The organism is Pseudoalteromonas sp. SG45-1, assembly GCF_014164135.1.
GTDB lineage: Bacteria > Pseudomonadota > Gammaproteobacteria > Enterobacterales > Alteromonadaceae > Pseudoalteromonas > Pseudoalteromonas distincta.
The window spans coordinates 1-57671 of record NZ_JACJEP010000020.1 but is presented as its reverse complement, the minus strand read 5'-3'; the positions used below and the strand labels follow the sequence as shown (position 1 = coordinate 57671).

48 protein-coding genes (1 of these 48 running past the window's edge) are annotated in these 57671 nt (G+C 38.3%); 21 read left to right on the top strand and 27 right to left on the bottom strand.

Features of this window, described 5'->3' with window-relative positions:
• From H5117_RS15515 to H5117_RS15485, 7 genes are all read right to left on the bottom strand, one after another.
• A protein-coding gene (locus tag H5117_RS15515; RefSeq protein ID WP_182738590.1) for a glycogen synthase crosses the window boundary here: on the bottom strand, positions 1-805 show its 5' portion. It extends 731 nt beyond the left edge of the window; only the first 805 of its 1536 coding nucleotides appear in the window; the start codon lies at positions 803-805; its stop codon lies off the left edge, out of view.
• 80 nt (positions 806-885) lie between these two features.
• Positions 886-2187 (bottom strand): glucose-1-phosphate adenylyltransferase, encoded by a 1302-nt coding sequence (glgC, locus tag H5117_RS15510; protein ID WP_002958601.1) that lies wholly within the window; start codon positions 2185-2187, stop codon positions 886-888.
• A 14-nt stretch (positions 2188-2201) separates the two neighbouring features.
• Positions 2202-4739, bottom strand: coding sequence for a glycogen/starch/alpha-glucan phosphorylase (locus H5117_RS15505; protein ID WP_182712438.1), 2538 nt, complete (start codon positions 4737-4739; stop codon positions 2202-2204).
• A complete protein-coding gene (gene glgX / locus H5117_RS15500; protein WP_182193805.1) occupies positions 4732-6795 on the bottom strand; it encodes a glycogen debranching protein GlgX in 2064 nt (687 codons plus the stop codon). The genes H5117_RS15505 and glgX overlap by 8 nt, the downstream gene beginning before the upstream one ends.
• Complete coding sequence (gene glgB, locus H5117_RS15495) at positions 6788-8995, bottom strand: 1,4-alpha-glucan branching protein GlgB (protein WP_182738589.1); 2208 nt, start codon at positions 8993-8995, stop codon at positions 6788-6790. The genes glgX and glgB overlap by 8 nt, the downstream gene beginning before the upstream one ends.
• Entirely contained in the window at positions 8996-10990 is a 1995-nt protein-coding gene (gene malQ, locus H5117_RS15490) for a 4-alpha-glucanotransferase (protein WP_182738588.1), read from the bottom strand. It lies immediately after the preceding gene.
• Positions 10991-10999: 9 nt separating this feature from the next.
• Positions 11000-11302, bottom strand: a complete 303-nt coding sequence (locus H5117_RS15485; RefSeq protein WP_024595450.1) for an isoamylase early set domain-containing protein — start codon at positions 11300-11302, stop codon at positions 11000-11002.
• Positions 11303-11688: 386 nt separating this feature from the next.
• Here H5117_RS15485 and H5117_RS15480 point away from each other — a divergent pair, with 386 nt between their 5' ends.
• The gene (locus H5117_RS15480; RefSeq protein WP_024595451.1) at positions 11689-12621 is read left to right on the top strand and encodes a hypothetical protein; all 933 of its coding nucleotides are present in this window, start codon (positions 11689-11691) and stop codon (positions 12619-12621) included.
• A 59-nt stretch (positions 12622-12680) separates the two neighbouring features.
• Here H5117_RS15480 and H5117_RS15475 read toward each other — a convergent pair whose 3' ends face one another.
• Both H5117_RS15475 and H5117_RS15470 read right to left on the bottom strand, forming a co-directional pair.
• Positions 12681-13847 carry a cellulose-binding family II protein gene (locus H5117_RS15475; protein WP_182738587.1) on the bottom strand — a complete coding sequence of 389 codons (1167 nt, stop codon included), beginning with the start codon at positions 13845-13847 and terminating at the stop codon, positions 12681-12683.
• Positions 13848-14365: 518 nt separating this feature from the next.
• On the bottom strand, positions 14366-14794 hold the full coding sequence (locus H5117_RS15470) for an Lrp/AsnC family transcriptional regulator (RefSeq protein ID WP_002958609.1): 429 nt from the start codon (positions 14792-14794) through the stop codon (positions 14366-14368).
• Positions 14795-14988: 194 nt separating this feature from the next.
• Between H5117_RS15470 and H5117_RS15465 the strand changes: the two genes are divergently transcribed.
• Genes H5117_RS15465 through H5117_RS15450 form a run of 4 tightly spaced genes read left to right on the top strand, consistent with a single transcriptional unit; the run spans position 14989 to position 19592 of the window.
• Positions 14989-16194, top strand: a complete 1206-nt coding sequence (locus H5117_RS15465) for an aspartate aminotransferase family protein (protein WP_182712441.1) — start codon at positions 14989-14991, stop codon at positions 16192-16194.
• A gap of 50 nt (positions 16195-16244) precedes the next feature.
• Entirely contained in the window at positions 16245-17279 is a 1035-nt protein-coding gene (gene astA / locus H5117_RS15460; protein ID WP_182732983.1) for an arginine N-succinyltransferase, read from the top strand.
• Positions 17280-17286: 7 nt separating this feature from the next.
• Positions 17287-18753: a succinylglutamate-semialdehyde dehydrogenase gene (gene astD, locus H5117_RS15455; RefSeq protein ID WP_182738586.1), complete on the top strand. Its 1467-nt coding sequence runs from the start codon at positions 17287-17289 to the stop codon at positions 18751-18753.
• 35 nt (positions 18754-18788) lie between these two features.
• Positions 18789-19592 carry a DUF1338 domain-containing protein gene (locus tag H5117_RS15450; protein WP_182738585.1) on the top strand — a complete coding sequence of 268 codons (804 nt, stop codon included), beginning with the start codon at positions 18789-18791 and terminating at the stop codon, positions 19590-19592.
• 71 nt (positions 19593-19663) lie between these two features.
• On the opposite strand, the gene H5117_RS15445 is transcribed toward H5117_RS15450, so the two are convergent.
• Positions 19664-20944 carry a flavohemoglobin expression-modulating QEGLA motif protein gene (locus tag H5117_RS15445; RefSeq protein ID WP_002958615.1) on the bottom strand — a complete coding sequence of 427 codons (1281 nt, stop codon included), beginning with the start codon at positions 20942-20944 and terminating at the stop codon, positions 19664-19666.
• A gap of 146 nt (positions 20945-21090) precedes the next feature.
• Here H5117_RS15445 and H5117_RS15440 point away from each other — a divergent pair, with 146 nt between their 5' ends.
• The 7 genes from H5117_RS15440 to H5117_RS15410 all read left to right on the top strand — a co-directional run bounded on the left by H5117_RS15440 (position 21091) and on the right by H5117_RS15410 (position 27869).
• Positions 21091-21348 carry a DUF3081 domain-containing protein gene (locus tag H5117_RS15440; RefSeq protein WP_008169639.1) on the top strand — a complete coding sequence of 86 codons (258 nt, stop codon included), beginning with the start codon at positions 21091-21093 and terminating at the stop codon, positions 21346-21348.
• A complete protein-coding gene (locus H5117_RS15435) occupies positions 21348-21653 on the top strand; it encodes a hypothetical protein (protein WP_002958617.1) in 306 nt (101 codons plus the stop codon). Before H5117_RS15440 ends, H5117_RS15435 begins: the two co-directional genes overlap by 1 nt.
• Positions 21654-22062: 409 nt before the next feature.
• The gene (betI, locus tag H5117_RS15430) at positions 22063-22638 is read left to right on the top strand and encodes a transcriptional regulator BetI (RefSeq protein ID WP_182738597.1); all 576 of its coding nucleotides are present in this window, start codon (positions 22063-22065) and stop codon (positions 22636-22638) included.
• A 1-nt stretch (position 22639) separates the two neighbouring features.
• A complete protein-coding gene (betB, locus tag H5117_RS15425) occupies positions 22640-24103 on the top strand; it encodes a betaine-aldehyde dehydrogenase (protein WP_182738584.1) in 1464 nt (487 codons plus the stop codon).
• A gap of 11 nt (positions 24104-24114) precedes the next feature.
• Positions 24115-25782 (top strand): choline dehydrogenase, encoded by a 1668-nt coding sequence (gene betA, locus H5117_RS15420; RefSeq protein ID WP_002958620.1) that lies wholly within the window; start codon positions 24115-24117, stop codon positions 25780-25782.
• A 158-nt stretch (positions 25783-25940) separates the two neighbouring features.
• Entirely contained in the window at positions 25941-27158 is a 1218-nt protein-coding gene (locus tag H5117_RS15415; RefSeq protein ID WP_182724772.1) for a BCCT family transporter, read from the top strand.
• Positions 27159-27167: 9 nt separating this feature from the next.
• Positions 27168-27869: a TorF family putative porin gene (locus tag H5117_RS15410; protein WP_024603578.1), complete on the top strand. Its 702-nt coding sequence runs from the start codon at positions 27168-27170 to the stop codon at positions 27867-27869.
• Between the two features lie 71 nt (positions 27870-27940).
• Here H5117_RS15410 and H5117_RS15405 read toward each other — a convergent pair whose 3' ends face one another.
• The 3 genes from H5117_RS15405 to fdxA all read right to left on the bottom strand — a co-directional run bounded on the left by H5117_RS15405 (position 27941) and on the right by fdxA (position 32967).
• Entirely contained in the window at positions 27941-29695 is a 1755-nt protein-coding gene (locus tag H5117_RS15405) for a putative bifunctional diguanylate cyclase/phosphodiesterase (protein WP_370626122.1), read from the bottom strand.
• Between the two features lie 568 nt (positions 29696-30263).
• Entirely contained in the window at positions 30264-32507 is a 2244-nt protein-coding gene (locus tag H5117_RS15400) for a carbohydrate binding family 9 domain-containing protein (RefSeq protein WP_182738583.1), read from the bottom strand.
• A gap of 136 nt (positions 32508-32643) precedes the next feature.
• Positions 32644-32967, bottom strand: coding sequence for a ferredoxin FdxA (gene fdxA / locus H5117_RS15395; protein ID WP_002958626.1), 324 nt, complete (start codon positions 32965-32967; stop codon positions 32644-32646).
• Positions 32968-33161: 194 nt separating this feature from the next.
• Here fdxA and H5117_RS15390 point away from each other — a divergent pair, with 194 nt between their 5' ends.
• Together H5117_RS15390 and H5117_RS15385 are read left to right on the top strand one after the other, a co-directional pair.
• Positions 33162-34769: an NAD(P)/FAD-dependent oxidoreductase gene (locus H5117_RS15390; RefSeq protein ID WP_182738582.1), complete on the top strand. Its 1608-nt coding sequence runs from the start codon at positions 33162-33164 to the stop codon at positions 34767-34769.
• A 95-nt stretch (positions 34770-34864) separates the two neighbouring features.
• Positions 34865-36364 (top strand): amidase family protein, encoded by a 1500-nt coding sequence (locus H5117_RS15385; protein ID WP_182738581.1) that lies wholly within the window; start codon positions 34865-34867, stop codon positions 36362-36364.
• Positions 36365-36395: 31 nt separating this feature from the next.
• Here the strand turns inward: H5117_RS15385 and H5117_RS15380 are convergent, their stop codons facing one another.
• Together H5117_RS15380 and dapA are read right to left on the bottom strand one after the other, a co-directional pair.
• The gene (locus H5117_RS15380; RefSeq protein ID WP_002958629.1) at positions 36396-37700 is read right to left on the bottom strand and encodes a DEAD/DEAH box helicase; all 1305 of its coding nucleotides are present in this window, start codon (positions 37698-37700) and stop codon (positions 36396-36398) included.
• 129 nt (positions 37701-37829) lie between these two features.
• Positions 37830-38747 carry a 4-hydroxy-tetrahydrodipicolinate synthase gene (dapA, locus tag H5117_RS15375; protein WP_154902881.1) on the bottom strand — a complete coding sequence of 306 codons (918 nt, stop codon included), beginning with the start codon at positions 38745-38747 and terminating at the stop codon, positions 37830-37832.
• 171 nt (positions 38748-38918) lie between these two features.
• On the opposite strand from dapA, the gene H5117_RS15370 reads away from it, so the two are divergent.
• Positions 38919-39572, top strand: coding sequence for a DUF6058 family natural product biosynthesis protein (locus tag H5117_RS15370; protein WP_002958653.1), 654 nt, complete (start codon positions 38919-38921; stop codon positions 39570-39572).
• 9 nt (positions 39573-39581) lie between these two features.
• Here the strand turns inward: H5117_RS15370 and H5117_RS15365 are convergent, their stop codons facing one another.
• From H5117_RS15365 to H5117_RS15330, 8 genes are all read right to left on the bottom strand, one after another.
• A complete protein-coding gene (locus H5117_RS15365) occupies positions 39582-40346 on the bottom strand; it encodes a 2-keto-4-pentenoate hydratase (RefSeq protein ID WP_182738580.1) in 765 nt (254 codons plus the stop codon).
• 138 nt (positions 40347-40484) lie between these two features.
• Positions 40485-40889, bottom strand: coding sequence for a hypothetical protein (locus H5117_RS15360; protein WP_182734787.1), 405 nt, complete (start codon positions 40887-40889; stop codon positions 40485-40487).
• A 109-nt stretch (positions 40890-40998) separates the two neighbouring features.
• Complete coding sequence (locus tag H5117_RS15355; protein WP_007378675.1) at positions 40999-41157, bottom strand: hypothetical protein; 159 nt, start codon at positions 41155-41157, stop codon at positions 40999-41001.
• 188 nt (positions 41158-41345) lie between these two features.
• A complete protein-coding gene (locus H5117_RS15350; protein WP_165724028.1) occupies positions 41346-41690 on the bottom strand; it encodes a hypothetical protein in 345 nt (114 codons plus the stop codon).
• Between the two features lie 94 nt (positions 41691-41784).
• A complete protein-coding gene (locus H5117_RS15345) occupies positions 41785-42006 on the bottom strand; it encodes a hypothetical protein (RefSeq protein ID WP_182692514.1) in 222 nt (73 codons plus the stop codon).
• Between the two features lie 456 nt (positions 42007-42462).
• A complete protein-coding gene (locus H5117_RS15340; RefSeq protein ID WP_002958660.1) occupies positions 42463-42750 on the bottom strand; it encodes a putative quinol monooxygenase in 288 nt (95 codons plus the stop codon).
• Between the two features lie 78 nt (positions 42751-42828).
• Positions 42829-43644, bottom strand: a complete 816-nt coding sequence (gene dkgB, locus H5117_RS15335) for a 2,5-didehydrogluconate reductase DkgB (protein WP_154902884.1) — start codon at positions 43642-43644, stop codon at positions 42829-42831.
• A gap of 418 nt (positions 43645-44062) precedes the next feature.
• Complete coding sequence (locus H5117_RS15330; RefSeq protein ID WP_182692517.1) at positions 44063-45235, bottom strand: MFS transporter; 1173 nt, start codon at positions 45233-45235, stop codon at positions 44063-44065.
• 116 nt (positions 45236-45351) lie between these two features.
• On the opposite strand from H5117_RS15330, the gene H5117_RS15325 reads away from it, so the two are divergent.
• On the top strand, positions 45352-46239 hold the full coding sequence (locus tag H5117_RS15325; protein WP_182692513.1) for a LysR family transcriptional regulator: 888 nt from the start codon (positions 45352-45354) through the stop codon (positions 46237-46239).
• A gap of 107 nt (positions 46240-46346) precedes the next feature.
• Entirely contained in the window at positions 46347-47387 is a 1041-nt protein-coding gene (locus H5117_RS15320) for a metal-dependent hydrolase (protein WP_182738579.1), read from the top strand.
• A gap of 74 nt (positions 47388-47461) precedes the next feature.
• Here H5117_RS15320 and H5117_RS15315 read toward each other — a convergent pair whose 3' ends face one another.
• Both H5117_RS15315 and H5117_RS15310 read right to left on the bottom strand, forming a co-directional pair.
• Positions 47462-48424 carry a sensor domain-containing diguanylate cyclase gene (locus tag H5117_RS15315; protein ID WP_182738578.1) on the bottom strand — a complete coding sequence of 321 codons (963 nt, stop codon included), beginning with the start codon at positions 48422-48424 and terminating at the stop codon, positions 47462-47464.
• Positions 48425-48747: 323 nt separating this feature from the next.
• Positions 48748-49017: a hypothetical protein gene (locus H5117_RS15310; RefSeq protein WP_039487544.1), complete on the bottom strand. Its 270-nt coding sequence runs from the start codon at positions 49015-49017 to the stop codon at positions 48748-48750.
• 241 nt (positions 49018-49258) lie between these two features.
• Between H5117_RS15310 and H5117_RS15305 the strand changes: the two genes are divergently transcribed.
• Together H5117_RS15305 and ykgO are read left to right on the top strand one after the other, a co-directional pair.
• Positions 49259-49525: a type B 50S ribosomal protein L31 gene (locus tag H5117_RS15305; RefSeq protein ID WP_182712301.1), complete on the top strand. Its 267-nt coding sequence runs from the start codon at positions 49259-49261 to the stop codon at positions 49523-49525.
• Positions 49522-49656, top strand: coding sequence for a type B 50S ribosomal protein L36 (gene ykgO, locus H5117_RS15300; protein WP_002958669.1), 135 nt, complete (start codon positions 49522-49524; stop codon positions 49654-49656). Before H5117_RS15305 ends, ykgO begins: the two co-directional genes overlap by 4 nt.
• A gap of 63 nt (positions 49657-49719) precedes the next feature.
• Here ykgO and H5117_RS15295 read toward each other — a convergent pair whose 3' ends face one another.
• Positions 49720-50106, bottom strand: a complete 387-nt coding sequence (locus tag H5117_RS15295) for an OsmC family protein (RefSeq protein ID WP_002958670.1) — start codon at positions 50104-50106, stop codon at positions 49720-49722.
• Between the two features lie 83 nt (positions 50107-50189).
• Entirely contained in the window at positions 50190-50579 is a 390-nt protein-coding gene (locus tag H5117_RS15290; RefSeq protein WP_182738577.1) for a cytochrome b562, read from the bottom strand.
• A gap of 550 nt (positions 50580-51129) precedes the next feature.
• Between H5117_RS15290 and H5117_RS15285 the strand changes: the two genes are divergently transcribed.
• The gene (locus tag H5117_RS15285; protein ID WP_182738576.1) at positions 51130-53982 is read left to right on the top strand and encodes a TonB-dependent siderophore receptor; all 2853 of its coding nucleotides are present in this window, start codon (positions 51130-51132) and stop codon (positions 53980-53982) included.
• A 548-nt stretch (positions 53983-54530) separates the two neighbouring features.
• Positions 54531-57371 (top strand): TonB-dependent receptor domain-containing protein, encoded by a 2841-nt coding sequence (locus tag H5117_RS15280; protein ID WP_182738575.1) that lies wholly within the window; start codon positions 54531-54533, stop codon positions 57369-57371.
• Positions 57372-57671: the final 300 nt, after the last annotated feature.

Genomic DNA, 57671 nt, shown 5'->3' with positions numbered 1-57671 from the left:
CATTTAAAATACCAACAAGCTTGCCTTGGCTTGCTGCATTTTGCAGATCTTGCTCAAGCCCTTCGCCACCAAAAAAACCATGTTCGTAATTGCTAGGTTCAAGAACCTCTTGGCTGTAGGTTGGTGATACAACATGTATTTTATCGCACAGATTTATTGCACTGCGCATAGGATTAAAACAATGAGGGTAACGCGGGTCGCATAATTGCTGGCCATTATAACTAAGTGATGGAAACCACGCCTCTAAGCTTGAATCATCATGTTTGAAAGGCCTTATCCCTTGCAGTGCAATATTATGCACTGTGAAGGCAATAGGTAAGGTATTAAGTGAGCTATAACGTGGCTCAAACTTAAGTAAAACTGCAACGCAGGCACTGTGCCAATCATGTAAATGCAGCGCTGTAGGGCGCTTTAATACACCTTGTAATAACGCTTCGCAGACGGCTGCGTTAAATAGAGCAAATTTAGTCGCATCAGTTGCAAAAGGCCTCCCCGGTGCATCATTACAATATACACTGCCTGATTCACTAAATAACGGGTGGCTAATAACAATTTGGCTTACATTATTTTCGGCTTGTTGTACTTTAAAAATGGTTAATACATGGGGTTGAGCATTAAATGCAACAGTTACTTCACCTATATAAATACGCTCAAGCGGCTCAAACCCGTAGTCAGGAATAACAATATCAACCGTTATACCTTGCTTTGCGAGAGCCTTAGGTGCATCGCGTACTACATCTGCCACACCGCCTACTTTTGCGCCTGGTAACGCGTCATTTTCTGCTGCAACCATTAATACATGCATTAATTTATTATTTCCTTTAAACCTGTGTGAGCTTGCTCACAAATGAGCAAGCTATGTTGTCGTGCTTATCTAACTTGTTGTTACGCTAGCTTTTTATTTTCTCGCGCTTGGCGTTCTAACTTTTTTGCAAGCTCAGTGAGCATATCACGTGTAACAAGAACGATACCTTTTTTAGATACCCTAAAGCCGTTTTCTTCATCTGTTTTTTTGTCAAAACCGATTTCAAGACCTGCAGGTATTTCACAGCTTCTATCTATTATTGCGCGTTTAATTTTACAACCTCGGTTTATAACTGCACCGGGTAAAATTACCGACTGCTCAATGGTACAAAATGAGCGAACGTGGACATTAGAAAACAATAGGGATTTTCTAACCGCAGAGCCCGAAATAATACACCCACCCGAGACTGTTGAGTCTAAAGCCATACCACGTCTATCTTCATCATCAAAAATAAACTTAGCAGGTGGTAGTTGCTCTTGATAAGTCCATATTGGCCACGTTGGATCGTATAAATCAAGTTGTGGTTCTGGCATTACCAGTTCCATATTAGCTTCCCAGAACGAATCAAGCGTACCTACATCTCGCCAATAAGGTTGCCCTTCTTGGTTTGGATCTCTAAATGGGAAGGCAAACACATTATGCTCTTCTATAATCGCTGGAATAATATCGTGACCAAAATCGCGTCCAGAGCCTTCATTTTCAGAATCTTTTTTAAGTTGCTCAAACAAAAATTCAGTATTAAAAATGTAGTTCCCCATTGATGCTAAACATGTACCGGGCTTGCCGGGTACGGAGCTCGGCATTGCTGGTTTTTCATCAAAACGACACACTCTATTTTCTTCATCAACGGTCATTACACCAAACGTGTCTGCGGCTTCCTCTACTGGGACTTCAATACAACACACAGTCATATCTGCGCCTTTTTGCACATGTTCAGCCAATAAAGCACCATAGTCCATACGGTACACATGATCTCCAGACAAAATCATCACATATTTAGGAAGCTCGTGACGAATAATATCTATGTTTTGAAAAACAGCATCTGCGGTTCCACAATACCAATCATCACCTTGGCGCTGAGATGCAGGTAGTATTTCAACCGACTCTCCTAGCTCTTTTTTAAAGTGCCCCCATGCGCGGTTTACATGGCGTATTAATGAATGTGATTTATATTGTGTAGCAATACCAACACGTCTCACACCCGAGTTAATGCAGTTTGATAGTGGAAAATCGATAATTCGATGTTTACCACCAAAGTAAACTGCTGGCTTTGCTCGCCAATCGGTTAACTCATGCAGGCGAGAACCGCGACCGCCTGCCAGTATTAACGCGTAAGTTTCTCTGGTTAGGCTACTTATGTAGCGATTTGCATAATTAGGCATAATACTCTCTCCATTTAGTCTAGGCTGTTAGTGGCATGGCTTTTAGTTGTCGTTAAGTCTGTTTCACTAATATTGAGGGGTTCTAAATGCCAAATATCTTCACTGTATTGGCTTATGGTTCTGTCACTTGAAAACATACCACTGGCTGCTGTATTTAAAATACTCATTTGTGTCCAGTAGGTCTGATCTGCGTAAGCTTTATCAACTTCTTTTTGAGCTGCTACATAACTTTCAAAATCGTGAGCAACAAGCCATGGATCGTGCGGGCTCTTAATTGCATTTGTTATGTCGTCAAATAAGCATGGTTCAAATAAATTAAAATGCCCGCTCTCGAGTAATTGCATCACATTCTTTAAATCGCTATTTTGCGATATTAAATGCTCTGGATTATAACGTGATTTAATATCGTCAATTTCGTGCGCTTGTGCGCCAAACAAAAAGAAGTTATCAGCACCAACAGCATCTCTAATTTCAATGTTTGCGCCATCCAGCGTGCCTATTGTCAATGCACCATTCATCATAAATTTCATGTTGCCAGTACCAGACGCTTCTTTGCCTGCGGTAGATACTTGCTCTGAGAGATCAGTTGCAGGACAAATAACTTCCATTGCAGTTACGTTGTAATTAGGCAAAAAGGCGACGCGTAAATATGGCGCAGCTTGAGGGTCTTTATTTATAACCTCTGCCACGTTATTAATAAGCTTAATAATTTTTTTAGCCATGTAATAACCCGGCGCTGCTTTACCACCTAATAGAACACAACGAGGAACAAGCCCTTGGGTATCCCCACGGCGAATACGGTCATATAAATGAATCACATGAAGTATGTTTAATAGCTGACGTTTGTATTCGTGGATACGTTTTACTTGTACGTCAAACATCATTGATACATCAAAATCGATATCGCAGCGCGCCTTAACTAAATCAACTAAACGTTGTTTGTTTTCACGTTTAGCATTTTGCCACTGCTCATGAAATGCCTTGTCGTCATAAAAACGACGTAGGTCACTAATTTTTGAAAAGTTTTTAACCCAATCATGGCCAATTTTTTCACCAATTAATTCACTTAATACTGGATTACAATGCGCAAGCCATCGACGAGGCGTTACACCATTTGTTTTGTTATTAAACTTATCTGGCCACAGTGCATAAAATTCTTTAAATAATCCCGCTTTTAACAGTTCAGTATGAAGTGCTGCTACGCCATTTACAGAGTAACTACCTACAATAGCTAAATAAGCCATACGAATTTGCGGCTCATCACCCTCTTCAATCAGTGACAATGCACGTTGCTTTTCAACATCTCCCGGCCATTGCTGTGCAACTTGTGCTAAAAAGCGTGCATTTATCTCGTAAACTATTTCTAAAATACGTGGCAATAATTTTGAAAACAACGAAACAGACCATTTTTCAAGCGCTTCAGGAAGTAGCGTATGATTTGTATAGGCCATTGTTTTAGTTGTGATTTGCCAAGCGTCGTTCCAATCTAATTCGTAATCATCAATTAAAATACGCATTAGCTCTGCAACAGCAATACTTGGGTGCGTGTCGTTTAACTGAAAAACATGAAAATCAGCAAAGTCACTAAAGCTCTCGCCATGTTGGGAAACCCATTGGTCTACTACGTCTTGAATACTCGCCGATGATAAAAAGTATTGTTGGCGTAACCTAAGCTCCTTACCATTTTCGCTGCTGTCATTTGGATACAGCACCATGGTGATTTGTTCGGCTAGATTTTTTTGTGCGACGGCTTCTGAATAACTGCCCGCATTAAATTCGGTTAAATTAAATTCATCTGTTGCCTCTGATTTCCACAGACGTAGTGTATTTACGATATTGTTTTTATAACCAGGGACAGGTACATCGTACGGTACAGCTAATACATCTTGTGAGCCCATCCATTGACGGTGCTCTCTGCCAAATTTATCTGTGTAACTTTGCACATAGCCACCAAACTTCACACGTTTTGCATGCTCTGGTGCGCTTAGCTCCCATGGATGTCCTTCACGTAGCCAGTTATCTGGTTGCTCAATTTGGTTACCATCTTTAATCGATTGATTAAACATGCCGTATTCGTATCGTAGGCCATAGCCAATAACAGGCAACGCTAAACTAGCACAGCTATCTAAAAAGCAAGCTGCAAGGCGCCCTAGCCCGCCATTTCCTAGGCCAGCGTCGTGCTCGGCGTCTTCAATTGTTTCTATTGTTGTGCAGTACTCTTGTAGTGCTGAGCTTACTTGTTCATCTAAATCTAGATTTAAAACAGCATTACCTAGCGCACGCCCCATCAAAAACTCAAGAGAAAGGTAAGCCGTTTTGCGGCGTTTCTCTTGCTTAATTTGTTGATTCGTTTCTCTGCAGCGGGCCACAAGTCTGTCGCGAATAGTAAGCGCTAATGCGTGATACAAATAATGCTGCGATTCCCCCACCTTATCTCGGCCGAGGGTATAATAAAAATGCCGTGTTAAGTCATCTTTAAGCGTACTTTCATCAATAACGGGCCCTTCTTGCCAGCTCTTTACTACACACACTTGATCACTTTGTTTAACCATGACTAACATCCTCTAAATTGGCACTAAAAACCCAACTACTTTGTGCTGAAATTTCAACCATCGCATCTTCATTACTGCTCACAGATGCATTATGTACACTTGATAGAATCATTTGCCACGGCGCATTAATTGGCGATGGGGGCATTTGACAAAAAATTGTTTTTTCACTGGCATTAAATACAATCAGCAATGCATGATTGTTTTGCTTATCAAGTAAGCTATACATTAAAAACTGCCTGGTATCTTCATGCCAGTGAGCATCAGTCATGGTTTTACCTTGTTCGGTAAACCACTTAACGGTAAAACGCTCGTCTATATCATCTAAAAATACACTGTGTTTAAACGCACTGTGCGCACGTCTAATTTTTAATGCATCATCAATAAATCGTGTTAACGAATGATTAAGTTGAGAATCTTTCCAGGCAAGCCAACTAGTGCGATTATTTTGGCAATAAGCATTGTTATTCCCCCCTTGCGAGTGCGCCATTTCGCTACCAGCGGCAATCATTGGAACACCTTTTGAGAGAATTAAAGTAAGTAAAAAGTTCTTTTGTTGCTGTAAGCGCAGTGCGTTTATTTTAGAGTCGCTGGTAAAACCTTCTACCCCACAGTTAAACGAATGATTTGCACTGTGCCCATCTCGATTTTGCTCGCCATTAGCTTCGTTATGTTTATGCTCATAACTCACTAAATCGGCAAGGGTAAAACCATCATGACTCGTTATGAAATTAATACTATTGAGCGGCCCACGTTGGCTGTGCTCAAAAATATCAAACGATCCATGCAAACGTTTTGCAACGCTTGCAATAATGCCTGTTTCACTTTGCCAAAAACGTCTAATTACATCGCGATATTGATCGTTCCATTCTCGCCATGGCGGCGGAAATGCACCAAGCTGATAACCACCTGGGCCTATATCCCAAGGCTCACTTATTAACTTAACTTTGTTAAGCACAGGGTCTTGGGCAACTACTTGTAAAAAAGTATGTGCGGAGCTAAAGCCTGCTTTTGAGCGGCCTAAAATGGTCGCTAAATCAAACCTAAAACCATCAACTCCCATTACTTCAACCCAATAACGAAGGCTATCAAGTACAAGTTGCAGTGTTTTAGGGTGGTCAATATTTATGGTATTACCACAGCCGGTATCGTTTATATATACGTCAGGCTGACCATCTACTGTGCGGTAATAGGCTAAGTTATCAAAGCCTCTAAGCGATAGTATAGGGCCATCCGCCCCTGCTTCAGCTGTATGGTTGTAAACAACATCTAATATGACTTCTATGTCTGCAGCATGGAACTCTTGCACCATTTGCTTAAACTCGTTTATATCGTCGTTTACCAAATAGTCTTTATGGGGCGTAAAAAAGTTAAGCGTGTTGTAACCCCAGTAGTTTTGCAAACCTTTCCCTGTTAAAAATTGCTCACTAATAAAAGAATGAACAGGCAAAAGCTCAACGGCTGTAACACCAAAGCTTTGTAAGTGTTCAATAAAGCTTGGGTGGCTTAACCCTAAAAACTTCCCTTGTAGAGGTTTAGGTATTTTAGGATGACGACACGTTGTACCTTTCACATGGCACTCATAAATAACCGTGTTTGACCAACGGTGGTTAGGCTTTTTATGCGTATACAACGTAGGAGCCGCTACTTTTGATTTAGGTATATCAATCGCATTATTTACAGTGCTTTTAGTACCGATTGGCATTTGCCCGTAATGGCGTTCACTCCAAGTAAACTCACCAAACAAGTCTTTTGCATATGGGTCTATCAGCAGCTTATTTTCGTTAAACAGTTGACCATTTTTAGGGTTATATTCACCCTCAACTCTAAAACCATAAAGCGCACCGGCGTTTAATGGCGAAATATGAATACTCCAAATACCCCCTTCGTTGATATTCATCGCCATTTTTAGTATTTCTGAATGGCCACTTTTATCAAACAGGCATACATAAGCTTGGCTCGCCCCAGGCGCATAAAGCGCGAAGTTGACCCCATTATCAATAACACTAGAGCCAAGTGGTTCTACATTACCGGGTGCTACATCAAATCGGTTACTCATCATCAACCTTTTGTAAATAAATAGTAGTTAAGCCACCAATGGCAATTGAAATACTGTGTTTAAAACCATGATTTGATTCGTTTATTGCCTGAACTATCAGCGAAGAATCTTTAGTTACCTCAACGCCAGAGCCAAAAAACTGAGTATCGTCTGTATTTACAATGACCTTGTAACGCCCTTTACTCGGTACGCCAATAACGTAGTTTTCATAGGACGCGGGGGTAAAATTAGCAATAACAACCACAAAGTTTTTTGCGTTTTTAGCATAGCGAACAAAGCTTAAAATGCTCTGCTGATTATTATTGTTATCTATCCAGGTAAAACCAGCCGCGCTCGAATCAAGCTCATACAACGCGGGTTGGGTTTTATAAACGGTATTGAGCGCTTTTACGGTGTGCTTTATACCGCTGTGGCTTTGGTGCTCAAGTAAATGCCAATCGATAGAATGATCGTGCCCCCACTCTTTTCGCTGTGCGATTTCACCGCCCATAAATAAGAGTTTTTTACCCGGGTGTGCCCACATAAATGCGTAATAAGCGCGTAAATTTGCAAATTTTTGCCAATCATCGCCTGGCATTTTTTCAATTAACGAGCCTTTACCATGTACTACCTCATCGTGGCTTAATGGCAATATATAGTTTTCGCTAAACGCGTATACCATCGAAAAAGTCATTTCATGATGATGATGCTGACGATATAAAGGGTCGTGCTGCATGTAATGCAAACTATCATTCATCCAACCCATGTTCCACTTATAACCAAAGCCTAAACCGTTGTGCTCAACACTTTGGGTGACACCCGGCCATGCTGTCGACTCCTCAGCCACCATCATAATGCCTGGGTTGTTTTTATAGCTGCGCATATTGACTTGCTTTAGGCACTCAATTGCACCTAAGTTTTCACGCCCGCCGTAACAATTAGCAACCCACTCGCCTTCTTTTCGGCTGTAATCTAAATACAACATAGAAGCTACGGCATCTACACGCAGGCCATCTAAACCAAATTGATGTAGCCAATACATAGCATTTGATATTAAAAAGCTTTTAACTTCAGGACGGTCGTAGTTATAAATGTAGGTATTCCAATCAGGATGAAACCCTTGGCGCTTATCAGCATGCTCATATAAATGGGTGCCATCAAATCGATGTAAGCCATGCGGATCGCTTGGAAAATGCCCTGGTACCCAATCAAGCAAAATACCTAAATTAGCTTTGTGGCACTGCTCTACAAAGTATTTAAAGCTGTTGTAGTCGCCAAAGCGGCTGGTAGGTGCAAATAATCCAACAGGCTGATACCCCCACGAACCATCAAACGGGTATTCACTTATTGGCATAAGTTGCAGGTGAGTAAAATTCATTTCAAGGGCATAGCTAACGAGTTTGTCGGCAAGCTCTGTGTAACTTAAATAGCGGTTGTTTTCAGCCCGTTGCCATGAGCCTAAATGCACTTCATAAATACTAATTGGTGCATCTATATGGTTACGCTTTTGTCTGTTTTGAAGAGCCTGCTCGCCAAGCTTTATAGGTACTGGTTTATACTGCAGTACACTTGCAGTGCCAGGTGCTTGTTGCATTTTAAATGCATAAGGGTCAGCTTTTTCGAGCACCTCTCCACTTTGCGCGGTAATTGCAAATTTGTAGCACATGTCAGCTTTAAGGCCTGGTACAAATAACTCCCATACACCACTTGCAGGATGAAAGCGCATAAAGTGGCGATTCGCTTGCCAAAAGTTAAACTCACCAATAATAGAGACACTTGCCGCATTAGGCGCCCATACACAAAAACGTACACCGTCTACGTTTTGTTGAGTACTAAAATGTGCACCAAAATGCGAGTAAGCATGTTCAAGACTGCCTTCGTTAAATAAATACATTGCCTCTGCATCAAGTGTGCTTTGGAAACTGTATTCATCATAAAAGGTAACGCTGCTATCTGTGTACTGAGCAATGCATTCATATGGCGCAGTGGGCAAAGCATCAACTTTGGCTATAAATAAGTCACTTTGCTGGTAGCGTTTCGCCTTAATACTTTTATTATTTAATGTAACACTTACGCTTATTGCACAAGGTAGATAAAAACGAATTTCAACCTCAGCATCCGTTTTATGTGCCCCTAAGAAGCTAAATGGGTCTTTAAATCGCCCTATATTTAATGCGTGTACTTGTGCATCATAACTATTTTCATTAGTTGTACTGCTCATTTAACCTTTCCTTATTGAATCGATAGCAGCTAAAAGTGAGGCATTTTTGGTAAAAATTTCTTCACTGGTATGCGTTAATACACGTCGCCAATTAGGATATTCTTTATCTGTCCCGGGGATATTAACCGGATACTTTTGCTCATCTAAGTCATCTATTTGTATTGCAAATAAACGCGATTGAGAGCCTGCTAAACACAATGCAAGTGCGCTATAAACAGTCACAGCTTCACTATGTAATAAAAGTTCAGTTGTATTGCCATGGTGATTAATAAAACGTAGTAACCTTTGTTGCTCTTCTATTCGCTGTTGCTTTAGTTGCTCGTATTCATTGCAAGTTATAAGCTTATATTGTTGCTTAATATCTAAATCATCATGTTGCCACCAGCCTGTAAATGGAGGAACATCGTGATTGGCTATCATTAACAAACAATGTGTTGCTAGCTCATCTACCGATAAAAACTCTCCACTGTGTTGTTTCTCAAAATAAAATAAGCTGTTGGAAAAAATACCGCTAGATGCCAAAGCTTCCCTAACCTCTGGCGGTACGATGCCTAAATCTTCACCAATAACAATACTCTGATTAATATGCGATTCAATTTTTAAAATGGCAAGTAAATGCTCAAACGGATAGTAAACATAACAGCCGTCTTGTTCGCCATTGCTTTCAAAGCACCACCATAGGCGCCTAATAGCCATTACGTGGTCAATTCGAAGCCCACCTACGTTTTGCATGTTTGCGCGAATGAGCGAGCGGTAAAATTGGTAGTGATTATTACTAAGGCTTTGGGGATTGAGGGCTGGGAGGCCCCAATTTTGACCTGCTTCAGCCCATGGATCGGGTGGAGCGCCTACACTTGCACCTTGGCTAAACAGCGATTGCTGGTTTTTAAATTCAGCCCCATCGCCAGCACAACCAACAGCTAAGTCGTTTATTAAGCCAATAGCCATGCCTCTCTCTGCGCAACTTTTTTGACACAGTGCAAGTTGCATATGCGCTTGCCATTGCAGGTAATAAGCAAATGTTAGGTTATCTGATTCGAGGGTATTTAACGTAGTAGAGTGAGCATTACAAAAATCAGTAAACGCTTGGCGACGCTCATCACTTGCCGTTAATTCAAACTGATTATAAAGCGCTTCAAATAACGTATACTTTATACGGCTTACATTTTCATAATCTATAAACTGATCATTACTTTTAATAAGTGCAGCGACATCATCTTGCTGCATAATGGCGTCAAGGTTTTCGTTATTTATTGCGTCTTCGCTTAGTACGATAGAAATATAAAGAGGATTTAATAAAGCGCGACTATTAGGGCTATAAGGACTGGCTCGCTCTGGCATATCAGCAAATAACAAATGCAGTGGATTAAGTAATATATAATCCATGTTATGGGAGCTGCATAGTTTTGTAAGCGCTAATAAATCGTCAAAGTCGCCAATACCAAAATTCGCTCTATTTTTTAATGTGTAAAGCTGAATAGATAATCCAGTGCGCTTTGTGTCTCCCACTTGATAGACTTGCTCAGGCACGCACCAAATTTGTGTAATAGCGTGTTGCTCACCTACCTGAACATTAGCGTCATGATAGCCAATTGGCATATTACCAATGGGTAGTGCCAGCTCAATATAGCGAACGCCATGCAAGTAATATTCACCAGTGACAGCCAAGTTATAAAGGTTATCAAATGCTAAATGCATTCCAAGTGAAGGGACATCGATATTAGCGGCTAAATATTGCTGACGTTCATCTATACGAAGCTTTAACAAACATGCAGTTTGCTCAACTAAACTCTCACTAGGTACTAAATCAAGCCAAAGCGATGCATCTAAATCATAAGTTAGTTGAGCTATTCCTGCTTCATTATTTGTATCAACACCACAACATTGCAAAGCACGTTTACGCGTTTCTTCGCTAAAAAATACCTGTTCACCTGTATACTTAGTGAATTCAAAGCCAATACCATGCAGGTAAGACAACTGCGAAAGAGCATCCATTGAATCGCCTTAATTAGTGCGTTGAGTATTTACTATGCTGTTTTCTGTGCCAAATGTATTGCCGATATAACCGTCAGCTTGATGGTCGTTATCCCAAATGTCTCCATTAATCAGATAACGAAAGTGAAATTGTTGATCGATAGGTAAGCGTTGCTTAAATTTAAACACACCTTGTTTTTTATAAAGCTTCATTGGCACTGGTTTCCAATCATTAAATTCACCTAATAAGCAAACTTCTTCTGCCTCTGGATGAGAAAATTCAAAAGTAACTTCAGCTTCATCTTTTGTTTTAAAAAAACGTTTATTCAACATAGCAGGCTCCAACTAAACCAAAAAGGGTACTTAATCTTTGCCACAGGCCATACAACTAAACAAAAAGGCGATGTGGTAACCATCTAAAAATCATTAAACGTGTTATTAGTTAAACAAAACTTTATTTACGCTTTATTACAGTGCAAATAATATTTCAATTGCACCAGAAAGGTGCATCAACCTTATATACAATACGCTTTAAATGATACTTAACATACAGAGCAATATTCAAACCAACAAACTATTAAAAACCTCATTAGTTCAATATATAAATATTTATAGCTGCAAATATCCGAAGAAAATTTAAAATCCTAAATTACTTTTTTTATATTACTTCATCATGGATAATACACATCATTCTAATACTCTGAAATATCATTAATTTCATGTTGAAAAAAACCATTTTAATAACTACCACCATCATTTTTTTAGTTGTAGCTGCATTTATTGGTACCTCAATTTATACCCTATACAGTAAAAAAGAAATTTCAGTTGACCCTAAATTAAAAGAAATATCAGGAATAGAATTTGATAAACAGCAACGTTTATGGGCTATTAACGACGGAGGCAATGAACCAAAGCTATACAGACTCAATAAAGACGGTTCTATTGCTAAAGAAATTTTAGTTGAAAACGCTAAAAACATTGATTGGGAAGACATGACCCAAAACAAATTTGGGCACTTCTTTTTAGGCGATTTTGGTAACAACAAAAACGATCGTAGATGGCTCACTATTTATAAAATAGAAAACCCGATAGATATAAAAACAGATACGACTCAAGCAGAAATAATTAAGTTTACCTACCCCGAAATGGATGGCAGTCCTATAAAGCCCAATAACCGTAATTTTGATTTAGAGGCATTTGTAGCTCTAGGACGTCACTTATATTTATTTACTAAAAACCGCACAGAGCCATTTGATGGTATTACTAAGGTTTATAAAGTGGGCGATCATGCTGCTAATTTTAAAGCCGAGTTAATAGATTCATTTAAAACATGTACCACTTTAGAAAAGCTATGCTGGATAACATCGGCTGCTTTAAGCCCTGATCGTAAAAAGCTGATATTACTTGATTCAACCAGTATTTGGTTATTCGAAAATTTTGAGGGTGATAAGTTTTTTTCTGGCGATGTATCAAAAATTGACTTAGGAATAGTAACTCAAAAAGAAGCTGTCACTTTTTTTGATGACAATACTATTGTATTTACAGATGAAGAGTTTAAAGGTATTGGCGGTAATGCTTATTTTATAAAGCTTGATGAAGCCAAAAAAGAAATTATAAGAAAAAAGCCGACCTCAGAAAAAATACATCCATAATATAATGTTAGCTAAGCAAAAGTTCCAAAGCTTAGCTAACTTATGTAAAAGGTATCGAGTTAGTTACTCTTTTCGTTTGACGAATGGAGTGCTTTTTCTACATCAACACCTAAAATCAACACTCCAATATGGCTATTATTATCTAAAACAGGAAAACTTAGCTGTACTTGAAAATGATGTGTTGATGCATCATATGTAACGCTATCAAAGTTATAGTCCTTTGACTGTTTAAATATTTTAGTAAACTTATTCTCATCTCCTTGCCAGTAATCACTGGTTAACTTACTTATTGCTATATTTTTTCCTTGGCTATCAGTCAATATAAGCTCAGTAACAACACCTTTAAACTGCGATTGCCATTTTTTAAATACCTTAGATAACGGTAAATAAAGCATAGTTAACGCATCAGCATGCCCAACGTGTTTACTTTCTTTTATCCATAGCTGGTCTCGTTTCATAATTTCAGGCTCACTCAAAGGAGACTCATTACTTATTTGAACTTCTTCGACTAAACTAGGTAAGTTTAATAAGGTTTTAGCGCTACTGTAGAGCCTATCAAGTATTTGCGTTTCTTCACTTTTTGATAGTGAAAATGGAGCTTGCGCACAAGTATTTATATTTTCATCGAACTGCTGCATAAATTCAGGAAGGCGTTTGATAAGTGAATGCGAAGCAAATAATCCCAAAGGTACATATCTAAAAAATTCTTTTTGGTACTCGTCTTTATTGATCCCTAGCTTAGAGGCTGCTAATTCAAAATCGTCTAAATCAAGTAGGATTCTATCAATCCGTTTATGGTGCATTACATTTACTATTTCTTCTAATGAATTTACTTCTACCTCAGCAATAATATTCTGAGTTTTAAACCAATTTGCTTGATAACTTCCTCTTACTGCACCATAACGCATTTTATTTTTTGGTTTATTAATGCTCTCTGGGTGAGTGAACCAGTACCAGCTTTCTAAAAAAATGGGGGATGATATACGTCCACAAGCTTTCATTTCAGGCATCAAATGGGTTGTGAAATATCCATCTAAGCGCTCTAACTTTACTTCTCGACGTGCACGTAACCATGGCAAGGTTTGTAGCCGAAAAGGCGCTCCCATTTCAAATAAAATACACTCGACTTGGTTGACTGCATTATTAGGAGCTGTGGTGGGTAAGTTTGTCCCAAACTGGAGAGGCCCAGTTAAACCTAACAAAAGAGTGAAAAGATATGCGGGCATAATCCATTGCTAAATAATGTACAAATTAAAACAAGTATAGTCATGCATATAAAAAAGTATTAATTTTCTTTACAAAATTTTGTACCTTATCAATGGCTTCAATATTTAAATCTATGATTTATTGCTATTAACTTATAAAAAGCACGCTTAAATATTTAAATTAATGCATTTATATCTAGGGTCTGTTTATCTTTGTGGATAAAAATTTGTTCAAACTAGGTGCTATTTAATTGCGGCGCAAGATTTATAAGCTAGTGTGCTCGATAACTGCTCCTGCGTTATTCTAATTGCTTACATCCATGTAAGAATAAATAAAAACCGAGCAAAGCTTCCGCGCCCTGCTCACGCCCCCTACCCTGCATCTATGTAGGCAACCAAGAGAAAATAGCGCCTAGGAAGAATCTTTTGGGGGCTGTTAATTTAACCTTGAAGGTTCAACAGACCCTAGCCTTTTTATTATTGACCTAAAGTATACCGAGTGTTCACTTAACGACTAAAAACAAAGGAACTACCCAACCCTAGCGCTTAAATTTAGTTTCTAAAATTACAGAAGATGTTGTTCGCTCCACCCCATCAAGATTTCCTATATCGTCCAACAAATGACTAAGCTGTTCTAAATTTTGAGCTTGGACCACTGCAATTAAATCAAACTCACCACTTATGGCATAGAGCTGTGAAATAGCATCAATTTGCTTAAGCTCAATGTTTGTTTTAGTTGTTAATTTTTGTCTTACTTTTATAGACACATGAGCTGATACCATTTTACTAAGGTAGTCGTCACCGTAATCAACGCTATAGCCTTTAATCACACCGGTTTCTTCTAATTTGAGCATTCGGCTTTGTACTGTTGAACGAGATAAGTCAAGCATTCGTGCAAGATCAGAAATACTCGCTCTTGCGTTTGTTTTTAGTACAGAAAGTAGTTTCTCGTCTTGTGGAGTTATCATAATGGTTATTTTCTTCGTTATTTTGACTTTTATTTTAATCATTTTTCACAAAATAGCACTGCAATTTTAACAGCTAACCTTCGATAATGACCTCTACAAGAAATAATAACGTGTTTGCTGAAGAATAAAGGCTATATTCTTCTTTGAGTTAGCAACTAATCTTTTATCTAAGCCCATTAAATTTAGGTGTAAAAATGCAAGTAACAAGAGACTTATTTAACGACGTAATGGTACCAAACTATAATCCATCAGCAATCATTCCAGTTCGTGGTGAAGGTTCACGCGTTTGGGATCAAAATAACAATGAGTTCATTGATTTTGCCGGTGGTATTGCCGTTAACTGTTTGGGTCACTGTCATCCTGCATTAGTTAAAGCATTAAAAGAGCAAGGCGAAAAAATTTGGCATTTATCAAATGTTATGACCAATGAGCCAGCACTTCGTTTAGCTCAAAAAATGGTTGAAGCAACATTTGCTGATAAAGTTTACTTTGCAAACTCAGGCGCAGAAGCAAACGAAGCCGCTCTTAAATTAGCTCGTCGTTATGCATTGGACGTATATGGCGCTGAAAAAACGCAAATTATTGCATTTAATAAAGGTTTCCATGGTCGCACATTCTTTACAGTAACTGTGGGCGGGCAAGCGGCTTATTCAGATGGCTTTGGTCCAAAACCTGCTGACATAGTACATTGTGATTTTAACGATATAGCGGCATTTGAAGCGCTGATCAGCGATAAAACATGTGCTGTTATGATGGAACCATTACAAGGTGAAGGCGGTATTATTTCACCAACAGATGAATTTGCTAAAAAAGTACGCGAACTTTGTACTAAACATAACGCGTTACTTATTTTTGATGAAGTACAAACGGGTGTTGGTCGCACAGGCGATTTATACGCTTATGAAGGTTTAGGGGTTGTTCCTGACATTTTAACAACGGCAAAAGCATTGGGTGGTGGTTTTCCTATTGGCGCTATGATCACTCGTACACCTATTGCTGAGCATTTAAAAATTGGTACTCACGGTTCTACTTATGGCGGAAACGCACTTGCTTGTGCTGTGGCCGAAGCGGCATTTGATACAGTAAATACACCAGACGTACTAAACGGTGTTAAAGAGCGCGAGCAATTATTCCGTGACGGATTAAACGCAATTAACGAAAAATACAACGTATTTAGCGAAGTACGTGGTAAAGGCTTATTAATTGGCGCAGTACTAAATGACAAATTTGAAGGCCGCGCACGCGACTTTTTAATAGCCAGTGCTAATAATGGTTTGATGAATCTTGTAGCGGGTATGAATGTAATTCGTTTTACACCGTCTTTAATTATTCCGTTTGAAGATATTAAAGAAGGCTTAGCGCGCTTTGAAAAAGCCGTTAGCGACGTAGTAAACGGTTAATATAGTTTAAATTAGCACGCCTAATGGCGTGCTATTGGAGCAAGCAATAAATGCAAGTATTACGTCCTATTACTGCCAATGATTTTGACGCGCTTAAACAAATAGCGATTGAATCCGGTCATGGGTTTACCTCTTTGCCTGTGGACGATGCACAGCTTAAAGAAAAAATTGAACGTGCTGAAAAAAGCTTTGCCAAAAACATTAACCAGCCACTTGATGAAAGCTATTTATTTGTTTTAGAAGACAGTGAAACAGGTGACGTTATTGGCACAACCGCTATAGAAGCCGCGGTAGGTTTATCGGTGCCTTTATATCATTATCATTTGGGTAAAACAGTACACCACTCGCCTACTTTAAATGTATATAACACCGTTGATATTTTAAGCATGTGTAACGACTACACTGGTTGCTCAGAAATATGTACATTATTTTTGCGCGAAAATAGCCGTAAAGGCCTAACGGGTCGATTTTTATCTCGTTCACGCTTTTTGTTTATGGCTCAGCACAGCGAGCGTTTTGCCGATACTGTTATCGCAGAAATGCGCGGTGTTAGCGACGAAGACGGTCATTCTCCTTTTTGGCAATGGCTACAAGAGCACTTTTTTAGTATCGAATTTCCACAAGCGGATCACTTAGTTGGCTTAGGCGATAAGGTGTTTATTAGCGAGTTAATGCCTAAATACCCTATTTATGTGAACTTGCTTAGTAAAAAAGCCCAAGCAGTGATTGGCCATGTGCATGAAAAAACAAAACCTGCGCTAAAATTATTAGAAAAAGAAGGTTTTGAGCACAGAGGCTACGTTGACTTATTTGACGCAGGCCCAACGGTTGAAGCAAAGCTTGGTAATATTCGCAGCATTCGCGACTCTCAAGTTTGCCCTATTACTATTGGTGAGCTTGATCACATATCACAAAATAGCTCTGATACGCTGGCTGTATGTAATCAAGGCGTAAGTGGCTTTAGAGCAACATTTACCAAAGAAGCACACTACAATCATGCAAAACATACCCTCGTCATTAGCCAAGATGTGGCTAATGCGCTTAATTTAAGCCAAGGAGATGCAGCGCGATTTTTTCGCCTGTAAATAATTTATGAATACACACCTAATTAATAATCAGTGGCTTGTGGGACTTGGTCCAGCATTTGAGTCAATCAATCCAAGTAATGGCGATGTGGTATGGCAAGGTAATGGCGCAAACGCTGTTCAAGTAGGTTCTGCTATAAAAGCAGCCAGAGCTGCGCAATTACAATGGGCAGACAAACCGCTTGAAGAGCGTATCGCCATTTTAGAAAACTTCGCAGCACAATTAAAAGAACACAGCGAAGAATTTGCTACTATTATTGCACGCGAAACGGGTAAGCCATTATGGGAAACCCGCACCGAAGTGGGCGCAATGACAGGCAAAGTAGCTATTTCAGTTAAAGCGTACCATGAGCGTACTGGTACAACCGAAAACCCAATGCCCGGTGCTAAAGCATTTATTAGACACAAACCGCATGGCGTTGTGGCTATTTTTGGCCCGTATAACTTTCCGGGGCATTTACCAAACGGGCATATTGTTCCTGCAATTTTAGCCGGTAATACTGTTGTATTTAAGCCATCAGAATTGACTCCACACGTTGCAGAATTTACCCTCTCACTTTGGTTAAAAGCAGGTTTGCCAGCGGGTGTTATTAACCTTGTGCAAGGTGAAATTGAAACTGGTAAAGCGCTTGCTTCTCATAAAGATATAGATGGCTTGTTTTTTACCGGTAGCTCAAACACAGGTCACTTATTACATAAACAGTTTGCAGGACACCCTGGCAAAATTTTAGCACTTGAAATGGGCGGCAATAATCCTCTTATTGTAAAAGATGTGAGCGATATAAGCGCCGCTGTACACGATATTATTCAATCAGGCTTTATTACCTCAGGTCAACGTTGTACGTGTGCACGTCGCTTATTTATTGGAAAATCAGCCAACGGCGATGCTATTTTAGAAAAGCTAATAAGCGCAACTAAAAACATAGTTGTAGACGACAGCTTTGCTACAGAGCAGCCTTTTATGGGTGCAATGATAAGCGAAAAAGCAGCACTGGGTATGGTTGCCGCGCAAAGTGAATTAGTCTCAAAAGGTGCGCAAATCCTTGTTGAACTTAAGCAATTAAAATCAGGCACCGGTTTTGTAAGCCCAGGCATTATTGATGTAACAAACATTACCGATATGCCAGATGAAGAACATTTTGGACCGCTTATTAAAGTGTATCGTTACAACGACTTTGACAGCGCAATTATTGAAGCTAACAACACAAGCTTTGGCTTATCTGCAGGTTTACTTAGCGACAGTGAAGATGATTACACTCACTTCTTAAAGCACATTCGTGCCGGTATTGTTAACTGGAACCGCCCCATTACAGGTGCCTCTAGTGCAGCTCCATTTGGCGGTATTGGCGCCAGTGGTAATCACAGAGCAAGTGCATACTATGCCGCCGATTATTGCGCATACCCTGTCGCATCTGTGGAGTCAGACAAAGTGAGCTTACCGCAAACCCTAGCGCCGGGCTTAGTAATTGAATAAGCAATAAAACCAAATTTTAGATTTAAGGACTTAACATGCATACTGATGTAAACACATTATTTGAGAACCTTTGGGAAAACTATTTAAACGTAACTCCATCGGCAGATAAAATTCATGACCTTTTAGGGTCAACGCAAAAAGATGACATCATTAACGATCATATTGCGCTGCGTACATTTAATATAGAAAAAGTGGGTCTTGAAAAGCTCGCTGCTCACTTTTTAGTTATTGGTTACAAAGAATGTGGTGAGTACCACTTTGAAGCTAAAAAACTCTATGCAAAGCACTACGAGCATAGCGATCCTAATCAGCCAAAAGTGTTTATCTCTGAACTATTAGTAGAAAAATGCTCGCCAGAGTTACAAGCCATCGTGACAGATATGGTAAGCCAAATTGACGAAAGTGCAGTTACAGCAGACAACTTTTTATATTCAGGCACGCATTGGCAAGTAAGCACCGATACTTATAAGCAGCTGCTAGCTGAAAGCGAGTATGCAGCGTGGATGTCGGCGTGGGGTTACCGCGCCAATCACTTTACCGTAAATATTAATACGCTTGCTAAGTTTGATAACATTCATGATGTTAACCAAGCCCTAAAAGACGCCGGCTTTTCGCTTAATACGTCAGGCGGTGAAGTTAAAGGCTCACCAGAGGTGTTACTAGAGCAATCGTCAACACTTGCTGATGAATACTCTGTTACCTTTAGTGACGGTGATATGAGCATCCCTAGCTGTTTTTATGAGTTTGCTATTCGTTACCCTAAAGCCGACGGTGAGCTTTATACTGGTTTTGTTGCAGCCTCAGCTGACAAAATATTTGAAAGCACCAATGCTCGATAGCAAAACCTAAAGTACTTTATTTAAAAAGCCCGTTATGGGCTTTTTTTATGTCGGTAGGTTATGTTGATTAATTATAAAAATAACGGTTTATAATCGTTTTCTAACTTTTCAAACGATAAATCGCCAATAAAGCGGCCAAAGCTCAACCAAGTTGCCAAACCACGTAAGTCTTTAAAGTGTGGTGGCACAAATTGTGGGCTCTCTATTACACCTAAATCATGAAGCTGCGATATTAATCTAAAATCATCTATCGATATTTTACCTACCAGTAATAAAGGGAGTCTATCTATTCGACCAAGCTGTATTGCAACGCGTATTAAGTTATAAACCAATACAAAGCCTTTAATGTAGGCAATATCTTTTGTAAAAGGCAAACCTGTTGGCGTACTGCCTCTAAATACACGCTGCGCAAGTGTGTAGCTGTCATCTTTTGATAAACCTTGCGCTACGTAATCACGGTAAATGTCTACAAACTCGGCGCCATCTATTACCTTTGTAACGGCTTGAATACGATTCACTAATTTAGATAAACGCCTTGGAGTTGATTTTAAAGTAATAATTTCGGTAAGGACCGCTAAGCCTTCTTGGGTAATAGTGGAGCTTGGCGTGCCTTTACTCAAACACGTTAAATAAGGCTGAGCTAAACCATTTTGAGTGGTACCGACGTGTATCCACCCTTCGTGAACTTCTAAAATATCAAGTTCGCGCTGAGAAAACTTAACATCTTGATTAAGCTTTATATTATTAGCACCTGCGGCTGCATCACTAACAATACCATCGCTAAGCATTACCTCAACGTTTATGCCTGCCATACTAGCAGTTACTTGCTCAGACAGAATACGCACTGCATCAACAGCATCAATATTTTTAGGGTCGTCAGGCAGTATGTCGGCTATAAGTAAATTTTGCAGCGGTTTATCTAGCATATTAGCTAGCTCAGAAAGTGAGGGCTCACCGGCATGAAATAAATCTTTAGGGTGACCAAATAACTCCACCGATAAGTCATGAAACTCTGGTGTGCCACGATACTCAAGCATACTTAATACTGTTTTATACTCTGTGCACATTTTTCCCATGTATTGAGCTATGGGATTTAACTGCCCCAATTGGTTAATAATGTTACGGTGCAAAGTAGAAAACGCTTGGCGTAACTCGCTAGGTACAAAACCAAGATCGCGCTGTTGATAGTATGCACGATCGATCAGTGGATTTTTTTGACATTTTTGTCTAAAAAACTCCTCTTTAGTTTGTTTATCCCAATTAATAGCATCGAGTATCCTAATAGGCGTTTGCAATGCAATTAATTGATCCGATAACTCACGAGTTTTTAGTAGTAACGCCTTGTCTATCATGGTGTAAGCTCAACAATAAATGAATTTTGAGCATAATTTAAAAAGGCCAAATTACAAAGCAATATCACATTTTTTTAGCTATTGTTTTTAAGATGATCGACCCTCATATCTATATCGTATTAGCTTTTTAATAAAAGGTATAAAACATGAAAAACGAACTCGACAATAAACAGATTTTAGCCGTATATGAACGCATAATTCAAAAAGGTGAAATGACTGATGAAGGCAAACATTATCAGGGAGTTACTGCATATTCAGACGTAGACGGTTACACAGTATACCTACAAGGTAGCGGCGTAGAACTGCGCTTTGGTTTTCATAATACTTACCACCTTGACTACGAGCATGAAAAGCATAAAGACGACTTTTTGAAAAAATTATATAACATTGCAAACGAGAGCTAATGCACCCACGAAAACTAAGACACCGCCCGACCAGTAAGCTCAATACTACTTTTATTAATCAAGTAGTAGAAGAGCTTAAAGCTAATCCAAGTAAAGTCTCTATTATTCAAGACAACCTAGAACAGTACCGTTCTCAAACTCATTTAAAGCGTGGTTTTTTACTGGCTATAGAGCGCTTTGATTGGGTATTTGAAGCAAGCAAAGATATTGATTTCATTTGCCAGCAAATTTTAGCTGATGACTACATTGGCAATAGACTAAGACGTTACCCCCTACTTTTTAAAGGCGTTATTAATAATGCCTAACCTTTCAATACCAAGCGCTTTAAAGCGATAAAACCACAAAGTTTACTCTCCATATAAATTTATTAGAGCACTAAGCAATTGCAGGTTTAGTGTTCTTTTGTATCAAAATAATACTATTAGTACTCTAACTATTATTGTTCTAATGGTTTTTTGACATTTTATTCATTTATTGCTGTAAACAAATCATTACTATTATTAAATTTAAAAATTAAATTCTCAAGCTACTGTTTTAAATAAAATTAAACAAATAAAAACCACATCTTCTTTGTCCTATTAATTGCTCTTTTATTAATGATTAATCTACATTTTGGCATCTAGGTATTTACTTCAGCCTTGAATTGTTAGAGCTATTACCTTAAGCTTATGTTTATTGAACGTTCAATTAATAAAAATTATGCCTAAAGTCGGAATGGAACCTGTCAGACGTCAGCAGCTAATTGACGCAACTATAGAGTCAGTTGCTACTAAGGGACTACAAGGCACAACTATAAACAGCATTAGTAAAAATGCAGGTTTATCGTCGGGTATTATTAGTCATTATTTTAATGGTAAGCAGGGGCTGATTGAAGCCACTGTTCGATACTTACTAACAAGCTTAAAACAAGACTTGATAGGCAAAGTAAATCATCAAACAAATGCGACTGAACGTTTAATGTTTATTATCGAAGCCAACTTTGCGCTTGTACAACAGCGTAATGATACAACCCGAACGTGGTTAAGTTTTTGGGCGCAATCGATGCATGATGAAGAATTACACCGACTACAAAATGTAAACAGTAAACGCTTGCAAAGTAATTTAGCATTTTCTTTTAAACAATTAATGCCTATTAAGCAAGCAAATCAAGCTGCAGAACTTAGCGCCGCAATGATCGATGGCCTATGGTTAAGAGCAGTACTGAGTAAATCAGACAATAATCAGTTTAAACACTGTGAAAAGTTAGCAAAAAGCTATGTACTTTCACTTATCAAGCAATATGGAGCCTAGCGTGACTACACCTGTCTATCAAAATTTTATTAACGGCCATTTTCTTGCAAACCAGAACGGCAAAACATTTGATGTAACAAACCCAGCAACGGGCGAGGTTATTTACGCAGTAGAAATTGCCGACGAATTTATTCAAAACGCAGCCATTGCCAGTGCAAAGCAAGGTTTTGCTCAGTGGTCAGCAATGACACCCATTGAACGTAGCCGCATTTTATTAAAAGCAGTGGCTATTTTACGCGAGCGCAACGATGAACTAGCACTTGTAGAAGTACTCGACACCGGTAAACCAATGCAAGAAGCAAATTGTGTTGATATTGAAACTGGCGCTGATGTAATTGAATACTTTGCAGGTCTTGCGCCAGCACAAGTAGGCCAACAACAAATGGTTGGTGATGACTTTTACTACACACGCAAAGAACCATTAGGTATTTGTGCGGGTATTGGTGCATGGAACTACCCACTACAAATTGCATGTTGGAAGTCGGGCCCTGCCCTTGCTGCTGGTAATGCATTTATATTCAAACCATCAGAAGAAACACCACTGGGCGCTCTTAAACTTGCAGAAGTATTTGTTGAAGCTGGCGTACCTGCAGGTGTGTTTAATGTTGTTCAAGGCGCGGGCGATGTAGGCCAGTGGCTAACGCAGCATAGCGAGATTGACAAAGTATCGTTCACGGGTGAAGTAGGCACAGGTAAAAAAGTTGTAGCAAGTGCTGCCGGTACTTTAAAAGATGTCACGATGGAGCTTGGTGGTAAATCTCCACTATTAGTATTTGATGACGCCAACATTGAGCAAGCGGTTAGCGCCGCTATGCTAGGTAATTTTTATACGCAAGGCGAAATTTGTACTAACTGTACACGTATTTACGTTCATAAAAATGTATATCAGCAATTTATTGATGAGCTTAAAGCGCGCACTGAGAAAAACATTATTGCTGGCGACCCACAAGATTTAAATACTAACTTTGGCGCACTTATCTCTAAAAAGCACCAAGAACTAGTAATGAGCTACGTTAATAAAGGCATCGAAGAAGGTGCAACGCTATTAACTGGTGGTACAACGCTTTCACCTGAATCTGCACCTAATGGCTATTTTGTAGCACCGACTGTGTTCATTGATTGCAACGACGATATGACAATCGTTAAAGAAGAAATATTTGGCCCTGTAATGAGCGTGCTTGTTTTTGACGACGAAGACGATGTTATTGCACGCGCTAACGCAACCCACCTAGGCTTGGCCGCAGGCGTATTTACTAGCGATATTAAACGTGCGCACCGCGTTATCCATAAGTTACAAGCCGGTATTTGTTGGATTAATGCATACGGTAACTCACCTGCTGAAATGCCTGTTGGCGGTTATAAGCAATCGGGTATTGGCCGTGAAAATGGTATACAAACTCTTGATCAATACACGCAAACTAAGTCTATTTATGTTGGTATGGCCGACATAGAAAGCCCATTTTAAGGCGCCCTACTATGAGTAATCATTACGACTATATTATTGTTGGCGCGGGTTCGGCGGGTTGTGTTTTAGCAAACCGTTTATCTGAAGATTCAAGTAACCGCGTGTTACTACTTGAAACTGGCGGTAGTGATAAAAGTATTTTTATAAAAATGCCAACCGCGTTATCTATTCCTATGAATAGTGACAAATATGCATGGCAGTTTCATACGCAGCCTGAGCCTCATTTAGATAACCGTGAGATGCATTGTCCTCGAGGCAAAGTATTAGGCGGCTCGTCATCTATCAACGGCATGGTATACGTACGTGGCCATGCAAAAGATTTTGACGAATGGCAGCAACACGGTGCAAACGGCTGGGATTACCAATCGTGTTTACCGTATTTTCAAAAAGCAGAAAGCTTTTATCTTGGTGAAAATACTTACCGTGGTGGCAAAGGCCCGCTTGGCGTTAATAACGGCAACGAAATGAAAAACCCGCTTTACCGCACCTTTATCAAAGCAGGTGTACAAGCCGGTTACGCGTCTACAGATGATTATAATGCATCGCAGCAAGAGGGTTTTGGCCCAATGCACATGACCGTAAAAGACGGCGTGCGCAGCTCTGCTTCGCGTGAGTATTTAGACCCTGTTAAATCGCGTAGTAATTTAACAATTATTACAGGTGCGCTAGCACAGCGCGTGATTTTAGATGGTAAAAAAGCCACTGGCATTGAATACAAAGTAAATGGCGACGTTAAAACAGCACATGCTGCAAAAGACGTAATATTAAGTGCAGGCCCAATCGGCTCTCCACATATTTTACAACTCTCTGGTATTGGTGATACTCAAGCGCTTGAAAAAGCAGGCGTTGAAGTACAGCATCATCTACCAGGTGTAGGTCAAAACTTACAAGATCATCTTGAGTTTTACTTTCAATACAAGTGTAAGCAACCTATCACGCTTAACGGCAAACTAGGCATTGTTTCAAAAGGGTTGATTGGTGCGCGCTGGTTATTAACGCGTTCGGGTTTAGGTGCAACGAATCATTTTGAATCGTGTGCGTTTATTCGCTCAAAACCAGGTGTTGAATGGCCAGATATTCAATATCACTTTTTACCAGCGGCTATGCGTTACGATGGTAGAAGTGCATTTGCAGGTCATGGTTTTCAGGTACATGTGGGTCATAACAAACCAAAAAGTCGCGGTAGTGTCACTATTGCTTCTGCGAACCCTGAGCAACCACCAACCATTTTATTTAATTACCTTGAACACCAAGACGATATTGAAGGCTTTAGAGCGTGCGTTCGCTTAACACGCGACATAATCGAACAAAGTGCCTTTGATGAATACCGCGATGAAGAAATTCAACCAGGTAAACATATTCAAACAGATGAAGAAATAGATGCCTTTGTACGCCAAGCCGTAGAAAGTGCCTACCACCCTTCTTGCTCATGCAAAATGGGTGAAGATGATATGGCCGTTGTTAATTCAAATACGCAAGTACATGGTATTGAAGGACTACGTGTTGTTGACTCATCTATATTCCCAACAGTTCCTAACGGAAACTTGAATGCGCCTACTATTATGGTTGCCGAAAAAGCAGCTGACATAATTTTAGGTAAAGAACCATTACAGAAATCGGATGTGAATGTTGCCATAACAACAAACTGGCAAGAAACACAACGTAGTACGGAGATCTAACTTTAGCCACATGCTTAGGTTTAGTCTCGTCGGGCTAAACCAATGCGTGCCTTGCAGTGGCACACGATGTAAATAGGTTACGTTGTGTTAATGCGAGAATAAAACAATAAAATACGGAGTGCTTATGAATTATTTTTATTCATTACTGGAGGGTAACAATGACTATTTGGCTTAATGCAGGCATCATTTTTACCTTACTTGCTATTATCACTATTTTAATTAAATGGGGTAATGTTCGCGTAGTAGGTGTAACACCAGTTCGAACCTTTACCTTTATAGCAATACTATTTACTTCTGGCCTAGATGTTGGCCTTATTATGTTTCCTTTAACTGAGTTTGCAGGTTATGCAGACATAAAAGCAAGCCCAGAATACGCGTTTGCAAATCCACTGGCTATTGAGTTTGGCTACTGGGGATTTTTGATCTGGGGATTTTACTTTCTTACGTGCTTTTATTTCTGTGTAATAGAACCTAAAGTGAAATTTTTCGAAATTCCTTGGGTTAAATTTATCAATAACGTTGTAATTATTGGTACATGTGCATTTACCGCTTATTTGCTGCTTACAAACCTACCGTGGTATTTACCCGAATTAGGTGATGGAACAAGTATAGTTTCTGAGTTTTACTTAATTGTGTTTGCTGCTATCTGTTTTGCTGTGTACTCAAGTACTGATATTAAATATGTACGTATTTTAAGTATTTCTACTACGTGGTTATTCTTAGCTTTAATCGCCTTTATGTGGACTGGCGCATTTGTGATAGGTGATGGTCAAATGTCAGCATTTACAGATAACTTAGGTTCTATTGGTACTTACTTTGCAAACATTAATGAATTTGTTTTACCGCTTAATGATTACCATGAGTTTTACTTATTCTGGTGGTTTGCGTGGAGCATAATGATTGGTCAATTTACATCACGCTTTGTTGGTGGACTTAAAACATACCAAGTATTAGCTGCAATGTTGATTTTCCCTTCTATTCCTATTGCGATTTGGTTTAGCGTACTTTATCACTACCATGAAGCGGGCATCCCAACTCAAGGTATTAAAAACTTCGCTATGGTATTTGTAGGTATTGTATTTGTAATTAACTCACTTGATTCGTTAGTGCGTTTATATACAGATAACCTAAACTTTACCGTAAAGCGTTTTGGCAAAATGAAATACATAATCGGAAATGTTGTTGCTCTATCATTACTTACACTATTGTTTAAATTAGAATTTTTACAAATTCAGTGGGTAGGCGCATTAGTTATCGGCTTATTCTTTATCTGTGCAGCCTTTATTGGTTACAGTAAATTTAAAACAGTAACGAATATAGATAGCTCACCAAAAGCAAACGCAATTGATTACACAAAAATAGACACAGTACACTAGGGATTAATAATGAATAACAAACTAAAACAACTTGTAGTAGCACTACCATTTGCACTTTTATCAACAACTGCAGCAGCTGATTGGTCAACAACAATCACTGCAGCGTCTGACTACACTTTTAATGGTGTAACACAGACCGATAGCGACCCTGCAATTCAAGGCAGCTTAGATTATGCCTTTGATAGTGGTGTTTACGCTGGTGTTTGGGCCTCAAACGTAGATTTTGGTGACGACACTGATTTTGAGCTTGATGCTTACTTAGGTAAATATGTACAACTTGATGAGCAATTCAGCGTTGATTACGGTATCGCTTATTACACTTATCAAGGTAATAACAGTGACGGTAACTACGCTGAAGCTTACACTAAGTTTGGTTATGCAAGTGAATACGGCCAAACTGAGCTTAACTTTTGGTATAGCTGGGATTACTTTGGAACAGGTGCGGGTCATGTAATTTCAATGGTTGCTCACACTTATGAACTAGCTCCAAATCACGCACTACGTGCAAGTTTTGATATTTCAAACTCACTTGATGGTGAAAAGTGGGCTTGGGATACAAACCAGAAAAAATCGTACAAGCACTACCGCCTAGCTTATCAAACAAGCTACGAAGGTTTTGGTATTGAAGTGGCTGCTGAAAACACTAGCTTAGATTACGATTATGCTGATGAGCGTATTGTACTTGCTGTTTCACGCACATTTGATCTTTAATACATTAATTACTGATTAAACAAAAAATGCCACTCTGTTTAGAGTGGCATTTTTATTTGTAAAATAACTAACTAACTAACAATATCCCACGCACTTGTACCCGATGCAGAAAGATTGCTGGTGTTATTACGTAATACTTTATTGCCTACATTAACTGATGACTCAGGACGGCTCACTAAATACCCCTGAACTGAACTCACACCCATTTTTTTAACAAGCTCAAACTGCCCTATTTCTTCAACGCCTTCAGCTACAATTTTAAGGCCCAGCTTTTGTCCAAGCTCACTAATTGTATTTAATATATCGTTATACTTTTGGCTTTTATTGGCTTGAGCTATGAACGAGCGATCAATTTTAATAACATCAATTGGTAAATCCGCTAATGTACTTAACGAGCTAAAACCTGTACCAAAGTCATCAATTGCAATAGTGATGCCTTCTTCTCTTAATCTACTTAGCTCTTTAATTATTCTAGGGCTGGCTTGAATAAATGTTGATTCGGTAATTTCTAGCATTAAAGACGTCGCCGGTAAGCCGGTTTTTTTTAGCTTCTTCATTATCCAATCATAAATATCACGGTGCTTTAACTGAATGCCCGAAACGTTAACAGATATTTTTACTTTGCGCATACCTGCATTATGCCATGCAGCCATTTGCCGACACGATTCAAGCATAATCCAATCGCCAAGCTCTAATATTAAATTCGACTCTTCTGCTATTGGAATAAATTCTGAAGGAGGGATCATACCTTCAACTGGGTGGTCCCAGCGTGTAAGCGCTTCAAAATAATCAATCATACAATCTTCAACATGTACAATTGGCTGAAAAGATAAGTAAAAATCTTTACACGCGAGCGCTAAACGCAATTCTTCGAGTAAATAATGGTAACGGCGCATTTTGTTACCCATTTCTGGCGAGTAAACTTTAAATATTCCCTTACCATCACTCTTAGCTCTGTACATAGCAACATCAGCTAATTGTAAAAGTGCTTGTGGGGTTGACGCACTTTCTGGGTAAGCAGCAATACCAATACTAGCACTAATTTTTACTATTTTATTGCCAAGCACAAAGTCTTTTTCAAGCTCACTTAACACGTGCTTCGCAATGTCAACAACTCTGTCGCTATCATCAAGTAGTTCTATAAATATGGAGAATTCATCTCCACCTAATCTTGATAAGTTTTGCTCTAATTGATTAGCGCTATTAATATTACTTAACTTATGGTGACGTAAAACATTTGCAAGTCGACTGGCCACTTGAACTAATATTTCATCACCAAAACTGTGGCCAAACGAATCATTTACTTGTTTAAAGCCATCCAAGTCGATAAATAGAAGCGCACATTTGAGATCTTCCTGATTAGCATGATTTATTTGTCTGTCTATGTGTTCAATATATGCATGGCGGTCAATTAACAGCGTCAGTTTATCTTGACAAATACTTGTTTGAGTTTGTTTTACATAATTAACTACGTGTGAATTTAAGCTATTTATAGATTGGCTTAAGCTGCTTACACCTAATGGGTTCTCTGCCGGTTTAACTTGTAAATTAAATGCAGTAAGTAAGCTGTTGGCTTGGCGATTGAGCTCCGCTATTTGATTTTTATAATGACGTTTTCTACGTTCTCTACGTAAATAGATACCTGAGCCAAATATCAATATACATAAAAATAAAAAGTTCATGGGTGATGAGAGCGTCATCATGATTAACTTATTAGAATCAGCGGCTACAAATTGGGTATCAGTGGTTTTAATAAGTAAAAAATCAGCTGTTGGCTGCTCAATTATATAATGGCCATTTAAAATGGGATTATACCAAGGAGCCATATCAAGGGAGGTATTCGTGATCTCGAAACTTCGTATATCAATATTAGTCTGAAATAGATTTATACGGTTGATCTGATTAGTTAACTCTATGTTTATGCAGAAACAAAATAGAACTATGATTAAGAAAATAAAACCGAGCGGCTTAAGTTTATTCATAAAAAAAATCCATCTATTTTGCTTCTCCTATCAAACCTATTACCAAAAGCGGATTATATCGCTTGCATTTAGTACTACGCAAGCATTGATATAATCCTAAGCCATTAGAATAACAAAAAATTGTAACGATAATGGATTAACTAACTATATCTACATATAGTATAGATGGGATTAATAAAAATAAACAAAAACGTTTCAATTGTTTAAAATTTAATACATGCCGTCAATAAGCTCTATAATTTTTTCTTCCGCATTAATCTATGCCTCACCACTACAGCTTTAAGTACTTATATTTACTCAACCTTAATCTCATTTGCTCCGCTGTCGTACATCATTTAAAAATTATTCTTGCGCATTATGCATTGCTACTCAAACTAGTAGGAATTATCGCTAATAAAATTATTATTAATATTTAAAGCTGCCATGCATAGCTAACTTTTGTAAATAAGGTACGTTGATCTCGCTCAATATTTTTAAGAGAATCGTCTTGGTAACCTCTATCTGAGTAACCCAAATAAAACAGTGTTTGCGCATTAATTTTATATGAGTAAACAAGCTGACTACCATAGTCTTTGTTAATTTGGCTAACTTGATAAAAGTAGGCATTTTCGTCTCTATCAATATCTTCAAATTGTAAAATAAGCTTAAGAATTGAACGCATACTAAATTTATAATGAAGCCTAAAATCAACTAAGTTAGCTGTAAATACACGCTCCCCTTGTGGGTTATCTAATTGGCTGTAGTTATGTTTTACATCGAGCTGCCAATGGTCGTTAATGTCCCACACCATTTGGGTTTGGGTGTCAAACGCATCGCCTAATTGCTCATTTGCATAATCAATGCGGCTAGCGTATTCAACATATAATGATAACTTTAAATCTTTAGTGGGTTTAAAGCCCGTATAAATGTAACCAATATTTTGATTATAAAAATTGTCATTATAATTTTCATAACGGTGTACTAAACCAATTTCAAAAATAGATTGTTTTTGACCTTTAAAACTCAAAAAGCCTTCGTATTCTTCTTCAAGTAAGTCGCCATTTTGTGCCCACGTTTTATCCCAGTCAGCTTCGTATGACCATGAGGTAAGTAAATCAGATTCATCTCTGTACCATGTTTGTCCGCCACCAAAGCCTACTTTTTCATAATCGACTTTAGCTTGATAACCTAAATCAGTGCGGTAGTCCTGCCCAATATTTTCATAAGATGCAAATAATTTGTAATCACGTTTATCGCGGGTAAGTTCTAGAGCATAAGCTTCATCTGATTGAGTTTGAGATAAGTTATAGTTTTGAATTAAAAATTCAGAGTTACGAGTATCAGCAGATGACACTTGATACAAAAGAGTATCCGATTGATTAAACCAGTAGCTACCATCCACTGATAATACAGTGTTGTGATAGTCATCACTTTCTCTGTACGTGCTTGAAATACCAATAGTACCTTGCTGACCTAAGTCATATTGATAACGCCCTGCGGCTGCATTCGTTTTTTCGTTTAAGCTTGCAAAGCCAGAGCCCTGATTCGTTGGCAGTAAAATATTACTATTGTCGTCATCAGCTAGCATTAGCGCATAACTATGATCGCCCGTTTTACCCGTCAGCTTTGCACCTAAAGTAGGCTCTGCAATTGTACGTGTATATAAAAGCTCAAATAAACTACTTTTAAAGTAAGAAGCACCATCTAAAAAGAAAGGACGTTTTTCAGCGTAATAAATTGAAAAGGTTGTATTTACATCAAGCTCTAAAGAGTCAGTTTCTACTTGCGAAAAATCAGGATTAATTGTCGCGTTTAAAACAGCATCTTTTGTTAAACCCCAGCGTAAATCTAAGCCCACTTCAGTATCTATATCACCCTTATCCCAATCACCTGGCAACGCAGATTTATTATCGTTACGCAGTGTTGTTAATGTAGGTGTTAATTGGATATTTTTACTTGATTCAATGTCACTAAAGCCAACTAACTTATCAAACTGGCAAAGGCTGCATTTCACATTTCTATCAAACCCCATATTTGATAGCTGATATAGCACATCACGTTGGTAGTTTCTCATTACAGAAAAACCCCACGTTAGCTCATTTTTATTTTCAGGAAAACGCAGTGCTTTAAAAGGAATACGCATTTCAACAACATAACCTTTGTCGTTAATTTGTCCTGCGCTATCCCAAATAGCATTCCATGAGGTATCAGAGCTCCAGCCATCGGTGTCGGTCATTCGTATATCGCCTTGCGCGCCCAGCGGGTTAACATGGAATTCATAACCACTGCGTTCATCATTAAATGTATCAATAACAAGAATAACGACGTCGTCTTCCCATAGCGTATCGCGGTCACGAAGTGATGCACGAATTTGCTCAGGGTTAGGATCCTCAGCAATAAAACCAACATATAAGTTAGTGCCATCTTCGTAAATAAAGGCATCAGTTTTTACAGGAGGTGTGCCTTTTTCGTTAGGCTCATCTTGGTAGAGTAAAGATATACGTGTTGCATTTTGCCAGTGCGCTTCATCCATAACACCATCAACGGTGATATTTGAATTAATACGGGACAAGGATACTTGCTGTTTTTTAGCCGCTACATCAAGGCTTGAAAGTAATAAAGCAAAACTTAAAAATAGGAAGGTAAACTTTTTTATTATAGTTATAAAGTACTGCATAAACATCCATTTAGACTGTAATTACTCATAAGGAGCAACTTAAGCTGAGGATTGTAATTTATCCAGGTACATTTGTTAATACTTTGAAATAAAAAATTAACTATTTAATGATAAAGGAGTAACTAATTGTTATGTATTATGTTTCGAGTAGTTTAAGCTTATCGTCTATGCCATTCCATACATCAGCGTCCTCTGGTGCAGGTTTAACCTCTGTAATGCGCGGCCAGACCAGTGCAAGTTCAGCATTTAATTCAGTAAACTCTTTTTGAGACTCTGGTAGCTCATCTTCTTGGTATATCGCATCAGCTGAACACTCAGGGACACATAAGCCACAATCGATACAATCAATCGGGCTAATTGCTAAAAAATTAGGGCCTTCAAAAAATGCATCTGCTGGGCACACTGATACGCAATCGGTGTACTTACATTTTATACAATTTTCGGTGACAACAAACGCCATACTATTTTAATACCTAAGATTTTGAACAACAGTTGTGGATCATACCCATCCACCCCAAAAATACAATAAATAAGTGCCATATCAGGCTATTTTAACGTAAAATGCGCGCCTAATGTTTGCACACTCGTTGTGCACTGCATCCCCTTATTGTGAGCGGTAATAATACCCCGCTATGACACCTAAAAGAGATATAAATGATACGTTTAACCGAAATAAAGCTGCCACTTGATCATGACGAAGACGCTATTGGTCAAGCAATTGTAAATAAACTAAAAATCCAACCTGAACAATTGCACAGTTTTAATGTGTTTAAACGTGGTTATGATGCACGTAAAAAATCAGCTATTTTACTTATTTATACACTCGATATAGAAGTTGATAACGAAGCCGAGCTACTCGCAGCATTTGAAAAAGACCAGCATGTAAAAGTAGCACCAGACACAAGTTATAAATTTGTAGCCCATGCTAACAATAATATCAAAGAGCGCCCTGTCGTGATTGGTTTTGGTCCTTGTGGTTTATTTGCGGGCTTATTACTTGCTCAAATGGGCTTTAAACCCATTATATTAGAGCGCGGTAAAGAAGTACGTGAACGTACAAAAGACACGTTTGGCTTTTGGCGTAAACGCACACTTAATACAGAATCAAATGTACAATTTGGTGAAGGTGGCGCAGGTACATTCTCAGACGGTAAGTTATACAGCCAAGTAAAAGATCCAAAGCATTATGGCCGAAAAGTCATTACTGAATTTGTAGAAGCAGGCGCACCCGATGAAATTTTATACGTAAGTAAGCCACACATTGGTACGTTTAAACTTGTCACCATGATTGAAAAAATGCGCGCTCGTATAATAAAGCTTGGCGGCGAAATTCGCTTTAGCACACGTGTTGACGATATTCATTTAGACGACGGGCAAGTAACAGGTTTAACGCTTTCAAATGGCGAGCAGCTAAACACTCGCCATGTTGTATTAGCCGTTGGCCACAGCGCACGTGACACGTTTGATATGATCCACAAAAAAGGGATTTATGTTGAAGCAAAGCCATTCTCAGTCGGTTTTAGAATCGAACATAAACAATCAATGATCGATGAATGTCGTTTTGGCACAAATGCAGGAAACCCAATTTTAGGCTCTGCCGATTATAAACTTGTTCATCACTGCGACAATGGCCGCACCGTTTACAGCTTTTGTATGTGCCCAGGTGGCACAGTAGTCGCTGCAACCTCTGAAGAGGGCCGCGTTGTTACCAACGGTATGAGTCAATATTCACGAAGTGAGCGCAACGCTAACAGCGCTATTGTGGTAGGTATATCACCAGAGCAAGATTTCCCTGGTAATCCACTTGCTGGAATAGACTTACAACGCAAACTTGAAGAGCAAGCGTATGAGCTTGGTGGTAGCAACTACGATGCACCAGCACAGTTAATTGGAGATTTCTTAAAAGGTAAATCATCTGCAGACTTAGGTGAAGTACAACCCTCTTACACTCCTGGTATTAAGTTAACTGACTTGAGTAAAGTGTTACCACAATTTGCAATTGATGCCCTTCGCGAAGCGATACCAGCGTTTAATAAACAAATTCGTGGCTTTTCAACTAACGACGGTTTATTAACCGGTGTTGAAACACGTACTTCGTCGCCTATTAGTATTAAGCGTGATAAAACATTCCAAAGTATTAACACCAAAGGGCTTTACCCTGCAGGTGAAGGCGCAGGTTACGCTGGCGGTATTTTATCAGCGGGTATTGATGGTATTAAAGCAGCTGAAGCGGTCGCACTGTCTATGTTAGAAAACGCTTAAACCTCTTTTTTAAGCTGTTTATCGAAAAGCCTCACTTTGTGAGGTTTTTTTGTGCTAAATATATAGAAAATAATAACACCTCAAGCACCTCAACAATGATCAAAACATTTACCTTTTCGTTGCTTAGTGTATTAGCAATTTTTAACGCTAAAGCACAAGAGCTAAAAACCATCGATGAAATCCACAGTGCATATAAAAATAATTCTATTAATGCACAGCAACTCACCCAAAATTATATAGACCGAATTAATAAACTTAACCCACAATACAATGCAGTTATTAGTATTGAGCCTACAGCTATTGCTCAAGCTAAAACGTTAGATGAACTTGCCGCCAAAGGCACTTGGGCAGGTCCATTACACGGAATACCTGTACTTCTTAAAGATAATATAGAAACGAAGGGCACACTTCCCACAACGGCTGGCTCTTTAGCACTTAAAAATAACGTTACTGATAATGATGCTTTTGTTGTTAAACAACTACGTAATGCGGGCGCTATAATTTTAGGCAAAGCTAATTTAAGTGAATGGGCAAATTTTCGTTCATCCTATTCATCGTCAGGCTGGAGTGCCGTAGGCGGACAAACACATAATGCGCACGATGTAACACGTAATCCATGTGGTTCTAGTGCAGGCTCTGCTGTTGCAGTAGCACTTAACTTTGCGCCCATAGCATTAGGGACTGAAACAGACGGTTCAATTACGTGCCCTGCCTCAGTAAATGGAGTTTATGCAATAAAACCGAGTATGGGCCAAGTATCACGCTCAGGCGTTATACCTCTTTCAAGTAGCCAAGATTCAGTAGGGCCGATGGCGCATTCACTTAAAGATTCGCTACTGGTTTTATCTGTTTTGCAAGGTGAGGACTCTCTTGATACGACAACTACAGGGTTTGAATTAAAAACAGGTAATCTAAAATCAAAATCATCACTTATTATAGGTGCGCTACCTAGCGATAAATTTACAATTGAAACGCAGCGCCTTTATGCCAAGCAGTTACAAGCATTAAAACAGGCTGGGCACACTATTATTAATGTAGATATTACTGACAACTTAGATACGCTATTTGTTGATGAATACTATATTTTACTTTACGACTTCAAAGCCGAAATTAATCACTACCTCGCAAGCACTCCAGCACAAGTGGCTGTAAAAAGCCTAAAAGCACTTATTAATTTTAATATTCAAAATAAAAATACAGAAATGCCCCACTTTGAGCAAGACATCCTAGTTCAATCTCAGGCTATTGATTTAACTAACAAACAAAAATACCAAGAGACTAAAGAACGCTATCGCACTTTAGCAACGACAGCCATTGTTAATGTATATAAAAACAACAAGCTTGATATTGTTATAGCGCCTACAGTATCACCCGCCTGGAAGACAGACTTAGTTAATGGTGATAATTTTAATGGTAGTAGTAGTTCGTTATCTGCTATTGCAGGCACAACGCACATAACTCTGCCGGTAGGCAAAGTAAGTGGTTTACCAGTTGGTTTGTCCATAATAGCAAATAAAGAGGGCGAGCAAGCGGCTTATGTATACGCAAATATTATTGATGAGGTGTTATCATCAGGCACAAAAAAACCTGAGTAAACTCAGGTTTTTTTAAACTAAACGGCGTTAACTATGACTTTTTAAGTGACAGTTTTTCGCCTTTTAAGCTTTTACGAACGCTTGAAATACGTGAGCGATTTACTGCTCTCGCTTCACCGGTTGCTTGTCCTGATAACTTGTTAGAACGTGTACGGCGTAAATGCGCTGGTTTTTTACCAATTTTATCAATTAGTACTTCACGGTTACTTACTTCGTAACCTTCTAAATATACACGTTTGATTTTTTGACCGATTAACGTTTCAATTTCAAACAAAGTGTTTTCTTCTTCGCGGCTAACAAATGAGATTGCTTGACCTTGGCGACCAGCACGACCTGTACGGCCAATGCGGTGAACGTAATCTTCTGCAAGCCAAGGTAAATCAATATTAATTACACGAGGTAAACCATCAATATCAATACCGCGAGCAGCCACTTCTGTAGCTACTAATACACGTACTTTGCCTTCTTTAAATTCACGTAAAGCACGACGACGGTTACCTTGAGATTTGTCACCGTGGCAAACGCCTGCCGGAATACCATCAAGGTTAAGCTCTTTAACAAGCTCGTCAGCCGTTTCTTTCATGTTTACGAAGACAAGCACTTGTTGCCAGTTTTTCTTACCAATCAATTCAGAAAGTAGTTCTTGCTTACGACGTTCTTCAACAGGGTAAACAACATGCTCAACAGTACTTGCTGTACTGTTAGTTTGATCAACACGCACTATTTCAGCTTGTTTTAATACTTTAGATGCAAATTGTTTAATTGCTGCAGGGAAAGTAGCAGAGAAAAGTAAAATCTGGCGCTCTTCTGCACAGCTTTTAATCACGTTTTGCATGTCTTCAATAAAGCCCATATCAAGCATACGGTCAGCTTCATCAAGAACAAGGTGCTTAACACTTGCAAGGCTTAAGTTACCTAAACGAATATGATCAAATAAACGACCTGGGGTTGCAACAACAATATCAACACCTTCTTTTAAAGCGTTTGCTTGGCCGGCGGTACTAACACCACCAAATAAACTAACAACTTTAAGTGATGTATGCTTTGCAAAATCTCTAAAATTATTTGCAATTTGTTCTGCAAGTTCACGCGTTGGAGCAAGTACTAACGCATGAGGTGCATTCGTTGTGCTGAGTTCAGACTCAACCAATTTTTGGATGATAGGTAAAGCAAACGCGGCAGTTTTGCCGGTACCAGTTTGTGCACTGGCTAAAACGTCTTTACCTTTACGAACAGCAGGGATTGCTGCGCGCTGAATGGGCGTAAGAGTGTGATAGTTAAGTTCGTCCAACGCCTGGATGATTTCAGGAGCGAAACTAAAAGATTTAAAATTCATGCTGTATAACCTACGGCCACATTATCAAGGGTCGCAAATTATACAGCAAAAACGAGTCAACAGTTAGCTTTAAACTGGATTAAAAGCTAAAAATTAGTTTGTTAAGTCATTAAAATATTGATTATCAACTCAAGAAAGCGTTAATACCTCATTTTGTTTTAATAACTGTGCTTTACCACCGACAACTTCACGTTCGTTAAGCTCATTTATTAATGGCAAACCTACTTTTTGTTGCTCATCACTAAGCGGTAAATACGGTAATCTAAATACTGGATTTACTGCACCTGTCATCATCATCGCAGTGTTAATAGCAATAGGGTTTGGCTCACAGAACAACCAGCTCATTAATGGTTGTAATGACGTATTTAACTCATCATTTTTAGTATCCATTAATTGGCGAAACAACCCAGGAATAAGGTTAGAAGTAACCGAAATAACACCGTGAGCTTTGTGTACATGACGAGCATCATGTGCTTCATCGTCGTTACCCGACCAACACGCAATGCCTTGCTGCTCATACTGTGCAATGCGCTCATTGCCGCCACATTCTTTAATACCAATTAGGTTCGAGTGCTGTGCTAATGGTTCAATAATATCAGGTGTTAGGTCTTGACCTGTGCGACCGGCTACGTTGTAAATAAAGGCAGGTCCAATATCAAGTACGCGTTTAAAGTGCTCTTTAACACCCGCGATTGACGTACGTCCGTAATATGGGTTAATTTGCAGTGCTGCATCCATACCGCTGGCAAAGCCATATTTAGTTGCTTTAATCGCTTCACGGGTGTTGTTACTACCGGTATTACCAACAATAATCAGTTTGTCACCATATTTGTTTGCACTGTGCGCTATAAGCATTAAATGCTCTTCCCAGTTCATTAACTGGCCTTCGCCTGTTGTGCCACCGACTACAATGCCATCAACGCCCGCTGCAATTTGTATTTCTACGAGTTCATCGTACTTTGCGAGATCAATTTCACCGTTTGCTAAATATGGCGTTTTAATAGCTGTAATAAGGCTTGCTTGTTTAATTTTCTCTAGGGTGCGCATAAAAAATCATTATTTATAAAACTTGCGCTATTTGTAACATAATTGCGGGTACTTTTGGAGGTGTAAGCCTACATTTAATTATAAAATCTCTTGTATTATTAAGTTTGGTAATACAAAATGAATAACTGTATATATAAACAGTGTTTTATTTTTAACGATACCAGAGGCTTTATGCGTTTATCTGACTACTTAGCAACTCATTTTTATAACACCGATGAACTGTGCCAAGCATTAAATATAGATGCAGATACACTTTTAGCTTGGCAAGAGCGAAGTGTTTTCCCAAAACCAAGTTACTGTATTAAAAGCCAACTTAGCTGCAGCTCATATTCGGGTTTGTATGAATGCGAAGAATATGACGACTATTACCCGCGCGGCTGTGTTAATTGGGGGCAAGGTCTTTTAAAACAAAAAATAGAATCATCAAGCCACGCTTTTAATTATTTTGCACAGCAATATACTGCAAGCCTAACTAAGCTCGCTCAGCAAGGATTTACGTTTAGCGAAGAGCTATTTGGCTGTGAAATAGACGAGCACTTACAGCAAGTTTGGCAACAGTTTTTATGCAGTAAGTACGGTGTACTTACTCAAAATGGATTAATAGACGAAATAGTCTCGGTAGATATTGGCAGGCTATTAGTTGACGACATTACAGAACTGCGCAGTAAAGCGAGTTTAAACCAAGAAGAAAGAGCACTACTACACCCCGCCATGAAGCTTTTAAACAAAGCGTTAGGGCATGGCGCAGATCATGAAAAACAACACACTTTGCGCACCCGTTACATAGATGCGCTTATTTTAAAATACGATTTATCTATTAAATAGCGTTTAAATTTACTTTGATAAAAACGTAGTGCTAACAGACCCTAAGTCTTCGTAACTAACCGTGGTTAACTGATCTGTATTAAGCTCAACCACGCCACAGTAAGAACCAGTTATAAACACTTGCCCTGCTTTTAAGTTAATTCCCTTTGCTGATAAGTAATTAACAGCCCAATAAAGAGGAAGCTGCGCAAGTTCTGCAGGGTGCACACCTGCCAAGTTTAACTCCAGCTCAGCTTGCTTAACATTGATATTTACAGTACTTGCGTTATACGCTTTGGCTTTATCTATTTGTGGGCCTAAATACACGCCTTGATTAGATAGGCCATCGGCCAGTTTTTCAATGTGAGTGCTTGGAGTGTTTTCATCAAACCTTTTTTGAATAAGCTCAAGTGCTAAATGGGCGCTGGCAAATGCAGTATCTACGTCTTCATTTGTATAGGTTTTATTACTTGGTAAATCGCTTTGTAAAATAAATGCAATTTCTGGTTCTATCAGCGCTTTGTTATTTGTTGTATACAGTGGGCAATTTTCAGCTTGTTTTATAGGTGCATGTAAAAGAGGCGCTAATATAATTGAGCCATCATCTAAAGGCAGCATACACTTCCAGCCATATACAGTTTGATCATTTAAATAAATCATCAACTTTTGTACTTCAATCGCATCGTCAGTCGAGTCTAGTACTAACTCTTTAGGAAAGTTTGAACGCGCTGGGTTTTCTTCTCTTTGTGCTAATAAGTGAGTAGCAATTAGTTTTAGCTGTATTGAGTTGTTCACATAAATCTCTTTAAAATACGTTACTGGTTAAGCAGTAAATAGGAAGGGTTACATTATTCATATATTAGTTTAGGCATTGGAACATCATGTTAAATGCCTATAATTAAAATTGTATTTAAAACAAAACGTGGTAATTATTTAAGTATCAATAGATTTAAGCGATCGTAAAAACAGCCCTAAGCCACCAAACGCTAAAATTATAATAACAATCAAATCAAACGACGTCATAGTTCGCATACTAAATCGAACACTCGATATAACACCAAATATGAGTGCGGTTAACGAGCCAAGAGATAGCACCCAGCCTAAAATGTTTTTAGAATTATAAAAAATCAGACTCACACCAAAAATAAACGGGATCATAACCATGCCGCCTGTAACGCCAAAGCCACCTAAAGCATTAACACTATAAATGCGAGAACTTAGTCCAAAATTAGAGGTCACCGAAATTGCGTTTAGCAGCATATAAAAGCCGCCGCACATCATAATTAAACCAATAAAAAAATGCCCAATACCACCAGAGCTTCCACCCGCACCTTTCATTATTAATTATTCCTTTTATGTTTTTGACTTAATTGTTTTAGATGGTAATTGCTCGAGTATTAACATTGACCGCAATCTACATAATCAATCAGTGCACACGCGAAAATACTTATCGCGTAATTACATGCCAAATAACATAAAACCAAGATAAAAAACCGTGCAAAATTGCCCATAACACAGACTCATTAGCACTCCATGAAATAGCAATTGCTAGGGCCGTACCAAAAGAGACTCCATATTTTACTATTTCATTTCTTGAGTTTCTCATTAGTTATATTCCTAATTTTTAACTTATACCAATCTGCTTATATATGGGGTCTATTTAACGTTAAGAAAATTACGCTAGAACTAGGCAAAAATTTTTATATCTAGTTGTTCTAAATAAAAAATTTTTAACGACGTTATAGTGCAATTTAATTCGTTAAATTGATCAAAGATTTATGCAGGTTGGTATTATTAGCTGCTTGATTTGCTTACTAAAACTGACAGCTCTTTACCATCAACATTAATACTTGCTTCTTTGCCTAGTTCAACAACTAAAGAGGGAGCCATATGTTTTCCACCTAGTTTTAGGTCAGTTGCTAAACTAACAGTAGAATCATCAATTGGCGTTACTGTAAGAGCAAAACTATACGAATTATCAACTGAAACTGACGCCTCTTCATTTGAATTGACTACTAAAGTAGGTGAGCCAATTAAGTTTTTATTATCATAAAATTTAGCATTCACTACAAAACTATCATTAGCTTGTGCAAATGAGGCAAAGCCTAACAACGCTATTATTGCGATTAATTTTTTCATTATTATCTCTATATAAATTATACAGTTTAAAGCTGTTAAGGCTTTATTGGCTGTGATTTTTTAGCTAGCAATTTACCAGCTAATGATTAAAAACTTATGTTTTAGCTCTGATGACATAACCAACGCCCAGCGAACTAATATAGAACAACACTCCAAATACACTAATATCAATGAGTAGCTTTAGAATGTCAAAAGTATCTGTAAACACAAGATACTCAAAAGCAAATAAGTGAAATATGACTTTTGATCCGAAATACGCAGCTAATAAAGGGATTACAAAAATAAGGATAGATTGATTAGATTTATTAATTTCCATACCCATGTCTCCATTATTAGTTTAATTAACTCAGCTCTAAAAATATAACACACAAAAAATATATAAATAGTTTGCTATTTTGAGTCTCTTATTCAGTACCACTCGAACTATTTACGGCTGACTAAAATGCCATGTTATATTTCTATAATTTACACCAGAGAACTTTAATGTAAACAACAAATTAAATAGGCTATTTATTAGAGTGGGTTGTGATAGCAAAACGACTCTTAATAAAGTTATGAACCTCTTTTGATTTCGAAGCACTACGAATGCGAATTAACAAAAAAGAGTCCTAATAGGTTTCATTGATATTGGCGAAGTTGGGTATTTAGGCAGGTTGGAGTGTAAGAATAAAAGGTGATGTAAGATAACAGCACCTATTTGAGTATTTACTTTATGATATATAATTTAGCTAAGTATTTTAATACGTACCATAATAGGCACTATAAAAAGAATTTAACCAATTGATTTATATACATCAATACTACTATTGGTTAAAAGCCCAGTAACTTGCGTACCAAATGCTTTAAAGTGTGGCTCGTTTTTATGCGCTTCAAAGTGCTCGTCAGACGCCCACTGTTCGCTAACAACATAATCGGTATGTTCATCATCACTTTTTACAGATAGTTCATAACGTAAGCACCCTACTTCTTGGCGCGATGACTTTTGTAAGTTTTCAAGTGCTGTAAGCATCACATCTGCATCAATATTTTTGCACGACAGTGCCGCTATAACCGTTAACATGTGTATTCCTTTTAAAAGTTAAGGTGTAGATAATCTACACCTTAAAATATTTAGTTTAACTTTGCGTTTGAGGTAAGTTTACTGATCCCACTGCGGCGCAAAGTCTGGTGTTGCTTGGCGGTCGCCACAATCAAGACCATCAATGCGGGCTATGTCTTCATCATCTAACTTAACGTGGTCGTTAAAGTTATCTTCTAAGTTTTTGCGCTTAGTTGATGATGGAATTGTCGTCATGCCGCTTGCGTTAACCCATGCTAAAACAACTTGTGCTGGACTTGCATCGTGCTTTTTAGCAATGTCGATAATGGTTTGATCTTTAAGTACTTTGCCTACTACAAATGGCATGTACGCTGTCACGTGTATATCGTGCTGAGCACAAAATGCACGCAATTTAGTATTAGTTAAATATGGGTGAACCTCAACCTGATTGGTAAATATTTCACGCGAGTCAAGTGTTTGCATTGCTTCATTTAAGTTTGCAATGGTGAAGTTTGATACACCAATGTGCTTAGTTAAACCAAGCTGCTTCGCTTTTAGTAATTCAGTGAGGTATTCACTCATTGGCTCGTCGTTAGCAGGCGATGGCCAATGAACTAGCAGTAAGTCGACCGAATCAACTTGTAGCTTTTCAAGTGACTTTTTAACGCTTGGGATAAAGTCGCTTTTATTTAATTTGTTATTCCACACTTTGGTGGTTAAGAATATTTCACTGCGCGGAATATTACTATCTTTTATGGCTTGACCTACTTGCTCTTCGTTGCCATAAATTTGTGCGGTATCAATATGGCGAAACCCAACTTCGAGTGCCATTTTTACTGAGTTATAGGCAGTGTCGCCCTCTAAGCGGAATGTTCCCATACCTAGTTCTGGCATTTCTATTACACGTTTTGTCATGGTTTATCCTTATAAAATAATCGGTTTTGAAATACAAACTTTTAAAAGTTTTACGAAATACACCTTTTACTTCTTATTACGACTGTCACTTAAAAATCTATGACCTCATAACATGTATGAGGTCATTAATTTTAGTTTCAAGGTTAGGGTCTGTTAATCTTTAGAGATTACATTTGCAGCAGTGTATTTGGTATTTAGGCAAGGCAGAGCCTATGCAGTGTGGTTGTTCCACATTAATAGGCGATAACGCAGCATAAATGCCAAATACGCGCTGCCTGTAGGTTCTTCCTAGGGTGGATTTACTCTTTGTCCCTCGATTTTTACTTAGCCCACTAGTTTACAAACCTCGCTCCGTGATTAAATCATCCCTAGATTGAACAAATTTAATCCTAAAAGGTCAACAGACCCTGCTAAGGCTTTATGCTTGCTGAATTTCACGTTTATCAAGCATACCGCTGTAGCGTGTAACACCAAGTGCTAAAACAGAGATAACGGCGCCTATCCATGCTGTATCTTGCAGGGTCATGTTCTCTACTACGCTACCGCCAATAATTGAGCCAAGTGCAATACCAATATTAAATGCGGCTATGTTTAAACCTGATGCAACATCTACCGCATTGGGCGTGTGCTTTTGCGCTTGCTTTACTACATAAAGTTGCAAGCCTGGCACATTACCAAAAGCAAATGCGCCCCATACTAAAATAGTAAGTACAGCAGCAATTTTTGATTCCATCGTAAAAGTAAATATCATTAAAATAATACTCAAAGCGCTGAATATAATGCTCAGTGCGCTAATTGGGCCGCGTTTGTCGGCCAACTTTCCACCCCAAATATTACCTACCGCTACCGATACACCGTAAACAAGCATTATTAAGGCAATAGCCGAAGGCGCAAAACCTGTTTGTTGCTCTAAAATAGGTGCTAAATAAGTAAACGCTGTAAACGTGCCGCCATAGCCCAATATCGTCATTAAATACACCAGTAATAAACGCGGTTTTACGATTACTTGTAGTTGCTCTTTAAACGTCGCTGGTATTGATTGTTTTAAATTTTTTGGCACTAAAATAGAGCTGCCGATTAATGCAATTAAACCTAATACCGACACAACTAAAAACGTTGCACGCCAACCAAAGTGTTGTCCAATCCATGTACCTAGTGGCACACCAGTTACGAGTGCTACAGTAAGCCCGGTAAACATAATGGCTATTGCACTGGCTTCTTTGTCTTTGCTTACTAGACTTGTGGCAATCATCGATCCGATTGAAAAAAACACACCATGGGCAAGCCCCGTTAAAATGCGCGCAAGTATTAATGTTTCGTAACTTGGCGCTTGCCATGCAAGTAAGTTACCTAAAACAAATAAGCCCATTAAGCTTATTAGTACCACTTTACGATTCCAACGACCCGTTAAAGCCGTTAGCACCGGCGCACCGATGGCAACGCCAACCGCATATAAACTTACAAGCAAACCTGCTGAAGGTAGGCTTACGCCTAAGTCGTTTGCAATGGTGGGTACTAATCCCACTATTACAAACTCAGTTGTTCCGATTGCAAATGCGCTTAAGGTAAGCGCCCACAAAGCCAATGGCATAGTTATATCCTCATTAATATTTGAAGAATGTAGTTTGGCTAAAATATCGTTTGCAAAAAATAGCATTAGTGACAAAATACTTTTGTTAATAATGCAAAGATGGTGTTGGTATACTTATGGCAGTTCATTCAAAAACTGAAGATTTAGAAACGTTTATAACGGTAGTAGATTGCGGAAGCTTTTCCGGGGCGGCTAACTTGCTCGATCAGCAGGTGGCTAAAGTGTCGCGAGCTGTATCACGCCTTGAAAATACACTGCAATGTACTTTGCTAAACAGAACAACACGCCGGTTAGAGCTTACCGAAGAAGGCCATACTTTTATAAAATTTGCACGCGAAGGGTTAAATACGCTTTATACCGGTGAAGAAGCCATAAAGCTTTTAAAACAAGCGCCAAGTGGCAAGCTGCGAATAGATGCGGCAAGCCCTTTTGTATTGCACCAACTTACACCTTTAATTGGCGAATTTGCCAAGCAATACCCCCACATAACGCTTGATATAACCTCACACGACAGCATTATTGATTTACTTGAACATAAAACCGATTTAGCCATACGCATTGGTGATTTAAAAGACTCAAATTTACATGCTCGTAAACTTGGCAGCAGCCAGTTACGTATTGTAGCCAGCCCAGAATATATAAAAAACAACGCAACAATTACGCAAATAGATGACTTACAAAATCACAAGATAATTGGTTTTAGTGACTCCCCTAAATTAAACACTTGGCCGTTAGTAAAGCCCGCTTTATTTACGTTTTCGCTTAGCGCAAGCAGCGGCGAAACAGTGCGGCAACTATGTATTGCAAACCAAGGCGTTGCGCTACTTTCTCACTTTATGATTGGCAATGATCTAAAAACAGGTAAATTAGTTGAAGTGTTACCCAGTGCAGTTAGCTCACCTAATAACCGAGAAATTATACAAGCCGTGTATTATAAAAATAGTGCGGTATCGTCTCGCATTACAGCGTTTTTAGATTTTATAAAGCCCAGGCTTAGTTTATAAATTTTGGGCATTGATGTGCTTATCAAATATTTCACATTATTTTTTGACGCTTTTTAATAATCAAAAAGTATAAATAATAAAAGTCGCAATTAAAGGTATTAATCAAAATGGATTCTTTAACGCAGGTAGCATTAGGTAGTGCTGTAGGTTATGCGGTATTAGGCAATAAAATAGGTCGAAAAGCCGTTTTATGGGGAGCAATTTTAGGCACACTTCCTGATTTAGATGTATTTTTGCCTTATGGTGGCTCTGTAGAAGCATTTACTTACCACCGTAGCTTTAGCCATTCGTTATTAATACATTTATTAATTAGTCCGCTCATTGTATGGCTAATATTAAAAATACACGCGGGAATGCAAATTTATAAAGTGCGCTGGTTTTGGCTAGTATTTTTAAGTTTATCTACACATGCCATATTAGACAGCCTAACGGTATACGGTACACAATTACTTTGGCCTTTTACTGAGTACCCCTTTGCGGTTTCTAGTGTGTTTATTATTGACCCCGCTTACACGCTTCCTTTATTAATTGGCGTAATATGTACGCTAATACCCAAAATACAAGCAGCAACGGCTTATTGTATAAATGCAGCGGCCTTAGTTTTAAGTAGTCTATATTTATTTTGTGCTTTAATTTTAAAAGTAAGTATTGATGACAAGGTAAAAACAGCACTCAACAACAGGCAAATACCAGTAAATGCGTATATTAGTACGCCTGCCCCGCTAACCACTTTGCTGTGGCGTATTGTTGTGATGTCTGACGGACAATACTACGAAGGTTATGCATCAGTATTTGACGTGCCCAACGATGTTACATTAACGCCTTATCAAACAACGCCTTCATTGTTAAATAATATTAGCGATGAATGGGCTATAAAGCGCTTGGAGTGGTTTACTAAAGGGTTTTATTCGGTGCGTCAACAGCAAAGCAGTATTGTACTTTCTGATTTACGTATGGGCATGGAATGCAACTATGTGTTTAATTTTGTAGTGGGTCAAAAAAATGATTCAGAGGTGAGCATTGGTAACTTTGAAAAAATAAGTCAAAGACCAAACTTAAGCAATCTTCATAAAATATGGGACAGGATTTGGCAACCAAATGTGTCTTTAGCATCACCCTCTGCAAAAAATGACTGCAATAGCCAATAGCTACCTATTATAAGATTCGTACTAGCATGAGGAAGTTAAGTGAAGTTCAAACAGCAATTAAACTAAATAGCTCACTAAAGTGGTTGCTGCTTTTTTTGCTGATACATTGCAACATCAGCATCTTGAATCATATCCTCAACCGATTTACCTGTATCGTATTTAAAGTGTGTTACCCCTACACTGTAATCAATTTTGTATGGCTTATTTAAGGTATTATTGGCATGCGCAATTGCATCCGCAAACCTTTGTAAAACAAACTCAGCTTTTGTTTCATCTAAATCACTTAGCATTACTACAAACTCATCTCCGCCAAGTCTGCCTATTACTTCACAATCACAAAATGAACTAAGCATAATTTGCGCAAATTTATTCAATACAAAATCGCCTTCGTGGTGTCCATAAACATCATTAATTTGTTTAAACTTATTAAGATCAAACAATATAAACGACATTGATACTTTGTTTCGTCTACATACATTTAGCGTATGCTCAGCAAGGTTCAAAAAGCCACGCCGGTTAGAGATTCTTGTTAACTCGTCAATTGTAGCTAGTTGAATTGATTGAATCTCTTGCTCAACCAATGTGCCTAAATCTCTTAGTAATTGTTTTTCTTCATCATTAAGGTGTCTAGGTTTATTATCGGCAAGGCATAAAGTGCCTATAATAACCCCTTGCCTTAATTTTAAAGGAAAGCCTGCATAAAAGCGTACCTTAGGATCGCCTGCAACAAAAGGGTTATCATAAAACCTTTTATCTTGGGCTGTATCTGGGATTATTAAGAGCTCGTCTTGATTTATGGTATGGCCACAAAATGAGGTTTCGCGAGGAAGCTCAGGCGCATCAAGCCCCTGCCTAGATTTAAACCATTGGCGGTCTTCGTCAATTAAAGTAACCAATGAAATAGAAACATTAAACATACGCTTGGCAATACGAGTAACACGATCAAAGCGCTCTTCATGCGACGTATCTAGAATTTTTAATGTTTTTAACGCATGTAATCGCTCTGCTTCGTTACTTGGGATCTCAGGTTTAATCATTAAAGCTCAATTAATTTTAAGTGTTTTATGAATTACGAAATGGGAGCGAATATTTTCGAGTATATAACCCATAAACTTATTTAAATTATAAACAGTCTGTCTATTAAAACTAGAACATTACCTTAAAATAGCAATAAATACTTATGAATATCAGTAAGTCGTACCTAAATAAAGATAAGATTAAATCCGCAAAAAATTATGATGAAAACAGGTGGGAGTAGTGGTTGATACAACATTACTACTTTCTAGTTAAAAAGTAGTAGTGGCTATTTAGTTTTATTTAAATAACCACTGGATTTGGCATACTTACAAAAATAAACACTTTAATTTTGGTGCTCATATTGTCCACGGTAAACTTCAAATACTTTTAAAACAGTATGTTGCTCTTTAGTTAGGTTATCAAACCAAGTATCAAACAGCTCATCATCTTCTTGCTCACTAAGTGCCATATACCTTGCTAGTAACTCTACAATATCATTGTGGTTGCAGGTTAACGGATTTACTTGTTGCGCCAAGGTACTGTGGTCGCGCTCTCTTAGGGTTTCCATCACCCCTTGGTCAATTTGTTCTTGTTGTTGTGTTGCGTCACTCATACATAACCTCTGTAATAACTTTATAACCGTATTTGTTAACGTTTTAACTCTTAAATATAGTTATAACAGCCTAAACGCCAATAGCCAGCATTTTTAATTCAAGTGCTTATTTTTTGATTTATTTGCACAAATAGCCAGCAATTACGCCCCTTTTGGGGAGCATTTAAATAATTTGCAATGAGAGAATAAATACGTTAAATTAAAATGATACATTATCACATATCATTTATTGAGGCGTATTATGAAACCAAATATTCATCCTGATTACCAAGTGGTTGCTTTTCACGATACTGCTGCCGATTCTTACTTTATTATTGGCTCAACCATTAAAACAAGCCGCACAGTAGAAATAGACGGTAATACTTATCCATATGTACCTATTGACGTATCAAGTGACTCACATCCATTTTATACAGGCAAGCAAAAAACTGTTGCTACAGATGGCCGTGTTGCACAGTTTAACCGTCGTTTTAAAAGTTTATCGACTGTTAAAAAGGAAAAGGTATGAAAGTATTGAGTTCCCTAAAAAGTGCGAAGCAACGCCCGGGGTGTCAAATTGTAAAACGCAAAGGTCGTGTATTTGTAATTTGCAAAAACAACCCACGCTTTAAAGCAGTACAAGGAATGAAAAAGAAATAAGTTAAGCCGTGGGGCACTATACATAATTAGGTAGCCTGTTAAAGCTACCTAATTTAGGGAGGATTATTTTACCACTACTGAAAACTCTGGCACTGCCTGAATTACTTTTTTTACCGTACAGGTATTAACGGCTGCAATAAGCGCCTTTTTATATTTATCAGGAAAACCGTCTGGTAGGTTAATCTCAATTGAAAATAACTTTTTACCGTTATCATCTACATTTTCATTATTTTGAGTAAGCGTCATACCTTGCGTTGAAATATCACGCTGCTCACAAAATTTACGTGCATAAAAACCTGCACATAAAACCATACTTACTAAAAAGTAATCAAACGGTTCTGGATGCTCTGCGTTGCCACCAGCGTTTACACTTTGATCGCTGATTACTTCTAGGTCGCCAAATTTAGCGCTTTGCTTTTGGCCTTCTAACATTGAAACTGAAATTTCCATTGTGTTTCCTTATATTTATTGCTGCAGATACTTTTAACGCAGTTAGCTTAAAAGTAGCGACTAAAGATACATATAGTTTAGGTTTATGAACCGAACAGTAATTCAAAGAACCCTGGAGGCTCATGTAGCTCATGATATTTTTTACGTAAATTATCTATATTTTTTAACGGTTCTTTTGCCGCACTTAGCCCCTGCTCGTTCGCTGCTTTTTTTGCAAGCTCAGCCTGAGCAATCACTTTATCAAGGCCCTGCAATGACTGCTCAGGCTTTTTGTAGAACTTACCTGTTTTACTTACTTTTACTAGTTCTATAAATTCGTCAATCGCAGTATTAAATTCACTAAGTTGAGTTGCCTGTACTGCTTGTTTATACGCAAGGCCCGTATTTTTCATATTTATTTCAAGATCGACAGGTTCCTCGGCTAAAACCAATGAGCTAAATAATAACGCAATATTTAATAAGAAATATTTCATGAACAACCTTATGAATGAAAGACGCCTAATTGTATCAATTAAAGTAAAAAAAGTAACTCTACTGCTTGAACTTTGGAAGCTATCTGTAAAGCCCCTTTACAGTTTGTATTAGCGGTAAAAGACAGAACTTAATCTTGAATTTATGAAAATAAATTATCAAGCTAACCCTATACGATATAAACCTCAAAAGTAACAAAACAATCCCCAAAAACACAACTATAAAACCATGAAAATAAACATATAAATATTTATACTTTTAAAAATCAATAAGTAAAAAACAATAAAAAAGACAAACAAGATACAAAATATAAACACATTGCCAATAGAGCAAACAAGAAGTTAACCGAAACATTTTAAACCATTGTTTTAACTACATTTTAACAACCCACTTGTCTTCTTTATTTGTAGGTTCAGCGATAATCCATTGCCTAAAAAACTGCAAGTGTTAAATCTGGGTGCGCAATGTAAATTTTGTATACAAATAATTACTAACATGAATTTTATATTGCACTTAAGTTTAAAAAAACAACTAATTCATCTAGGGGATAATATGAAATCTTATAACCAGCTCTCAAGCGGCATAAAAACAGCTCTCTGTTTAAGTGCAATTGGTTTGGCGCATACTTCTATTGCAGCAGATGCTGAGGATACAAAAATAGAACGAGTTGAAGTAACAGGTTCAAAAATCAGCCGAGTTGGTGCAATTGCGCCTGCACCTGTAACTGTAATTACTGGTGAACAACTTCTTAATACTGGTGCAGTGAATATCGGTGAAGCGTTAAATAAACTACCAGCACTAGGTAACACATATTCTTTAGCAAACTCAGGCCGCTTTATTGGTACTGCAGGTCTAAATATTCTTGATTTACGTAACATGGGTACTGACCGTACGCTTGTACTTGTAAATGGTAAACGCCATGTTTCGAGCTCAGCAGGCTCACAATCTGTTGACACTAATACTATACCAAGCGTATGGGTTGAGCGTGTAGAAATTGTAACAGGCGGTGCATCTGCTGTTTACGGTGCTGATGCTGTAACAGGTGTTGTTAACTTTATTTTAAAAGATAATATTGAAGGTTTAGACTTTACTGTAACTAAAGGCGTTTCAGATTTAAGTGATTACAACAATGAAAAGGCAACCTTTTCATATGGTAAGAACTTTGATGATGGCCGTGGTAATGCTGCATTTGCAGTTGAATACTCAGCTCAAGACTCTTTAAATGCGTTAGATCACCCTTGGACTGATGGTTCATACTCAAGTCTACGTAACCAAGCCCAAAACGATTCTAATAAAGACGACCCTAATTTTCCTGATAAGATTTATACGCCAAATGCTGGTTACTACGCAATTAATAACGCAGGCGTATTTAGCCTAGGTAATGGTTATGTAAATACATTTAATGCAGATGGCTCTCATCGTGACATTTATACTGGTGACAACGTTGACGGTCTTCTATGTGCAGATTGTGATTCGTTTAACCTAGCCCAGTTTGACGAGATACAACCAAAATTCGAACGTTACAATGTTAACTTTAAAGTTAACTATGATGTAACAGACGATTTAAATGCTTATTTTGAAGCCAAATACGTAAACAGTGAAGGTGAAAGCATTGGCCAACCCGCATTTTTCTTTGGCGATCCACGTAATACCATACAAATTGATAACGCATATTTAGACCCAAGTGTTAAGAAGCTTATGGTAGAAGCTAACGATGGTGAAGGCGTAGAATCAATAAATGTACTTCGTATGATGACTGATTTAGGTCGTCGCATTGAAAACAATACACGCGAAACAACACGATTTGTAGCTGGCCTTAAAGGTACGGTCTTTAGTGATTGGGATTTAGATGCATCTATTGTACGTGGTAAAACAGAATTAGAACGCGTCAATGGCGCGAATATGATTCTTGAAAATTACTCTAACGCACTTGATGCGGTAGATGATGGCAATGGTAATATTGTATGTAGAAGTGAAGCAGCACAAGCTGAAGGCTGTGTTCCTGTAAATATTATGGGCTTTGGTGCGCCAAGTGATGAAGCAATTGACTACATTAATACTGTTTCTACAGGTACATCTGAAATCACTCAAACTGTAGTATCTGCTTCTTTGGCCAATGGTGGATTATTTGAATTACCTGCAGGTTATGTAGGTATGGCTTTTGGTGTTGAATACCGTAAAGAAGAAAGTGAAACAAAAGAGCCAAATAATGCTGAAGGCACATTCTTTAATGCACTTGGTGAAGACAAAGGCGACTTTGATGTAAGTGAAATTTTTACAGAAGTATCAATTCCACTACTTTCTGATATGCCATTTGTTCAAGACTTAGTGCTGGATGCAGCTGTACGCTACGCTGATTACAGCACAATTGGCGATGCAACTAGCTGGAAATTAGGGCTTGATTGGACTCTAAACGATGAGCTTCGTTTTCGTTTAACACAATCAGAAGCGCTAAGAGCGCCAAATATTGGTGAAATTTTTGGTGCACCGAGCCAAACTTTCTACAGTGTCGACGATCCTTGTCAAGCTGATAACTTAAATGATTTACAAAACAGTAGTACACGCCGTGCCAACTGTGCTGCATTAGGTGTGCCAGAAGGTTTTGATTCTGACTATGATTCACAAACACTTGAAGGTTTACAAAGCGGTAACCGAGATGTGAAGGGTGAAGAATCTACAAGTACTACTATTGGTCTAGTTTACCAACCAGAGTTTATTGAAAACGCAACACTTACTATCGATTACTGGAAAATTGAGCTTGAAGATGCAATCTCGACTATCAGTGCGCAAGATATCCTAGATCGTTGTGTTGATAGCGGCTCAGGTATTTCAAATCAATATTGTAGTCTTATTACACGTGATGCAAACAGTGAGATTTCGTTAATTCAAAACTCAGTGCTTAATGTGTCAGGTCAAGAAGCATCTGGTGTTGACTTTGAATTAGGTTACGACTTTGATGCGCTTGAAGGTAGCTTTAAAACACGCTTTATTGGTACATATTTGATTGAGCGTAAAGAGTTCCCATTCCAAGATGAGCCTAGCGACTACATTGAATATGCGGGCGTTACAGGTGAAGCGCAATGGCAAGCTAACTTAAATATAGAATACAGCTACGAAAACTTATACACATCTTTGAGCACTCGTTATATCGAAGAAGTAAGCTTATACACAGATCAAGATTTAAGCGATAACCCCAATCCAAATAGTTTAACTACTTTTGGTACATACATAATTACTGACATGACAGTCGGTTATAACTTTGATAACGGTGTTGGCTTAAAAGTGGGTGTAGATAACCTATTCAATCGTGAGTTACCTTATGGTACACGTGGTGATGGTAGCGGAAGTGCTAGCTACGATAATATAGGGCGTTTTGGTTACATTACTTTTTCATATAAAATGTAAGTTTTATTGTTAATAAAAGGCCCATAAACTGGGCCTTTTTACTTTTCAAAGATGAAATTTACTCATTTTATATTTATTAGCAACAAAAATAGCGTATTTTAAATTACTTCACGACAACATGAAATTACATAAATAAAACATTAAAGACTAATAAACCTTCTATTAAAATTTATTAATTAACTAACCTTCTCCTAAAAAATTAATATGAAAGCCATAAAAAAGTTCATTATTAACACTCAAATGAAAACAAAAAACACTACATGATAATGAAAAGTGCATAGACAATAAAAAAACCTTATTTTTAGTTACAAACTCATATCAAATAATTAAAATTATAAATGTAAAAAACGCAACAAACTGAACTTTATAAAAATTGATACAGAAATAACTCATTTGAATCCATCAAGTTACCTCTCTTCTATTACTGGTTTCCCCGTGCAATAATCGCCGACCTCATAAAAAAGTTATAGGTTTTTATCTAATACAGACTGTATTAAGTAAAAATAAATATTGTATTAAATTACTATAAAATGTCCTTTGGGAAACACATGAAACGTCATAATTTACTTTCTACTAGCATTAAATGTGCATTAATTACTGCTGCTGCAACAGCAAGTAACTCTGTGCTTGCACAAGATGAGCAAGCAACAAAAATTGAACGCGTTGAAGTAACGGGTTCACGTATTTTACGTGAAGGTGCTATTGCACCTGCACCAGTAACAGTTATAAGTGGCGAGCAGCTAATTAATACAGGCGCTGTAAACATTGGTGAAGCGCTAAACAATTTGCCAGCACTTGGCAATACATATTCTATGGCTAACTCAGGCCGTTTTATTGGTACTGCTGGTTTAAATATTCTTGATTTACGTAACATGGGTACAGACCGTACCTTAGTACTTGTAAATGGTAAGCGTCATGTATCAAGCTCTGCAGGTTCTCAAGCTGTGGATACCAATACTATTCCAAGTGTATGGGTCGAGCGTGTAGAAATTATCACTGGTGGTGCATCCGCTGTATATGGAGCTGACGCGGTAACAGGTGTTGTAAACTTTATATTAAAAGACAACATTGAAGGTATGGATTTTAGTGTTACCCGAGGTTTTGCCGATTTAAACAGCTACAACAACGAAAAAGCGACGTTCTCGTACGGCTCTAATTTTGATAACGGCCGTGGTAATGCAGCTTTTGCTATTGAGTACTCTGGCCAAGATTCATTAAATGCACTTGACCACCCTTGGACTAGTACTTCGTTTAGTAGTTTACGTAATCAAGCCCAAACAGATGCAAACAAAGATAGCGCAGCCTTCCCTGACAAAATCTTAACACCTAATGCTGGTTATTACGCAATTAATAACGCCGGTGTTTATGCACTTGAAGATGGATATACTAATAGCTTTAACGCCGACAGTAGCGCTCGCGACTTATACATAGGTGATAATGTAGATGGCTTGTCATGTGCAAACTGTGATTCGTTTAATCTTGGTCAATTTGAAGAGATTCAACCTGAGTTCGAGCGCTACAACGTAAACTTTAAAGTTAACTACGATGTTACCGACGACTTAAATGTCTACTTTGATGCAAAATACGTAAACAGCCAAGGCGAAAGCATAGGCCAACCTGCATTTTTCTTTTTCGACAGCGACAATAGCATTAAAATCGACAACCCTTACCTAGACCCAGCCATCAAAGCACGTATGGAAGAGGAAGGTGTTGATTCGATCATGGTTAACCGCATGATGACCGACCTTGGCCGCCGCATTGAAAACAATACGCGTGAAACAACGCGCTTTGTTACCGGCTTAAAAGGGACTGTATTTGAAGATTGGGAATTAGATACATCAGTTGTTTATGGCCAAACTGATCTTGAGCGTGAAAACGGCGCTAACATGATTTTAGCCAACTACTTTAATGCACTTGATGCCGTTGAAGATACAAATGGTAACGTAGTATGTCGTAGTGCTGCTGCACAAGCTGACGGATGTGTGCCTGTAAACATTATGGGTTTTGGCGCACCATCTCAACAAGCTATTGATTACATAAATACAGTATCAGTTGGTACCTCAACAATTAAGCAAACGGTTGTTTCTGGCTCACTTGCTAATGGCGCTATTTTTGAATTACCAGCAGGCTATGTAGGTGTTGCATTTGGTGCCGAGTACCGTAAAGAAGAAAGCGAAACAAAAGAGCCAGATAACGCAGAAGGTACTTTCTTTAACGCACTGGGCGAAGATAAAGGCTCGTTCAACGTACGCGAAGTATTTTTTGAAGCGACGATCCCAATTTCAACTGATTTGCCGCTTATTCAAGATTTAGTATTTGACACTGCAGTACGTCATGCTGACTACAGTACTATTGGCGAAGCAACTAGCTGGAAACTTGGTCTTGATTGGACTGTAAATGATGAGCTACGTGTACGTGTAACACAATCTGCAGCACTTCGTGCGCCAAACATTAGTGAAGTATTTGGTGCACCGAGTCAAACTTTCTACAATGTAGACGACCCGTGTCGTGCTGAAAACTTAGGTGACTTATCAAACGGTGCAACACGTACTGCAAACTGTGCCGCATTAGGCGTAGCGAGTGACTTTAATTCAGATTACGATTCAGCCTCTTTAGATGGTTTAAGCAGTGGTAACCGCGATGTTAAAGGCGAAGAGTCAACAAGTACAACTGTAGGCATTGTTTACCAACCAGAGTTTTTAGAAAACGCGCTACTTACTATTGATTACTGGGAAATTGAACTTGAAGATGCAATTGACACAATTAACGCGCAAGACATTCTTGATCGCTGTGTTGATAGCGCAACAGGTATAAACAATCAGTACTGTAACTTAATTACACGTAATGCTAATGGTGAAATTACTTTAATACAAAACTCTGTATTAAATGTTGCTGGCCAAAAAGCATCAGGGATAGATTTTGAACTAGGTTACGACTTTGACGCGCTTGAAGGTAGCTTCAAAACCCGCTTAATTGGTACTTACTTAATTGAACGTAAAGATTACCCGTTCCAAGACGACCCTAGTAACTACATTGAATACGCTGGTACTACAGGTGAAGCTAAGTGGCAAACTAACTTATCTGTAAGCTATGTTATGGATAACTTTTTCTCAACAGTTGAAACACGCTTTTTAAGTGAAGTAGATTTATATACAAATGTTGAGCTTGAAAATAACCCGAACCCAAGTAATCAAATGTCTTACGGTAAATACTTTATTACCGATATGACTGTTGGTTACAACTTCGATAGTGGCTTAGGCGTTAAAGTAGGTGTTGATAATCTATTTAATCGTAAACTTCCGTACGGTTCACGTGGTACAAGCGCGGGTAGCGCAAGTTACGATAACATTGGCCGCTTTGGCTACATTAACTTAAGCTACAGCTTATAATTAATAAAATAACTTATTAGGGCGTGTTGATCATTGGTGGGTGAATTTGCAGCAGTATGTTTGGTTTTTAGGCAAGGCAGAGCCTATGTAGTGTGGTTATTCCCCATAAATAGGCGATAACGCAGCATAAATACCAAACATGCGCTGCCCGAAGGGTTCTTTCTAGGGGCGATTAACTCTTTGTTGCCTACATGGATGTAGGTAAGGGGCGTGAGCAGGACGCGGAAGCTTTGCTCGGTTTTTACTTATTCTTACATGGATGTAAGCCAGTAGGGTAACGCAGGAGCAGTTACCGAGCCC

Excerpts from the sequence above, each read along its gene's own strand:
- glgC (WP_002958601.1), bottom strand. The coding sequence starts at position 2,187 with ATGCCTAATTATGCAAATCGCTACATAAGTAGCCTAACCAGAGAAACT.
- H5117_RS15505 (WP_182712438.1), bottom strand. The coding sequence starts at position 4,739 with ATGGTTAAACAAAGTGATCAAGTGTGTGTAGTAAAGAGCTGGCAAGAA.
- glgX (WP_182193805.1), bottom strand. The coding sequence starts at position 6,795 with ATGAGTAACCGATTTGATGTAGCACCCGGTAATGTAGAACCACTTGGC.
- glgB (WP_182738589.1), bottom strand. The coding sequence starts at position 8,995 with ATGAGCAGTACAACTAATGAAAATAGTTATGATGCACAAGTACACGCA.
- malQ (WP_182738588.1), bottom strand. The coding sequence starts at position 10,990 with ATGGATGCTCTTTCGCAGTTGTCTTACCTGCATGGTATTGGCTTTGAA.
- H5117_RS15485 (WP_024595450.1), bottom strand. The coding sequence starts at position 11,302 with ATGTTGAATAAACGTTTTTTTAAAACAAAAGATGAAGCTGAAGTTACT.
- H5117_RS15480 (WP_024595451.1), top strand. The coding sequence starts at position 11,689 with ATGTTGAAAAAAACCATTTTAATAACTACCACCATCATTTTTTTAGTT.
- H5117_RS15475 (WP_182738587.1), bottom strand. The coding sequence starts at position 13,847 with ATGCCCGCATATCTTTTCACTCTTTTGTTAGGTTTAACTGGGCCTCTC.
- H5117_RS15470 (WP_002958609.1), bottom strand. The coding sequence starts at position 14,794 with ATGATAACTCCACAAGACGAGAAACTACTTTCTGTACTAAAAACAAAC.
- H5117_RS15465 (WP_182712441.1), top strand. The coding sequence starts at position 14,989 with ATGCAAGTAACAAGAGACTTATTTAACGACGTAATGGTACCAAACTAT.
- astA (WP_182732983.1), top strand. The coding sequence starts at position 16,245 with ATGCAAGTATTACGTCCTATTACTGCCAATGATTTTGACGCGCTTAAA.
- astD (WP_182738586.1), top strand. The coding sequence starts at position 17,287 with ATGAATACACACCTAATTAATAATCAGTGGCTTGTGGGACTTGGTCCA.
- H5117_RS15450 (WP_182738585.1), top strand. The coding sequence starts at position 18,789 with ATGCATACTGATGTAAACACATTATTTGAGAACCTTTGGGAAAACTAT.
- H5117_RS15445 (WP_002958615.1), bottom strand. The coding sequence starts at position 20,944 with ATGATAGACAAGGCGTTACTACTAAAAACTCGTGAGTTATCGGATCAA.
- H5117_RS15440 (WP_008169639.1), top strand. The coding sequence starts at position 21,091 with ATGAAAAACGAACTCGACAATAAACAGATTTTAGCCGTATATGAACGC.
- H5117_RS15435 (WP_002958617.1), top strand. The coding sequence starts at position 21,348 with ATGCACCCACGAAAACTAAGACACCGCCCGACCAGTAAGCTCAATACT.
- betI (WP_182738597.1), top strand. The coding sequence starts at position 22,063 with ATGGAACCTGTCAGACGTCAGCAGCTAATTGACGCAACTATAGAGTCA.
- betA (WP_002958620.1), top strand. The coding sequence starts at position 24,115 with ATGAGTAATCATTACGACTATATTATTGTTGGCGCGGGTTCGGCGGGT.
- H5117_RS15415 (WP_182724772.1), top strand. The coding sequence starts at position 25,941 with ATGACTATTTGGCTTAATGCAGGCATCATTTTTACCTTACTTGCTATT.
- H5117_RS15410 (WP_024603578.1), top strand. The coding sequence starts at position 27,168 with ATGAATAACAAACTAAAACAACTTGTAGTAGCACTACCATTTGCACTT.
- H5117_RS15405 (WP_370626122.1), bottom strand. The coding sequence starts at position 29,695 with ATGGCTCCTTGGTATAATCCCATTTTAAATGGCCATTATATAATTGAG.
- H5117_RS15400 (WP_182738583.1), bottom strand. The coding sequence starts at position 32,507 with ATGCAGTACTTTATAACTATAATAAAAAAGTTTACCTTCCTATTTTTA.
- fdxA (WP_002958626.1), bottom strand. The coding sequence starts at position 32,967 with ATGGCGTTTGTTGTCACCGAAAATTGTATAAAATGTAAGTACACCGAT.
- H5117_RS15390 (WP_182738582.1), top strand. The coding sequence starts at position 33,162 with ATGATACGTTTAACCGAAATAAAGCTGCCACTTGATCATGACGAAGAC.
- H5117_RS15385 (WP_182738581.1), top strand. The coding sequence starts at position 34,865 with ATGATCAAAACATTTACCTTTTCGTTGCTTAGTGTATTAGCAATTTTT.
- H5117_RS15380 (WP_002958629.1), bottom strand. The coding sequence starts at position 37,700 with ATGAATTTTAAATCTTTTAGTTTCGCTCCTGAAATCATCCAGGCGTTG.
- dapA (WP_154902881.1), bottom strand. The coding sequence starts at position 38,747 with ATGCGCACCCTAGAGAAAATTAAACAAGCAAGCCTTATTACAGCTATT.
- H5117_RS15370 (WP_002958653.1), top strand. The coding sequence starts at position 38,919 with ATGCGTTTATCTGACTACTTAGCAACTCATTTTTATAACACCGATGAA.
- H5117_RS15360 (WP_182734787.1), bottom strand. The coding sequence starts at position 40,889 with ATGAAAGGTGCGGGTGGAAGCTCTGGTGGTATTGGGCATTTTTTTATT.
- H5117_RS15355 (WP_007378675.1), bottom strand. The coding sequence starts at position 41,157 with ATGAGAAACTCAAGAAATGAAATAGTAAAATATGGAGTCTCTTTTGGT.
- H5117_RS15350 (WP_165724028.1), bottom strand. The coding sequence starts at position 41,690 with ATGAAAAAATTAATCGCAATAATAGCGTTGTTAGGCTTTGCCTCATTT.
- H5117_RS15345 (WP_182692514.1), bottom strand. The coding sequence starts at position 42,006 with ATGGAAATTAATAAATCTAATCAATCTATCCTTATTTTTGTAATCCCT.
- H5117_RS15340 (WP_002958660.1), bottom strand. The coding sequence starts at position 42,750 with ATGTTAACGGTTATAGCGGCACTGTCGTGCAAAAATATTGATGCAGAT.
- dkgB (WP_154902884.1), bottom strand. The coding sequence starts at position 43,644 with ATGACAAAACGTGTAATAGAAATGCCAGAACTAGGTATGGGAACATTC.
- H5117_RS15330 (WP_182692517.1), bottom strand. The coding sequence starts at position 45,235 with ATGCCATTGGCTTTGTGGGCGCTTACCTTAAGCGCATTTGCAATCGGA.
- H5117_RS15325 (WP_182692513.1), top strand. The coding sequence starts at position 45,352 with ATGGCAGTTCATTCAAAAACTGAAGATTTAGAAACGTTTATAACGGTA.
- H5117_RS15320 (WP_182738579.1), top strand. The coding sequence starts at position 46,347 with ATGGATTCTTTAACGCAGGTAGCATTAGGTAGTGCTGTAGGTTATGCG.
- H5117_RS15315 (WP_182738578.1), bottom strand. The coding sequence starts at position 48,424 with ATGATTAAACCTGAGATCCCAAGTAACGAAGCAGAGCGATTACATGCG.
- H5117_RS15310 (WP_039487544.1), bottom strand. The coding sequence starts at position 49,017 with ATGAGTGACGCAACACAACAACAAGAACAAATTGACCAAGGGGTGATG.
- H5117_RS15305 (WP_182712301.1), top strand. The coding sequence starts at position 49,259 with ATGAAACCAAATATTCATCCTGATTACCAAGTGGTTGCTTTTCACGAT.
- ykgO (WP_002958669.1), top strand. The coding sequence starts at position 49,522 with ATGAAAGTATTGAGTTCCCTAAAAAGTGCGAAGCAACGCCCGGGGTGT.
- H5117_RS15295 (WP_002958670.1), bottom strand. The coding sequence starts at position 50,106 with ATGGAAATTTCAGTTTCAATGTTAGAAGGCCAAAAGCAAAGCGCTAAA.
- H5117_RS15290 (WP_182738577.1), bottom strand. The coding sequence starts at position 50,579 with ATGAAATATTTCTTATTAAATATTGCGTTATTATTTAGCTCATTGGTT.
- H5117_RS15285 (WP_182738576.1), top strand. The coding sequence starts at position 51,130 with ATGAAATCTTATAACCAGCTCTCAAGCGGCATAAAAACAGCTCTCTGT.
- H5117_RS15280 (WP_182738575.1), top strand. The coding sequence starts at position 54,531 with ATGAAACGTCATAATTTACTTTCTACTAGCATTAAATGTGCATTAATT.